The organism is Candidatus Profftia sp. (ex Adelges kitamiensis), assembly GCF_020342455.1.
In the GTDB taxonomy this organism is placed as follows: Bacteria; Pseudomonadota; Gammaproteobacteria; order Enterobacterales; family Enterobacteriaceae; genus Profftia.
The window spans coordinates 519042-576712 of sequence record NZ_CP080506.1 but is presented as its reverse complement, the minus strand read 5'-3'; the positions used below and the strand labels follow the sequence as shown (position 1 = coordinate 576712).

General features: G+C 26.0%; 33 protein-coding genes, 4 tRNA genes and 1 pseudogene (2 of these 38 cut by a window edge). 20 read left to right on the top strand and 18 right to left on the bottom strand.

Going from position 1 to position 57671, the window contains the following annotated elements:
- From tusD to tyrS, 8 genes are all read left to right on the top strand, one after another.
- On the top strand, positions 1-20 hold the end of the coding sequence (gene tusD / locus K0T98_RS01525; protein ID WP_225639646.1) for a sulfurtransferase complex subunit TusD. Its footprint begins 373 nt before the window's first position; only the last 20 of its 393 coding nucleotides appear in the window; its start codon lies off the left edge, out of view; its stop codon occupies positions 18-20.
- A gap of 4 nt (positions 21-24) precedes the next feature.
- Positions 25-390, top strand: coding sequence for a sulfurtransferase complex subunit TusC (gene tusC / locus K0T98_RS01520; protein ID WP_225639663.1), 366 nt, complete (start codon positions 25-27; stop codon positions 388-390).
- Between the two features lie 18 nt (positions 391-408).
- Complete coding sequence (gene tusB / locus K0T98_RS01515; RefSeq protein ID WP_225639645.1) at positions 409-696, top strand: sulfurtransferase complex subunit TusB; 288 nt, start codon at positions 409-411, stop codon at positions 694-696.
- Between the two features lie 140 nt (positions 697-836).
- A complete protein-coding gene (rpsL, locus tag K0T98_RS01510) occupies positions 837-1211 on the top strand; it encodes a 30S ribosomal protein S12 (protein ID WP_225639644.1) in 375 nt (124 codons plus the stop codon).
- A 99-nt stretch (positions 1212-1310) separates the two neighbouring features.
- A complete protein-coding gene (gene rpsG, locus K0T98_RS01505; RefSeq protein WP_225639643.1) occupies positions 1311-1781 on the top strand; it encodes a 30S ribosomal protein S7 in 471 nt (156 codons plus the stop codon).
- A 96-nt stretch (positions 1782-1877) separates the two neighbouring features.
- Positions 1878-4004, top strand: a complete 2127-nt coding sequence (fusA, locus tag K0T98_RS01500) for an elongation factor G (RefSeq protein ID WP_225639642.1) — start codon at positions 1878-1880, stop codon at positions 4002-4004.
- 56 nt (positions 4005-4060) lie between these two features.
- Positions 4061-5245 (top strand): elongation factor Tu, encoded by a 1185-nt coding sequence (gene tuf, locus K0T98_RS01495; RefSeq protein ID WP_225639641.1) that lies wholly within the window; start codon positions 4061-4063, stop codon positions 5243-5245.
- A gap of 1234 nt (positions 5246-6479) precedes the next feature.
- Positions 6480-7757, top strand: a complete 1278-nt coding sequence (tyrS, locus tag K0T98_RS01490; RefSeq protein ID WP_225639640.1) for a tyrosine--tRNA ligase — start codon at positions 6480-6482, stop codon at positions 7755-7757.
- Positions 7758-8101: 344 nt separating this feature from the next.
- Here the strand turns inward: tyrS and K0T98_RS01485 are convergent, their stop codons facing one another.
- The 11 genes and pseudogenes from K0T98_RS01485 to cspE all read right to left on the bottom strand — a co-directional run bounded on the left by K0T98_RS01485 (position 8102) and on the right by cspE (position 24389).
- On the bottom strand, positions 8102-8452 hold the full coding sequence (locus K0T98_RS01485) for an HIT domain-containing protein (RefSeq protein WP_225639639.1): 351 nt from the start codon (positions 8450-8452) through the stop codon (positions 8102-8104).
- Between the two features lie 205 nt (positions 8453-8657).
- Positions 8658-9668, bottom strand: a complete 1011-nt coding sequence (gene oppF, locus K0T98_RS01480; RefSeq protein ID WP_225639638.1) for a murein tripeptide/oligopeptide ABC transporter ATP binding protein OppF — start codon at positions 9666-9668, stop codon at positions 8658-8660.
- The gene (locus K0T98_RS01475; protein WP_225639637.1) at positions 9665-10651 is read right to left on the bottom strand and encodes an oligopeptide/dipeptide ABC transporter ATP-binding protein; all 987 of its coding nucleotides are present in this window, start codon (positions 10649-10651) and stop codon (positions 9665-9667) included. The genes oppF and K0T98_RS01475 overlap by 4 nt, the downstream gene beginning before the upstream one ends.
- Before the next feature lie 15 nt (positions 10652-10666).
- Complete coding sequence (gene oppC / locus K0T98_RS01470; protein ID WP_225639636.1) at positions 10667-11575, bottom strand: oligopeptide ABC transporter permease OppC; 909 nt, start codon at positions 11573-11575, stop codon at positions 10667-10669.
- Positions 11576-11592: 17 nt separating this feature from the next.
- A complete protein-coding gene (oppB, locus tag K0T98_RS01465) occupies positions 11593-12513 on the bottom strand; it encodes an oligopeptide ABC transporter permease OppB (protein WP_225639635.1) in 921 nt (306 codons plus the stop codon).
- A 1714-nt stretch (positions 12514-14227) separates the two neighbouring features.
- Positions 14228-15021: pseudogene (gene thyA / locus K0T98_RS01460) on the bottom strand (thymidylate synthase).
- A gap of 70 nt (positions 15022-15091) precedes the next feature.
- Complete coding sequence (lgt, locus tag K0T98_RS01455; protein WP_225639634.1) at positions 15092-15967, bottom strand: prolipoprotein diacylglyceryl transferase; 876 nt, start codon at positions 15965-15967, stop codon at positions 15092-15094.
- A 3992-nt stretch (positions 15968-19959) separates the two neighbouring features.
- On the bottom strand, positions 19960-20823 hold the full coding sequence (locus tag K0T98_RS01450; protein WP_225639633.1) for a PTS mannose transporter subunit IID: 864 nt from the start codon (positions 20821-20823) through the stop codon (positions 19960-19962).
- Between the two features lie 15 nt (positions 20824-20838).
- Positions 20839-21636 (bottom strand): PTS mannose/fructose/sorbose transporter subunit IIC, encoded by a 798-nt coding sequence (locus K0T98_RS01445; protein WP_225639632.1) that lies wholly within the window; start codon positions 21634-21636, stop codon positions 20839-20841.
- 67 nt (positions 21637-21703) lie between these two features.
- Positions 21704-22669 (bottom strand): PTS mannose transporter subunit IIAB, encoded by a 966-nt coding sequence (gene manX / locus K0T98_RS01440; protein WP_225639631.1) that lies wholly within the window; start codon positions 22667-22669, stop codon positions 21704-21706.
- 1510 nt (positions 22670-24179) lie between these two features.
- Entirely contained in the window at positions 24180-24389 is a 210-nt protein-coding gene (cspE, locus tag K0T98_RS01435; protein WP_225639630.1) for a transcription antiterminator/RNA stability regulator CspE, read from the bottom strand.
- A gap of 1404 nt (positions 24390-25793) precedes the next feature.
- Here cspE and K0T98_RS01430 point away from each other — a divergent pair.
- The 5 genes from K0T98_RS01430 to K0T98_RS01410 all read left to right on the top strand — a co-directional run bounded on the left by K0T98_RS01430 (position 25794) and on the right by K0T98_RS01410 (position 35245).
- Positions 25794-26402 (top strand): penicillin-binding protein activator LpoB, encoded by a 609-nt coding sequence (locus tag K0T98_RS01430; protein WP_225639629.1) that lies wholly within the window; start codon positions 25794-25796, stop codon positions 26400-26402.
- A gap of 1789 nt (positions 26403-28191) precedes the next feature.
- Positions 28192-29268, top strand: a complete 1077-nt coding sequence (gene potD / locus K0T98_RS01425) for a spermidine/putrescine ABC transporter substrate-binding protein PotD (RefSeq protein ID WP_225639628.1) — start codon at positions 28192-28194, stop codon at positions 29266-29268.
- A gap of 957 nt (positions 29269-30225) precedes the next feature.
- Positions 30226-32427 (top strand): primosomal protein N', encoded by a 2202-nt coding sequence (gene priA, locus K0T98_RS01420; RefSeq protein ID WP_225639627.1) that lies wholly within the window; start codon positions 30226-30228, stop codon positions 32425-32427.
- 317 nt (positions 32428-32744) lie between these two features.
- Positions 32745-32957 (top strand): 50S ribosomal protein L31, encoded by a 213-nt coding sequence (rpmE, locus tag K0T98_RS01415; RefSeq protein WP_225639626.1) that lies wholly within the window; start codon positions 32745-32747, stop codon positions 32955-32957.
- 1997 nt (positions 32958-34954) lie between these two features.
- Entirely contained in the window at positions 34955-35245 is a 291-nt protein-coding gene (locus K0T98_RS01410; protein WP_225639625.1) for a hypothetical protein, read from the top strand.
- Positions 35246-37479: 2234 nt separating this feature from the next.
- Here K0T98_RS01410 and K0T98_RS01405 read toward each other — a convergent pair.
- The 4 genes from K0T98_RS01405 to K0T98_RS01390 all read right to left on the bottom strand — a co-directional run bounded on the left by K0T98_RS01405 (position 37480) and on the right by K0T98_RS01390 (position 37985).
- Positions 37480-37556 (bottom strand) — tRNA-Pro (locus K0T98_RS01405).
- Between the two features lie 85 nt (positions 37557-37641).
- Positions 37642-37726: transfer RNA gene (locus K0T98_RS01400), tRNA-Leu, on the bottom strand.
- A 20-nt stretch (positions 37727-37746) separates the two neighbouring features.
- Positions 37747-37822: transfer RNA gene (locus K0T98_RS01395), tRNA-His, on the bottom strand.
- A gap of 89 nt (positions 37823-37911) precedes the next feature.
- Positions 37912-37985, bottom strand: a tRNA-Arg gene (locus K0T98_RS01390).
- A 2071-nt stretch (positions 37986-40056) separates the two neighbouring features.
- On the opposite strand from K0T98_RS01390, the gene leuS reads away from it, so the two are divergent.
- The 6 genes from leuS to mrdB all read left to right on the top strand — a co-directional run bounded on the left by leuS (position 40057) and on the right by mrdB (position 48777).
- Positions 40057-42639 (top strand): leucine--tRNA ligase, encoded by a 2583-nt coding sequence (leuS, locus tag K0T98_RS01385; RefSeq protein ID WP_225639624.1) that lies wholly within the window; start codon positions 40057-40059, stop codon positions 42637-42639.
- Positions 42640-42653: 14 nt separating this feature from the next.
- Positions 42654-43277, top strand: a complete 624-nt coding sequence (gene lptE / locus K0T98_RS01380) for an LPS assembly lipoprotein LptE (RefSeq protein WP_225639623.1) — start codon at positions 42654-42656, stop codon at positions 43275-43277.
- A gap of 120 nt (positions 43278-43397) precedes the next feature.
- Entirely contained in the window at positions 43398-44432 is a 1035-nt protein-coding gene (holA, locus tag K0T98_RS01375) for a DNA polymerase III subunit delta (RefSeq protein ID WP_225639622.1), read from the top strand.
- Positions 44422-45084, top strand: a complete 663-nt coding sequence (nadD, locus tag K0T98_RS01370) for a nicotinate-nucleotide adenylyltransferase (RefSeq protein WP_225639621.1) — start codon at positions 44422-44424, stop codon at positions 45082-45084. The genes holA and nadD overlap by 11 nt, the downstream gene beginning before the upstream one ends.
- Before the next feature lie 659 nt (positions 45085-45743).
- Complete coding sequence (gene mrdA, locus K0T98_RS01365) at positions 45744-47591, top strand: peptidoglycan DD-transpeptidase MrdA (RefSeq protein WP_225639620.1); 1848 nt, start codon at positions 45744-45746, stop codon at positions 47589-47591.
- A gap of 73 nt (positions 47592-47664) precedes the next feature.
- Positions 47665-48777: a peptidoglycan glycosyltransferase MrdB gene (gene mrdB, locus K0T98_RS01360; RefSeq protein ID WP_225639662.1), complete on the top strand. Its 1113-nt coding sequence runs from the start codon at positions 47665-47667 to the stop codon at positions 48775-48777.
- 217 nt (positions 48778-48994) lie between these two features.
- On the opposite strand, the gene deoD is transcribed toward mrdB, so the two are convergent.
- Both deoD and deoB read right to left on the bottom strand, forming a co-directional pair.
- Positions 48995-49732: a purine-nucleoside phosphorylase gene (gene deoD, locus K0T98_RS01355; protein WP_225639619.1), complete on the bottom strand. Its 738-nt coding sequence runs from the start codon at positions 49730-49732 to the stop codon at positions 48995-48997.
- A gap of 218 nt (positions 49733-49950) precedes the next feature.
- Positions 49951-51180 carry a phosphopentomutase gene (deoB, locus tag K0T98_RS01350; protein ID WP_225639618.1) on the bottom strand — a complete coding sequence of 410 codons (1230 nt, stop codon included), beginning with the start codon at positions 51178-51180 and terminating at the stop codon, positions 49951-49953.
- An 879-nt stretch (positions 51181-52059) separates the two neighbouring features.
- Between deoB and K0T98_RS01345 the strand changes: the two genes are divergently transcribed.
- On the top strand, positions 52060-53625 hold the full coding sequence (locus K0T98_RS01345; protein WP_225639617.1) for a TerC family protein: 1566 nt from the start codon (positions 52060-52062) through the stop codon (positions 53623-53625).
- Positions 53626-55234: 1609 nt separating this feature from the next.
- Here the strand turns inward: K0T98_RS01345 and mscM are convergent.
- Positions 55235-57671, bottom strand: partial view of a miniconductance mechanosensitive channel MscM gene (gene mscM / locus K0T98_RS01340; RefSeq protein ID WP_225639616.1) — the 3' portion only. Its footprint extends 857 nt past the window's final position; only the last 2437 of its 3294 coding nucleotides appear in the window; its start codon lies beyond the right edge, outside the window; the stop codon is at positions 55235-55237.

Here is a 57671-nt window from a genome sequence, read left to right as displayed (position 1 = left end):
ATCGTGTGATTCAGTTTTAAAGATATCAGCATGAAACGTTTAGCTTTTGTATTTACGCAGCCTCCACATACAACAAGCGTAGGAAGAGAGGGATTAGACGCACTACTAGCATTATCATCCTTTAGCAAGGATATTCAGGTTTTTTTTATAAGTGATAGTATTTTACAACTCATACCAGATCAAAAACCCACTATTATTCTTTGCCATAATTATATAGTTACTTTTCCAGTTATGTCACTATACGATATAAAAGAAATATATATATGTTCAGAATCAATAAATGAAAAAGGTCTACAAGGATTCAAAGAATGGATTATTAAAGTTAAGGTTATTACTGCCATGCAAATTAGATATAAACTTGAACAACGAGATGTTGTATTAACCTTCTAGTCTCAGGGAGAGTTGTATATGTTACATACGATGAGTAAATCTCCCAATAAAGCAGATTTTACAACTCTTTGTGCAATAGTGAATAAGAATGATGCTATAATATTAATACAGGACGGTATTTTATGTGGATTGGTTAATACCTATTCTCTTAGAAACCTTAGGTCTATTTCGACATTTTTATATGCACTTAAAGTTGATGTTTATGCTAGAGGATTAAGTGCAAGACTTTCATCTAATATTGTACTTATAAGCTATAATCAATTTGTTGAGTTAAGTGTAAAACATAAGCAACAGTTATATTGGTAAACAATCAATTTTTATATTTCTTAACACCTATATTTAGTACCTATAAAATGCTGCTTTAATAATTTTTACCACTCTTTATAAAGAGTTATAATACTTGCTTAAGAAGTAAAAAACAAAGTAAATACTGGGAGCATCATAAAATGACAACAATCAACCAATTAGTACGTAAACCACGATGTAGAAAAGTTACTAAAAGCAATGTCCCTGCTCTACAATCTTGTCCACAGAAACGTGGCGTATGTACTCGTGTATATACTACTACTCCTAAAAAACCAAACTCAGCATTGCGTAAGGTTTGTCGTGTGCGTTTAACTAATGGTTTTGAAGTGACTTCATATATTGGTGGTGAAGGTCATAATCTGCAAGAACATAGCGTAGTACTCATTCGGGGGGGGCGTGTAAAAGACTTACCAGGTGTTCGTTATCATACAATTAGGGGTACTCTAGATTGTTCAGGAGTTAAAGACCGTAAGCAATCACGCTCTAAATACGGAATGAAGAAAACAAAAACTTAATAAGTATTATATTAAGTAAAAATAAGACTTTTAAAGCTTTAAGCTAAATGATAAATATAATTTTTTATAAATCACATAAATTAAAACGGGAGTATTTCTATGCCACGTCGTCGCGTTATTGGGCAGCGTAAAATTCTACCAGATCCTAAATTTGGATCAGAATTGCTAGCTAAATTTGTTAATATTCTCATGGTAAATGGAAAAAAATCAACCGCAGAAGCAATTGTATATACTGCATTAAAAACATTAGCAAAACGTTCTAATAAAGAAGAACTGGAAGCTTTTGAAATAGCATTAGATAATGTACGTCCAGCAGTAGAGGTTAAATCTCGTCGCGTTGGTGGTTCTACTTATCAGGTACCAGTAGAAGTACGTCCAGTGCGTCGCAATGCCCTAGCAATGAGGTGGATTGTTGAAGGTGCTCGTAAAAGGGGTGATCAATCTATGGCAATTCGCTTAGCCAATGAGCTTTGTGATGCTACAGAAAATAAAGGTGCTTCAGTTAAGAAACGCGAAGATGTTCATCGTATGGCTGAAGCTAACAAAGCGTTTGCTCACTACCGTTGGTAATATCTTTTATAAAGTTATCAGTTAAATTATTAACTCAAGAAAGAAGGCCTAATATAGGTTACTTTAATTTAAAAGTTCTAGTAATAGAGGAATCTAATGGCTCGTACAACACCTATTTCCCGTTACCGTAATATAGGTATAAGTGCACACATAGATGCCGGTAAAACCACTACTACCGAACGTATCCTTTTTTATACCGGTGTAAACCATAAAATAGGTGAAGTTCATGACGGTGCTGCTACTATGGATTGGATGGCACAAGAACAGGAACGTGGTATTACCATTACATCTGCTGCGACTACTGCATTTTGGTCTGGTATGGCTAAACAATTTAAACCACACCGTATAAATATCATTGATACCCCAGGACACGTTGATTTTACAATAGAAGTAGAACGTTCAATGCGCATTCTTGATGGTGTAGTAATGGTTTACTGCGCTGTTGGAAGTGTTCAACCTCAATCTGAAACTGTATGGCGTCAAGCAAACAAATATAAAGTCCCACGAATAGCTTTTATTAATAAAATGGACCGTATGGGTGCTAATTTTTTTAAAGTTATTAATCAAATTAAAACTCGTCTAGGTGGTAACCCAGTACCATTACAACTAGCAATTGGTTCTGAAGAAAACTTTACAGGGGTGATTGACTTAGTGAAGATGAAAGCCATACAATGGAATGACGCTGATCAGGGAGTAACCTTTAAGTATGCAGCAATTCCTATGGATATGATATCTTTAGCTGAAAAATGGCATCATAACTTAATAGAATCAGCAGTAGAAGCTTCAGAAGAGTTAATGGAAAAATACTTAAACAGTGAAGATCTTACCGAAAAAGAAATAAAAAAAGCTTTACGTAAGCGCGTTTTAAATAATGAAATTATTCTTGTAACCTGTGGTTCTGCATTTAAAAATAAGGGTGTACAAGCAATGCTGGATGCAGTAATAGATTATTTACCATCTCCTATGGAAGTACCAGCAATTAGCGGTATTTTAAATGATGGTAAGGATACCCCCGCTGAGCGTAGAGCTAATGATGAAGAACCATTTTCTGCTTTAGCTTTTAAAATTGCTACTGATCCTTTTGTTGGTAACTTAACTTTTTTTCGTATTTACTCAGGAGTAGTACACTCTGGAGATACTGTACTAAACTCAGTGAAATCTGCGCGTGAACGTTTTGGTCGTATCGTCCAGATGCATGCAAATAAGCGCGAAGAGATTAAAGAAGTTCGCGCAGGAGATATAGCTGCTGCTATAGGTCTAAAGGACGTAACTACTGGTGATACACTATGTCATCCAGATTTTCCAATTATTCTAGAAAGAATGGAATTTCCAGAACCAGTAATATCTATCGCTGTAGAACCGAAAACTAAAGGTGATCAAGAAAAAATGGGTTTAGCTCTAAGTCGTTTGGCTAAGGAAGATCCTTCATTTCGTGTATGGACTGATAAAGAATCTAATCAAACTATTATTGCAGGTATGGGTGAGCTTCATCTAGATATTATCGTAGACCGTATGAAAAGAGAATTCAATATTGACGCTAACATAGGTAAACCTCAGGTGGCTTACCGTGAAACTATTCGTATCAAAGTAACTGATATAGAAGGTAAGCATATAAAACAGTCTGGTGGTCGTGGTCAGTACGGTCATATTGTTATAGATATATACCCCCTGGAACCTGGTTTAAATCCAAAAGGTTATGAGTTTATTAACGATATTAAAGGTGGTGTGATTCCTGGAGAGTATATCCCTGCAGTTGATAAAGGCATCCAGGAACAGCTTAAATCTGGTCCACTAGCTGGTTATCCGGTAGTTGATCTCGGTGTGCGTCTACATTTTGGATCTTACCATGATGTTGACTCCTCCGAATTAGCATTTAAATTGGCTGCTTATATTGCTTTCAAGAATGGTTTTAAGAAAGCCAAACCAGTTTTACTTGAACCAATAATGACTGTTGAGGTAGAAACTCCGAAAGAAAATACTGGTGATGTTATAGGTGACCTTAGCCGCCGACGTGGTATATTACGTGGTCAAGAATCTTGCATAACTAATGTTATTATTCATGCTGAAGTACCATTATCTGAAATGTTCGGATATGCAACTCAATTGCGTTCTCTAACAAAAGGACGTGCATCTTACTCAATGGAGTTTTTAAAATATAATGATGCACCAAACAGTATTGCTCAAGCTGTTATTGAATCTCGTGGCAAAACCACATTAATTTAACATATTGATCCTGTATGTATTTCTATAGGAAAAGTATAAGAGCAAGGAATAAATTCATGTCTAAAGAAAAATTTGAACGTAAAAAACCACATGTTAATGTAGGTACTATAGGCCATGTTGACCATGGAAAAACTACCTTAACAGCTGCAATTACTACAGTACTAGCTAAAACTTACGGAGGTTCAGCACGTGCATTTGATCAAATAGATAATGCACCAGAAGAAAAAGCAAGAGGTATAACAATAAATACTTCTCATGTTGAATACGATACTAAGAATCGCCATTATGCACACGTCGACTGTCCAGGACATGCTGACTATATTAAAAATATGATTACGGGTGCTGCACAGATGGATGGTGCTATACTGGTAGTTGCTGCTACTGATGGCCCCATGCCTCAGACTCGTGAACATATCTTGTTGGGTCGCCAAGTTGGCGTGCCATACATTATAGTCTTTATGAATAAATGTGATATTGTTGATGATGAAGAATTGTTAGAATTAGTAGAAATGGAAGTTAGAGAACTTCTTTCTCAATATAACTTTCCTGGTGAAAATACTCCTATTATCCGTGGTTCTGCCTTAAAAGCACTAGAAGGTGAAATAGAGTGGGAAAGCAAGATTACAGAACTCGCTGATACTTTAGATTCTTATATTCCAGAACCAAAACGTGCTATAGAAAAACCATTTCTTTTACCAATAGAAGACGTATTCTCCATTTCTGGACGTGGTACTGTTGTAACTGGACGTGTAGAGCGAGGTATTATAAAAGTTGGGGAAGAAGTTGAGATAGTAGGTATTAAGGACACCGTTAAATCTACTTGTACTGGAGTAGAAATGTTCCGCAAACTACTAGATGAAGGACGCGCAGGAGAGAATGTTGGTATTCTTCTGCGTGGTATTAAGCGTGAAGACATTGAACGTGGTCAAGTTTTATCTAAACCTGGTTCTATAAAACCACACACTAAATTCGAATCAGAGGTTTATATTCTAACTAAAGATGAAGGAGGAAGACATACTCCATTTTTTAAAGGATACCGTCCACAGTTTTATTTCCGTACTACTGATGTAACTGGTACTATTGAACTACCAGAAGGTGTGGAAATGGTGATGCCAGGTGATAATATAAAAATGATTGTTACCCTCATCCACCCAATTGCAATGGATGATGGTCTACGTTTTGCAATAAGAGAAGGTGGACATACTGTTGGTGCTGGTGTTGTCGCTAAAGTAATTAATTAACTGTAATATATAGTGTATTAAATTTTAATCAAGGGCATTTAGGAGCCCTTGATTAATTATTTTTATAAAATCAGTTGCTCCTATCAAAAATTAAATTTTAGAAATTAATAAGTACAGTTAAGAAAGAATTCTTATATGAATTGAGATGATTTTAAAAATAATCTTATTACTGTCAATGGTATAAGATTATAGTAATTATTATCGTAACGTTGGATATACTAAAATATTTAATTGTTTATTTGTATTTTACTGAAAATATTATTTTATAACTAAATATTTAACTTTTTTAATATAAAGTAAATTAAACATTATGAAGCAATATTATAATGTATTTATTATTATTTTAATGAATTAGAATGCAATAACTAAAAATATTTAACATTCATCATTCTTTAGTTGCTATATCTATATATATGATATCTAACAAAATAATATTTTATTAATTTACTAGTAAATAATTTTATTTTTAAAAAAACAATTCACTTACTATTAAAAATATATTTAATTTTTAGTAAAGCTATTATTTTTAATAATATATAATAATTACAGATAAATGAATATATTCTCCTCTAAATAATAAAAATAAAAACATTTAATTAAAAATAGATTAATAAAATACCAATAACAATACTTTAATTCTATTGATTTATCTTGTTAGGATATTTATTTAACGTATGTCCCAACGCAATATTGACTAAAATAGTCATTTGCTCTATTTAGAAATTATCTATATAGGTTTATAATACTACTCCTTCAACTCATCAGATTAAGATAAAAGATTTACATATATTTTAATATTCTAGTTAAATACTATTTAATAATCTACATAGAATAATAACAAATGAATTTTTTAAAATTATTTGTATTCTAAGTAATAGAATACCTCTATTATATTTAAAATATAAAAAATTATGGAATGAGTTTTACAGAAATAATCACAATTTCAAATAGAGTTTTCAGAAAAAATTTTTTCTCAAATATACGTATAGATTTATAAAATCTATATACTTATCTATTAACTAATATTATTGTTAAAAACAATAGAAAATATTTACTATTAGTAATAGTATTTTCTCTTATATAATACTTTATTAAAATAATCAATGGACTTATGAATCACTCTAAAATAGATTTATGCCAATAAATATTATATCTATTAACATAATTATTTTATTAAATAAGCACAACAATTATATTAAGCATATTAAAATAAATAAAATTATTGGAGTATTTAATGTCTAATATAAACCTAATAAAACAACTTCAAGATCGAGGTATTATTGCCCAAGTAACACATTCAAAAGAATTAGCAGAGAGATTAAAACAGGGACCGCCATTAATACTATATTGTGGATTTGATCCTACTGCTAATAGTTTACATTTGGGACACTTAGTACCATTACTATGTCTTAAACGTTTTCAGTTAGCAGGCCACAAACCTATTGCTTTAATAGGGGGTGCAACTGGTCTTATAGGTGATCCATCTTTTAAAAAAATAGAACGTAAGCTAAATTCCCAGGAAAATGTATATGAATGGATAGAAAAAATAAGCTTTCAAATAGCAAAATTTTTAGAATTTAATTACCAAAAAAATAGTGCTATTATAGTAAATAACTATGATTGGTTTAAAAATATGAACGTACTGACATTTTTGCGTGATATTGGTAAACATTTCTCTGTTAATCAAATGATTAAAAAAGAAACAGTTAAACAACGTTTAAATCAGAATGAAGTGGGTATTTCTTTTACAGAGTTTTCTTATAACTTACTACAAGGTTATGACTTTGCTAATCTTAATAAGATGTACGATGTTGAACTACAAATAGGTGGTTCTGATCAATGGGGTAATATAACTTCAGGTATTAATTTAACCCGTCGTCTTTACCAAAAAAAAGTATGGGGTTTAACACTTCCTTTAATAACTAAATCAGATGGTAGTAAATTCGGTAAAACTGAAGGTAATAACACAGTTTGGTTGGATCCTAATAAAACAAGTCCATATAAATTTTACCAATTCTGGATAAACACTGCAGATTCAGATGTATATAAATTTCTAAAATTCTTTACTTTTATAGATCTACAAGAAATTGATGCTTTAGAAAAAGACCATCATAAAAATATATTACCACGTGCTCAATATATCCTTGCTAATACTGTTACTCGTATGGTTCATGGTGAAGAGGGACTGACTATAGCAAAACGTATTACTGATAGCTTATTCTTTGGAGATCTCCAAAGAATGACCGAAGATGATTTTATTCAACTAGCCCATAGTGGTATACCTATGGTACGCCTAGAACGCAATACAGATTTACAACGAGCATTAGTTTACTCTAAACTCCAATCATCTTGTAGTCAAGCTAGAAAAACTATCTCTTCTAATGCAATTAGAATTAATGGTGAAAAACAGTCTAATCCAAAATATACTTTCTGCAATGCAGATCGTTTATTTGACAATTTTACTTTATTATGTCGCGGTAAAAAAAATTATTGCTTAATATACTGGAAATAAATATACATACAATTAAACTAAGAATTAAGAATTGTGAAGATACATTAAGTTTATATATTCTTATTTAATTAATAAGAAATAATATACTATTAGCTTAATAGTATGTTACTATTATAGGTATAATGATATGATTATATTTATAAATATTTATTACCAAACCGGATTATCCTAAAGTAATATTAAAGTTATATTAACTTAACTAATACGATATAAGCCAACTAATCTTAATAGTAATGAATAATTTGGGAGTAGGTACCTTTAAGTATATGTAGTAATAAAGAGTACTTTTCACAATAATTTTTATTATATAGTAATATTTTGATAAAGACTAAATTATAATATCATTATCTTACAAGTAATGGACCTAATACACGACCCCCTAATAAATGCATATGGATATGATAAACTTCCTGTCCTGCATGACCATTACAATTTATAATTAAGCGATAACCATCCTTAGAAATTCCTTCTTGTTTAGCAATTGTTGACGCTGAAATAATCATACGTCCTAGAATATTTTCATGTTCTGGCTTAACATCATTAATAGTAGGTATAACTTGATTAGGAATAATTAAAATATGTTTTGGCGCTTGTGGTAATATATCTCTAAATGCAGTTACCAGATCATCCTGATATAGAATATCTGCATAGATTTCATGACTAATAATTTTGCTAAAAATAGTATTTTTTATCATAGATAGAGTTATTTAATTATAACAATGAATAAATTAAGGATTATTAATCCTGTTATTAGTAATATAAGTTTTAACTTTAAAAGTTAACAATATTTAAATGATAAAGTAATTAATACTAACAATATTAGTACCACTTATGTTTAATTTTTACAAATCATAAAATGATATATACATCTTTATAATAATATAAATATATTGTGCATTTTTAATGCAGACCTATTTTAAAGCACGCAACTAAGTGGTTAGCATCTCCCTTCATCAATGGGTAAGTTGAAATACATTCAAGACTTGCTATAGGACAACGGGTATAAAAAATACAACCTAACGGTGGATTAATTGATGATGGTACTATTTCTTGTAGTATATTTATTTTTTTCTTTTGTTCTATATCAGGATCAGGAGTAAGCATAGCAGACATAAGATTTTTAGTATAAGGATGCTGGGGGTTCTTGTATACCTCTTCATAAGTTCCAAACTCAATTGCATGCCCTAAGTACATTACCATTACCCAATCTGAAATATGTCTCACTACTGCTAAATCATGAGCTATAAAGATAAGGGAAAAATCTATTTCTTCACGCTGTAATTGCTGCAATAAATTAATTACCTGCGCTCTAATAGACACATCTAATGCAGATATAATCTCGTCACAGATAATTAGCTTAGGTGAAAATAGTAAAGAGCGCGCAATCCCGATACGTTGACATTGTCCACCGGAACATTGATGTGGATACCGATTAATTAAATTAGGTAATAAACCCACTTTTATCATAATACTTTTAACACGATCCTTTACTTCTTTGCGTAATATTTTTGGATAATATGTTTTTAAAGGTTCTGCAATAATATCACCAATCGTCATACGAGGATTTAATGAAGAAAACGGATCTTGGAAAATCATTTGGATATCGCTACGTACTTTATGCCGTTGCTTAGTATTCATTTCAATTAAATTTTTACCTAACCACTCTATACGACCATAAGTAACTTTCACTAATCCAACTATAGCTCGTGCAAAAGTAGATTTACCACATCCAGACTCTCCTATTATACCTAAATTTTCACCTTTATACACACTTAAACTAATGCCATCAACTGCTTTAAGTATTTTAGATGGTTGCTGCCAGAACCATGTGTTGTTATCTTTAATTTTAAAATGTACTTTTAGATTAATTACTTTTAATAAAACTTCTTTATTTTGATTACCATTATTCATATCAATTCTTCTACTGTTTTAAAACAGGCACGCAACCGTCCTTCACCAAATTTTTCTACAGATGGTATTTTAATACACAGATCAAAAGCATAAGAGCAGCGAGGTTGAAAAGGACAACCTTTCGGTAAACATCGCATATTAGGTGGATTACCTGGAATAGTAAATAGGGTTTTATTTTTACGATTTAAGGTAGGAATAGCATTAAGCAAACCAATAGAATATGGATGACTAGGTGTATAAAATATATCCCGCGTAAGTCCATATTCCATAGTTCTACCAGAATACAGTATTAATACTTTATCGCAAATACTAGCTACTAACCCCAGATCATGAGTAATAATAATAATTCCAGTATTAAACTCCTTTTTTAATTCATTAAATAAAATAATCATTTGTGCTTGAATCGTTACATCTAGAGACGTTGTTGGTTCATCAGCAATAAGTAGCTTAGGTCGACATAGCAATGCCATTGCAATTATAACTCGTTGACTCATACCTCCAGACAATTCATATGGAAACATACGCATATACCTACGTGCTTTAGGAATTTTAACCGCATCTAACATCCGTAAAGATTCCTGAAAAGCCTGATATTTGCTCATTCCTTGATGTAATATTAGAACTTCCATTAGTTGTTTCCCCACGTGCATATAAGGATTTAGTGAGGTTGTTGGATCTTGAAATATCATGGCAATTTCTTTAGCGCGCAGCTTATTTATTTCTTTTTCTGGCAAATTTAAAATTTGATTTCCATTTAATAATGCAATACCACTTATATAACCATTCTTAGCTAATAAACCCATAAGAGCAAAAGCAATCTGCGATTTACCAGAACCAGATTCACCAATAATACCTAACGTTTCACCTTTAGATAAAGAAAAATTTAAACCGTTAACTGCTGTTATTATATTATCATTAGTAAAAAAAGTTACACGAAGATCCTTTACCTCTAAAAGATCTTCAGTTATTTTTATTTTTTTCATTCTTGTGTAACTTCATTAAATATATTGAGGATCTAAAGCATCACGCAAGCCATCACCAATAAAATTAAAACAAAATAAAGTAATTACTATAAACACAGAAGGATAAATAAGAAGCCATGGAGCAACTTCCATTGAGTTAGCCCCGTCACTTAATAAAGATCCCCAGCTACTCAGTGGTTCCTGAGCTCCTAAACCAAGGAAACTTAAGAATGATTCAAATAAGATCATATTTGGCACTAGTAGTGATGCATAGACAATTACTATTCCTAGTAGGTTAGGTATGATATGACGTATAATAATGTTATATGTAGAAACTCCTCCTACTAAAGCTGCTTCGATAAATTCTCTATGTTTTAGACTCAATGTTTGCCCACGTACTATGCGTGCCATATCTAACCAAGATATCATGCCGATTGCTACAAAAATTAACATAATATTATGCCCAAAAAAAGTAACCAATAAAATTACAAAAAACATAAATGGAACAGCATTTAGTATATCAAGTAAACGCATCATCAAATAATCTATCTTACCACCTATATAACCAGATATCGCTCCATATAAAGTACCTATTATAATAGACACTATAGCTCCGATAAATCCTACCAATAGAGAAATACGACCCCCCATTCCTATGCGTACAAATAGATCACGCCCTAATGAATCTGTACCAAAGTAATGTCCAGAAGTTATATTGGGTGCTGTAGATATCATTACCCAATCAGTATCATCATAAGAAAACTTAGAAAATATAGGGGCTAAACATACAAATATACTAATAAATATAAGTATAAAAAAACTCACTACTGCTGCATGATTGTGGATAAAACGATTATATACATCTTCCCATAAGCTACGACTTTCTAAGTCTATATATTTTACCAAATTATCATTGGCTATTTGAATATTATCATTCAGTAACATATAAAACCTTTTGTTGATTATAAACGTATTTTAGGATCAATAATTGCATACAGTATATCAACAATTACGTTAAATAAGATAGTTAGAACACCAACTAACATAGTTAGGCTAAGTACCAATGAGTAGTCACGGTTAAGAGCACCATTAACAAATAACTGACCAATACCAGGTAAACTATAAATAGTTTCAACAACCATTGAACCTGTAATCATCCCGACTAGTGCTGGACTTAAATAAGAAATCACTGGCAATAATGCAGGTTTTAATGCATGATATAAAATGATATGATGCACTGGTAATCCTTTTGCACGAGCAGTGCGTATAAAATTAGAATGCAACACTTCAATCATAGAACATCTCGTGATACGCGCAATATTTGCAATATAAGATAAACATAGAGATATAGTGGGAAGAATCATAAATTTAACCCCCCCCCCATTCCAACCACCACCAGGTAACCATTTTAATTGAATAGCAAAAATTAATATTAATAACGGAGATAATACAAAACTAGGTATTAATATACCAGTCATTGCAAAACTCATTACTGCGTAATCCCATTTACTATTTTGTTTTAACGCTGCTAATAATCCTGATGTTATACCTAAAATTACTGATAGCATGAATGCTATACAGCCTAACTTAGCAGAGACAAAAAAAGAAGCACGAATTAAATCATTTACTGAATAATCTTTATATTTAAAAGAGGGACCAAAATCACCGTGACATAATTGAATTAAATATTGGCTATATTGCTTCCATATTGGATCCTTTAAAGAATATTTTGTTTCAATATTTGCTAGTAATTCAGGTGATAATACTCTTTCATCAGTAAATGGACTACCTGGAGCTAATCGCATTATAAAAAATGATATAGTCATTAAAATAAAAAGTGTTGGTATAGTTGCAAGTAAACGATATAATATAAATTTTAACATTACCTAGTCCTTTAATTTAGCCTTAAGACTACATTGTTTTTCAAAACATGGTATACCTGTACTATATTTAGTATAATTTTCTATTTAGAGAAAATATACTCATTGACTATAAAAAATCTTAAACTTCATTCTTACTCATAATTACTTAATGGATTATAGATTAATATCTAGTTATAGCTCTTGATTTTAATATATTACATCATTATCTTGTATATCTTATTAGCATAATGAGAAAACTTCAGTGTTATATATCTATCAACATCTATATAATTTTTTAGTAAAAAATATAACTTATATTTTTATCACAATAATAATTGTACTTAATTAATATTTAAATATCTCATAGGAATATTTTATTAAGTAAATTTTAATAATCTTACTATTCTGTCTTTAAAGGAAAAATATATTTTACTTAAAAAGTAATATTATAAAAATAAAGTACTGAAATTGCATTAAGTAAAGAAATGTACTTAATGTAAGTTTGATAATAATTATTACTATTAGATCTTATTAATTTAGAAAAATTATGTTACTAAGATTACATTATTGTTTTATATAAATAATGTATAGATTTCATTATAGAAATAAATCATTATAATAACTCAGTAAGATTTATTTAAGTAGTTATTATTTTAAATATAGATAAAGATTATTACCTTATATATCCAATAAAAATTTAAAATAACTATAAAACGGTATATTACTAGCTCTTCTTTATAATAAGAGATTAATTTAGTATATATTTAATATTTTGTACTATAGTGATCATTAAAATAATTATGTAAAAACTACTGCTTTTATATTAGTCATTATATAGATTTAAAGATAAATTATCAGAAAGCATATATTTATATTATTTAATATAACTTATTATATATTTTATTATTAAGATGTATTTTTTAAATTTTAATATTAAAGAAGAGAGATTATATCTTATATTTAATAATCACTAAAAATATCAAATCACTGAATTAATTAATGTTTAATATTTAATTTTATTGTTATATTAAAGATAATATTAAGAGTAATTGATTGGATCAATCATATGTTTTAGTATTTATAATACTATTGCGTACTATATCTTTAAGAAAAATAAATTTGCTGTATAATAACTCAGTGATCTATTTTTAGATCGGTTGCATTATTTAATTAAAATCAATTATTATTAAATATATATTTAAGTTTATTGCATTTAAATATATAATATACTTCAGTAATTAAAATTTACTATTATATATAAATATATATAAAATATATCTTAGAATAAATCAACCAAATAATAATCATACATAATATATAAACAAAAGATATTTGTACATAACTATATAACACATATAAATTATTTTCGCATACAATCAAATAAGAAATAATTATAATTAATTATGCTTATTATTTTTTTGACAAAATCAAATATTATTTTGTAAGTTTTAAAGTATATTTTATCTATCTAAAATATTTAAAAAAATTAAAATATAGAATACGAATAGTTAGTATTATAACGAATAAATATTTTTGTATGATATAAACAATAATTGTATAATAATCTTATAATAATAAGATTATATCTTAATATTATCTTCTATAATATAGCAACAATTTATTTAATAAAATATTCTCTTCTTATATTTCTAAACCTATTATTTAAATACCCTTCTCATATAAGTAATGTACCATTTTAGTAAAAACTATTCTTTATAAGTAATTAAACCTAATATTAAATAGCTACTGGTGCTTTAATCCCGGGGTAAGGTTTATAACCTTGAATTTCAAAATCCTCAAAACGATAATTAAAGATGGATTTTGGTTTACGCTTGATCACTAAATTAGGTAAAACACGAGGTTTACGACTCAATTGAAGTTGAGCTTGTTCTATATGATTATTATACAGATGAATATCACCACCAGTCAAAATAAAATCACCAAGCTTTAAAGATACCTGCTGAGCTATAATATGCACTAATAACGCATAACAAGCTATATTAAATGGAAGCCCAAGGAATACATCACAAGAACGCTGATATAATTGGCAAGATAATTTCCCCTGGGCAACATAAAACTGAAATAATACATGACAAGGAGCTAGAGCCATTTGATCTAACTCACCCACATTCCATGCAGAGACAATAATACGGCGTGAAGTAGGATTATATGTCAACTGTTCTATTACTTTACTTATCTGATCAATCTGAAATCCATAAACCGTCTCCCATGCTCGCCACTGTTTTCCGTATACAGGGCCAAGATTTCCTTGTTCATCAGCCCATTCGTTCCATATAGTAATATTATTTTGACGCAAATAAGAAATATTGGTTTCTCCATTAAGAAACCACAATAATTCATAAATTATTGAGGGTAAATGGCAGAACTTTGTGGTAACTAGTGGAAACCCATCCTGCAAATTAAAACGTATCTGATGTCCAAAAATAGACAATGTACCTGTTTCTGTACGGTCAGATTTTTTTGTACCCTCAGTAAGAACTTTTTTATTAAATCAAGATACTGCTTCATCTTACCTCATAAATTTGTATTTTATATATAACATGAGCTACTAGCTTTTTATATGAAAAATATTTTAAAATTACTTTAAATTATTTAAAAGCTGCGGACTGCGATAAATCCAAAACATAATAATAATGCCAGCAATGATCATTGGAATAGAGAGTATTTGCCCCATACTAATTACACCATTAAAAAGTCCAATTTGAACATCTGGCTCACGAAAAAACTCAACTATGATGCGTAACGTACCATAACTAATTAAAAAACATCCAGAAATAAATCCTATCTTTTTATGTTTTTTTAGTAATAAAATATTTAAAATTATAAATAATAAAATTCCTTCTAAGAATAGTTCATATAGTTGTGACGGATGGCGTGGTAGTACACCGTACTGGTTAAGTATATATTGCCACTTAGGATGATTGGAAGCCAAGATAATATCTTGACTTCTTGAACCTGGAAATAACATAGCCCACCTATTATTAATGCTAACACGTCCCCATAACTCTCCATTGATAAAGTTACCTAAACGTCCCATACCTAAACCAAAAGGTATAAGAGGAGCAATAAAGTCAGAAATCTGGAAAAAATTCTTCTTACTGGTATATGAAAATAATAACATAACTAGGATTACTCCAATTAAACCACCATGGAATGACATTCCTCCTTCCCATACTCTAAAAATGCATATTGGATTTTTAAAAAATATAGGAAGATTATAAAATATAATATACCCTATACGACCACCAAGAAGAACTCCTAAAAATCCTGAATAAAAGAGATTCTCGACCTCATCTTGAGTCCAATTACCTCTTAACTTATTAACTCTTCTCTTTGCTAACTGCAAAGCAAAGAGAAAACCTATTAAATACATAAATCCATACCAATAGACCGATAATGATCCTATAGAAAAAATAACTGGGTTAAATCCAGGGAAACGTAAATAGCTAGTCATAGCTGGAATTACTCCCTCTAATATTAGGTATATTTAATAATTAATATTAATACATAAATATTATATGTAATAATATTTAAAATATTATATTATTGATTAATGATAAATAATATTATTTTCCTTTATATTAAAATAAGTTCAAGTAAAATCTTCTAAATTATTTTTTATAAAATAGTAGTATTTTTATTTTAAAACTATCATATTCACTTTTTAAGTTAAGTAAAGGATTACTATACAATCTTTTAATAATATAAAATATTTATCTATATTTTCTAGAGACTGTACAACTTAGTTTTTCAAAAAGTAATTATACATGTAAAATACATATTAAATAAGTGATATTTATAATAATAATTTATGAATATTATATAAAGTTATATCGTAATAGTTAATAATATTATTATGCTAAATGTGCTATTTTGCATATTATTTTTACTAAAATAGAAATACAATAAATTAATTAAATTTTTAATTAATTAAAATACTTATTTTCATTAATATCTTTTGCTAATTAATTTTATTATTTTAATTATGTATTAATTTTAATATGTTGAATTTTATTCAATAGTATTACAATTTTAAATAAAATTTAATATATAAATTAATTAATAATATATGTAATTCTTTATCAACATTAATTATATTAATACTTATACTATAAAATTACTATTTTATATTTATATTTAAATATTTACTATTAATATTATTTCCTATAATAGGAAATAGAAAAAATTTTATTATAAAAATATATAAATTTAAAATATCATAATAAATGTGCTTGTAAAAAATATGTTTTAATAATACTAAAATCTTTAATGTAATACAATTATCTTAGATAATTTAGATGGTGATATAAAACATAGTAACGTAGGTATTATAGTATACCTAGTAAATATAAAAACTATAGATATTTTTATATCTACTATTTTAAATAAGTAATATAAATACTAATACAAAAATTATAATAAAAATATTTACAAAACAATAGATATAGATTTTTCTATGTTTTAAGACTTGTGATAAAAATATAAGTTGATTCAATATTATAATATTACTATTGGTAAATTTAATTCAGTTAAAAAATGTCATTAATTAAAGCAATAATATAATATAAAATTAAAAACTAAGGGAATAATAATTCCATCATAATTACAATGATATTATTACTTATAGAGCAAAACTCCATAAAATTTTTTACTAAATTTATCTATAATCAATTACTATTTAAATTTATTTCAGAATTATCAGGTATTTTAATTTAAACTAACGCTAATAAAATATTTTATCTAACTTAAATTAATATTCATATATCCTTCTAGGATTTTACTATTTATACACATTAAAGTAGTCTCTATAAGAGATTTAATAAAGATACTTCTGGCAATATTTTATGGACTAAATGACATAAATTACAATAAAAATAAATAAATATCATTAGAAATAAAAATTCATGATCCTGCATCAATTTAAATACCTTTTAAGCACTGCAAGTATTCTCAATACGGATCAATATCACTTATACCTAATCATTGTTATAGTTTACGGTTTATATAATCCTATCTGGTAGAGTTATAAGTGTTTACACCTATATGATATAGAGTTTTTGCTAAAATAGTATTTAATTAATAATTTTCTAGATTCTGATAGTCTATTAGTAAACTACATAATAATTTCGATGGTTAATATATTATTATTCTTAATTTTTGATCTTTACCGAATCATTATACCTAATAATTTTATGACAAATATTAGAACTTTTATTATTCATGTCTAATAAAATAATATTTGCCACTCAAGAACATTTAATATTATTAACTGAATAATAAATAACATATCACCTAGCATATAATATGCAGATACACTAGAATATTTAGCTAAACTTTAAATATATTATAAATATTATCTTCTCATTAGTATTCTATATTAATACCTCTGATATAGAGAATAATAAGCAGTTATTTTTATTAAAAGATCTATAAACATTAAATTTCCTGTATCATAATTCTAGATTTATTTATATAAGATTTTAAAATTATCAAGATATAGTTGTACGAAGATTACACTATTAAAAGCAATAAATTTACAATTATACTTTATCAATTTATTAACTTTCATTTAATATCTTTTTAAGATATAGGTTATTGTTTATATTATCTTCTATTATGATATTAAAATTTTATTTTTTAAGTAAAAAACACTCTAATATTCACACTACATTTACTTTAGTCTTTTATACTAAAAATATCTTCTTAAAAAGTAATGATAGTATTGTTATGTCTGATATTAATTACACTTTTTAACATAAAAGTTATCACTTCTTTCAAAGTATATTTTATTAAATAAATATAAAAGGTTTTATTATAGGTAATACGAAAAGATAAAACAGATGATAATATTTTTGATAAATGAACTAATACAGTATATTTTTAATGGCATTCCTGAATAACTATAAAATCTAGATTATGCAAGTTTATATATTATATAGAGAAATATACATAAAATAATTATTAAGATAATAGATAATATATAATTTTAAAAATATTAAATAATATGAAACTATAATGCTAATGAATTGATGTATTATAAAATTTGATTTTATAATTCTTAAACATTGGTAATGAATAAAAATTAATATCTAAAGATTCTAATAATAACTTTTTAATAAAATAAAATAATCTTGCTGTATTTATTAAAAAATATTTTGATTAATAATCAATGTAAATCTATATTATTTACTTCAATCAGTAATGAAAAAATTAAGTAGTATATTAATAAAATTATAATAATGAGTATTATTTAATAGAATGACTAATTTATATATAGATCCATTATATGTTATATTTTATGGTATTATTTTATATTCTAGAATATTGACGATAGTAAAATAATAATTCTCAGTGATTAATAATTTTGTATAAGATAATATCTTATATCCACTAAAAATAATAAAAAATTAATTTATTATACAATAATAGTTAAACTATTTACTTATAATGATAAGTGTTTTTAAATATCTTAAATATATAAATGAAGATTGATTTAAAAATAAGTTTATTTGCTCTTTTAGAAAAAAAATTCTATGTTAATATTTAGTATAATTAATACGAAATAGATTAAATATTTTAATTCAGAGATATATTTAAATTTTCATTAACTAATAATAAAACTATAACTTTATAAGTATAAAAAGTAATTATTATTTATAATACGTCATATCAAGTAATAGTTTATTATAAATAAATTATAAATAATGAGATGAAATATTTCTATTAATTAAAATTAAAGAGTGCGTATTTAGAAACATACGTATATTACTAAGAACTATTAATTTCTATATAGCTAATATATAAAAATAAATTACTAAAATATGTTTTATGAATCTAGCTAAAAATTTTTAAAATTATATGTTATCACTATAATAAAATTATTATATATTGTAACTAGTAATAGTAATCTATTTTTAAAGGCGTAAAAATAATTATATACTTAAATATACAAAATTATATCTAATGTATTTTATGGTGACTGTTAATATGGATATAGGTTATTAACAATACTTATTATAGTTTAAGTAATAATTTTTAGATATCCTATTTTATAGGATATCTAACTCAAAAAAGTAATTGTATGTAATCCACTTACTCATATAGTAAGTTGATTACATACAATTTAGATAAAATATAAAAGAAAATTAAATAAAAAATTAATATAGCTAAATCTAGCTAATACAAAAACCATAAACTTTAATATATTAAACAGATATTATTATATTAGTACTATTTATATTTTATATTACTAGATTAGTTTTTGTATATACATTTTTTATATAAAATACTGAATATTATAAAGGTAATATTTTACATATATTACTTTGTAATATAAAAATTAATTGAAATAATTACTTATTAATATTTTTCACTAAAATACCAAAAATACATTTAGAGACACAGAGATAATAAGCCGAATAGATTCTAACCCTATCCGGCTTATAATTATAAGCTTAATAGACCGCTCCAACAACCAAAAATACCTATTAGGAAAAAACCAATAATTATCCATAATGCATTAACTTTTTTACATAGTAACCACATACAACCAAAAGTTAATATCAGTGGTATTAATCCAGGCATTAACTGATCTAAAATATTTTGTACAGTTGTCACTGTAGTATTACCAGTTTGGTCAGTAATACGAGAAATCACAAGAGGGATATTCACATGTGTCCATTTGTTAACTAGAGCTCCCATAACAAATAGACCTAAAATAGATGCTCCTTCGGTCATTTTTTGAAGGAAACCTCCACCCAAATCGCTTACTATATCAAGTCCTTTCTTATATCCATAGGATACACCGTAGTAACAAACTAACAAACGTACTACATTGAATAATATAAAGAATAATAAAGGACCTAGCAAACTACCAGTAATTGCAATACCTGCACCTAAAGCAGCAAATACTGGACGCAAAGTACCCCAAAATATTGGATCACCTACGCCAGCTAATGGCCCCATTAGACCAACTTTAATGCTATTAATAGCGCTATCATCAATTGGAGCACCATTAGCCTTTTGCTCCTCCATTGCTGCAATCACACCCAAAATATGAGTAGCAATATATGGATGAGTATTAAAGAATTCTAAATGACGCTTAATAGCCTTTTTACGCTCGTCTGTATTCTCTGGATATAAACGATGAATTACAGGTACCATAGAGAAACAAAAACCTAAGGCTTGCATACGTTCAAAATTCCATGAACCTTGCAAGAGATTAGAACGAAGAAATACTCTACCTAGATCACCTGCGGTGAGTTTTATTTCAGTTTTTTGATCTTTAACTAATAATGTTGTATCAACCATTTTCTCACCTTTTAATTAGTCTAATTCGTTATCAAGATCATTTTTTCTAGGAGTTACTGCTACAACTTGAGGTTTATTATATTTAGGGCTTAACTGAATATATAAAATAGCCATAATTATACCTAAAATACCTAATGCAACTAAGTTAAAATTAGTAAATGCAGCTGTAACAAAGCCTAAATAAAAGAAAGGCATTAAGTATCCGGCACGCATCATATTAATAACCATAGCATAACCAACAACTACTATCATACCTCCAGCAATAGCTAGACCAGAAGTAACAATTTCAGGGATAGCATTCAGCATATTATGAATAGTATTAGTACCTACTGATAAAGCAACAATAACTGCTGGAATGGCAATACGCATAGCTTGTAGTATTAAAGCAGAACAATGTAATAGGTTAATAGCTCGTAGATCACCACGCTCTGCTGCACCATCAGCACAATGTTGAAAACCCACTGTAATAGTCCGAACTATGATAGTTAAAACCTGTCCTGCAGCTGCTAGTGGAATAGCTAATGCTATTCCAGCACCCACACTTTGTCCTCCAGCAATAACCAGAGTTGTTGAAATTATGGATGCAAGAGCCGCATCAGGAGCAACTGCTGCACCGATATTCATCCAACCAAGAGCTATCATTTCTAATGTACCACCAATAATTATACCTGTTTTCATATCACCTAAAACAATACCGATCAGAGTACAAGCAACTAATGGACGGTGAAATTGAGATTGATCAAGAATTGAACCAATTCCCGCAATACACGCAACAATAAATATTAGTACAATTTGAAGAGTTGTAATCTCCATTGAACTGCACCTCTTTTAATTAAAACACTAAGTTTAAAAATATAAATCGATAACTTCCGATTCAGCTTTAGTTCATTTTATTAAGTAATTCCATCATCTTTAAGCGACTATCATTTGGAACTTTGCGTATTTCTAATTCAATACCACGCACATCTAATTTTTTAAATGCTTCGATGTCTTGTTGATCCACCGAAACTGCATTAGTAATCTGTATTTTCCCCTGACGAAAAGCCATACCACCAATATTAATTGAATTAATTTCAATACCATGTTCAATTAAGTATAATGCGTCAGTAGGGTTGGTAAATAGTAGTATTACACGATCTCTACTATAATCTGGATTACTATAAACACGGATCATTTTTTCAATATTAACTACATGAGCAGTAACACCTGGAGGAGCAACCTGCTTAAGAAGAGTTGAGCGCATATGATCTGCAGCAACTTCGTTATTTACTACAATAATACGACTAACATTATTTTCTTTTGTCCAGAGGGTAGCTACTTGTCCATGAATTAAACGATCATCTATACGTGCAAGACATACTTTCATGTGATACATATTACTCACCTGATCCTGTAATGCTTTTAGAATAGGAGTTTTAGATTGATGTAATCCATTTACTGTAGATTTTTTTATATTTAGAGCACGAATCCCTTCACGTCCTGTTTCTAATGCTAATAAGATTAATTCATCAAAACTGAGGTTATCATCACGGGCCATAAAGGTCTCAACTAGCATGGGAATATTTACTCCAGCAATAACCTGATAATTATCTTTATTTAAGGAAATCCTGCTAGCTGCATTAAAAGGACTACCACCCCAAGTATCAACAAAGAAGATAATACCTTTACTAGAGTCTAAATTAATTAGTATTTTGTTATACTTTTCAATCAGTATTTCAGTATTTTCACCGGGGACAAAATCTATATAAGCAACATTATTTTGTTTTCCTAACAACATTTCTGCAGTTTTTAACAATTGTTCTGCCGCTACACCGTGTGTGCTTATTACAATAGCAACACTACTCACTAGTTATCTCCTTTTCTACTTAATATTTATGCTATATATCGTTGATAAAATTACTATTTTAGTATATAATAAAATTAAAATATCTTATATATCTATTTCTTATGTATACCTTAACACTCACAAATAAACTATGTATAAGTTTAACTACTAATTATTTTACTTCAAGACTAATTACTTATAATGTTATTGTACTTTAAATAATAAAATAATAAATTATTTTATTATTTAATATTAAATAAATTCAATTTATCTTCACTGTATTATATTATTTAGTAATAATAAAACTATATTTTTTTTTTAAAAATAATATTATTTATATTTTTAATACCTTAGGTTAAATATAGCTATGATTTTTATTTATCACGATTTACATTCCTATACATATTTAATAAAAATCCAAGGGTTTATATAAAAAACACCATGGTATACGATTAAGTGTTATTATATAAGAATTTAATCATTATTATGATCATAAATTAGTATAATTATTACGTTATTTAATTGTTATTACTAGTTAAATAGTACCGTATTTATATAACTATTGTTATACTTGATCTTATCAATGAATAAGGCATAATATTTTACTAACACAATCAATCATGAAAAATAACATAAATTATAAAATTATATAAAATATATTATATTTATGTATGATCTTAACTTTGCTGCTATATAGGACCTATCTTACACTATCTTTCCATGTTATTTTATAGACACAATATTCTAATATATTCTTGTTTTTAACTTACTATAATTATTTTAAAACACTATTACAAGCAAAAATAACAATTGTTTATTTAAAACCGCTTAGAATTGAATAATAAGTATTATTTTTTACATATAGTTGTAATGAGCTAAGTAATAATAATAATAAATAATTATTAATTTGGTTATATAAATTTTATTATTAAGTTAAACTGATGTTTTTTTTAAATAAATATTTAAAAATATATTTAATAAAAACATATTTAATAACTAAATATTTATATACCTAAACTAACTAAATTTATACAAACAAATTTTTACTATTTTACATACAATAAATGTAAAGTTTTAATTTATTCATAATCAATAATATGTTATTTCAACGAAAATAATTTTGATTATAAATATTTATTAACAGTAATTTATAATTAAAGTTATAAACTTGAGCATTTTTCAATATCTGATAAAATATATAGATTATATACAAACATTTATTATTAATATTCTATAAGATATTTTAAATTAATAAACACTCTATTTTAGAAAACTTCTACATTTAAAAATATTTAATAGTATTTTAATCACTTGATATACGTTCTATCTTATTGTATCAAAATACAATAAGAGGTATAATTACTATAAATTAATTTAATTATATTCAAATTGAAATTTATTACTGTATTAATAAATTTATGAATACTTATTAGATTATATCTATAATCAAATAATATTTCGTATAAATGGCAATTTAAAAGTATTAGCCATAAAAAACCCGCATAAAGCGGGTTTTTTATGGCTAATACTTTTAAATTGCCATTACATTAACTGCAGATGGTCCCTTCTGACCATCTTGGATCTCAAACTCAACATGCTGACCTTCAGCTAACGTTTTAAAACCATTACCTTGAATTGCAGAAAAATGTACAAACACATCTTTACTGCCGTCAGTTGGGGTTATGAAACCAAAACCTTTAGCTTCATTAAACCACTTTACTTGACCTTTTATCTTGGACATCTTGAATATTTCCTTTAGATTATTTAAACCACTCTGAAGCGCAAGCCAGAAAAATAAAACACACCAAATAGAGTAATTACTTATCTAAGCAATAAGATAGTAATTAGTGAATAAATAATACCTCAATATTATAATATATACTTACTATTTTTTATTAAAAAATTACAAGTATACAGAAGAGATATGTCTTATTAAGACATATAAGTTATCACATATTATATATCTAATGGCAAGTAATTTTCTCTATTATAAAACTATTATGGAGCAAACAATAAATTTCAGACATAAATTTTCTAAACTTTAATACTTATGAGTTTAATGAAAAAATAATTATTGAAAAAACATTAACTACACATGTATTTATTATATTACAATATTACAATATACTTCATTTAAGTTTTATTATTCTATATAATTAATAATTATCAATGATAATTAATCATATCATGTAATTTTAATTAAAGCGATTATAAACTTTCTTAAATTTTATTTATAAGATTTATTTAAATTATGTTTGATATTGAAAATATAGTTTATATTACTCAGATATATTTTATTAGATAAATATTCTATTTTTATTATTAGATTTTAATAAATTAATTGATTTTTCTAAATCTTTAGATTTCTAGAGAGAGATTAATTGGACAAAATTTATTAAATAGTCAATATAGTATATTTACGTAAGTATTATTCTAAGTGTATAACATATACTTTTTATATTTTTCACCATATAGAAAATATATAGTTTTATAGTAAATACCTATTATACTCTTGGGGTAATATAATAAGTATTATAAGGTAATATTCTTAATGAAAAATGATTTAATTTATAAACAAACTAGATACCTGTATATGATATTAAAATCAAATAAAGTTTGTAAATATAATTGAGCTATTAGTAGGATATTTTTTTAAAATGATTATAATTTTATATATTAATATAGTTATTATTACCTCCTATAATATAAAATTGTGAAACTATAGAAGTTAAATAACTTGAAGTTTATATTTATATAACAATAATTAAATAATCACACTGTACTAATATCAATTTTATTGATATAATCTAATAATATATTTTAGTAAAATTACTAGGTAATGTTTTAAAGTCTTCTTAATTTAAGATTAGTAATCTACTATATAGTAATAATTACTAAATATTTTTTTATAAAATAAATTAATAATAAAAGACGTAATATTAATTATACTAATCTAGTAATTTTAATTGAATAAATATATCTCACTAGTATTATAAATCTCACTTAATTTATTATATGAAATATAAAATACAAAGTAATTAATAGTAATAAGCAAAACAAAAAAATACGATTATTGGAAAATTCAGTATAGCCATAATAATAGTAAAATAAAATATCCTCCAAATAAAAATTAAAAGGACAAGCAATGAAAAAATGTCTATTTGTTGCATTTGTTATATTTAATACATTGCTACTGATAGGCTGTCAAATAGTTACAAAAAGAGATAGTAAAATATTAATAAAACGTAAGCTAAGAGAACAAGATCAACTTAATGTAAATAAAATAAATATACAAAAAGAACAATTTTTAGTAAATAAATCATTAATACTACAAAAAAATCATAATGTTAAATGGAGTTCTTGCTTAAAACCATTAATTAATCAGATTATATACCTACCAGATATTAATACTGGTAGTTTATTATTGGTAAATAGTATACAAAATAAAAATCACGAAATATTACAAGTATCTAATGCTAATAAGATATTACAAGAAGAGTTGATACGATATAGTAAATTTACACTAGTTTCTAATAAAAATATCACAAATGCAAAACAATATCTTGGATTATCAACTGAAGATAATTTAGTCTCTCGCCATAAAGCAATTGATCTAGCACGTATTGTTCAAGCACAGTATATGTTGTACAGCTTAATAGAAGGAGATACTAAATCACCAAAAATTACTATACAGCTTATGCTAGTACAAACTGGTGAGATCTTATGGCATGGAAGTAATTTAATAGTATGCTAAATAATTATTAATAGATAAATTTGAATAATGTATGCTATACATAATATTTTATTATATATTAGTAATAATTACTTGGAATAAATTTATAAAATATAGTATATATATCTAAATACCTATAAATATAATAAGAAATATTCTTTATCAGAATAATATATTAAGTATTCTAAATTTATTAAAATTTATTAAAATTTATTAAAAATAGATACACTTAATACTTAACAATAAATACTGCAGTGATCTAGATACATTTTAATTATTTCAGTTACTAGTATATTTATTTAAGTTTTTATTGTTAAAAGGCGATATAGGTAAATGTTATTGATGTAATTATAGTATTATAATTATAATATACTTAATGCCAATGGCCTTAACAATTAAAAATTATTATTTAATAATGTAAATTAAGAATTTAAAATATTATTTTAAATAAATAATTATAAAATGACATTCAAATACTGGAGTATATCTAACATACTAATATGAATAAAAGACTATTTTATAGGATAAAATCATTAAATTAGAAATATAGTTTAAACATATTAAACTTAAATAAACTAAAGAGATTATAAAATAATACTCTTGACATGCAAACTCATTTAGTATTAATAATTAAAAAATTTTTAATAAATAAAATATATAAACTTATATAACATTTTGTTATATCACAAACAATAAATATTGTATATTATCTCTGGCTAATATTATACTACAATTAACTCAACTTACTTATTTTACTAAATTGTTTTAATATAGCATTATCGATAATAAAAGTAAATATTTTTTATTAGTTTATTAAAATAAATAATTCGGGGATAAAAACTAATACATTTATAAAATAATTACTAAGTATACTTATTTAATAAATTTATATATGCACTGAATATACTAAAATAGTAAGTATTAGTATTAGTATGTAATAAAATATTATATATCAACCTATACCTCTATATTTTATCTAATAATTTTATTAAATTTTAGTAGAATTATATTTTTATATAAAAAAATTTATTTTTTGAAGTTTTCAATATAAAATTAATTAGTAAATATTTAATTTAATTTAAATTTGTAAGGAAATTTTAATAAATAAGTACAAAATATAATGAAATTATTTGATGAAAGTTTATTTAAAATTAAATAAATTATATAAAATAATATACGAAATTAGTTTAAAAATTTATTATATATATTCTTACTTAAATGCATTTTTATTTTATATATTCTAATACAGAATAAAAGATTCTATTACTATAGGTATTATTGATTTTTACTACATTTATTAATTAAGTTAATATATAAAGGTAAGAACTAAATTATCTTAATTATAAAGATATTTTTACTCTATAAATCTTATAATTTTAGATGGGATATATCTAAAATAGATTTTAAATAGATAAAAACATATACTGCATTCTACTAATAATAAATGTTATCAATATAATTATATCAATTAATAATAATTAATAAGAGATATTAGAATAGTTCTATTCTAGAATCATTAAGAAATTAAATTTTATAAAGAAATAAAATTCATATCGTTGAAGATTCTAAATAATAATTTTAAAAGCAGTAATAATTAGTATATATATACTTAGTAGTAAGTAAAGTAAATGATAGAATTTAGAAACACTTCTGGTTTAATATTTTTACTACTTTACCATTAATAACCTTAATATGATAATATCTATACCTGATAACATATTTTTCGAAAAAATATTTATTTAATATAAATATTAACTCTAAGATTTATAAATATCTTTCTCTTTATTTTACCCTATTGGGGATAAGTTTAATGAAAAAGTATTTACTTCTGGTAACTGCTAGTTTATTAATTTTAATAATTAATACCGCAAATGATATTAATATACTAAAAAATAAAAACGAAAAAAATACTGTATATTTTTATAACTGGACTGAATACGTACCTGCTGGACTATTAGAGCAGTTCACTAAAGAAACTGGTATAAAGGTAATTTACTCTACTTATGATTCTAATGAGTCTATGTATACAAAACTAAAAACATACCAAGGTAGTCAGTGTGACCTTATTGTTCCTTCGACTTATTTTGTAGCTAAAATGAGTAAAGAAGGAATGCTAAAAAAGATAGACAAATCAAAACTGAGCAACTTTCATAATTTAGATAAAAATTTATTATATAAAACCTTTGACCCTAAAAATGATTATTCAATTCCTTATCTTTGGGGCGCAACCGCTATTGGAGTAAACTCAGATCAAATTGATCCTAAAAGTATTAATAGTTGGGGTGATTTATGGAAGCCAGAATATAAAGGTAGTTTACTACTTACAGATGACACAAGAGAAGTTTTTCAAATGGCACTACTAAAACTAGGATATTCTGGTAATACTACTGATTGTAAACAAATTGATGCTGCTTATAAAGAACTTCAAAAATTAATGCCTAATGTACTAGCATTTAATTCTGATAACCCTGCTACTCCTTATATAGAAGGAGAAATAAATTTAGGTATGGTGTGGAATGGCTCTGCTTTTATTGCACGTGAATCTGGTACACCATTAGAGGTAATTTTACCAAAAGAAGGAACTATTTTTTGGATGGATAGTCTGTCCATACCAGCTAATGCTAAAAATCCAGAAGGTGCTTTAAAATTAATTAACTCCTTATTACGCCCTGATATTGCGGTGCAAATTGCTAAAATTATAGGATATGCAACTCCTAATTTAACAGCTCAAAAGATGTTACCAAAATTTATATCTGAGGATAAATCTCTTTACCCTGACGCAAAAACCATAACTCATGGAGAATGGCAAAATGACGTAGGTAAAGCTACAAGCGAAATATATGAAAATTTATTTCAACAGTTGAAAGCTAAATATCTTATATTATAAGAATAAATTAAACCATATATATTATATAATAAATTAATTAATTTTAATAACTATAAATATTTATAAACACTATAATATATACAGAATTAATTTTAAAAAACAAAAAATTTAATAAAAAAATTATAATAACTTTTAGGATAATTGCTATAATTAAATAGAAGTTATATGATCAACTTTTATAATAACTATATTAACAGGAGAATATAGATATAATTATCTCATTTTGTGTCATGTCGTTAAGATATATATTAAATAATATATTTCTTTCCATACATTATAAAAATAATTCCATAATTATTTAAAAATAAATTATCGAAATAAATATAAATGTTAATAAGAAGCAAAGAAATAATTTACTTTAATAAAGTATTATTTACATAAAACATAATACATAATATAAACTAAATAAAAGTATATTAACAAAATTACATGTACAGTAAGATGTATCTTTATTTATTTTAATAGAAAAATTATTTACTCTATAAGGATTATTTCTAGAAAAATTAAAAATATAATTTATTCAATGTAAGACACAAAAACTAATATATTTAATATTTTTAAATATTTCGTACTAAAATAGTAATTGTATATTTTTTTTAATAAAACAAAAAATATTTTATGTATTATGTACTATAGAAATAGTTTAGCATTTATTACAGTAATCCTAAAAATCACATAGTAATATCTTACTAGATAGTAAATTATTGGTATTAACTTATATTTAAATAAATATTAAATATAACAATTATTAGTTTATAAAACATGATGATTTATATTAAAAAATATAAAGTATTAATTTAATAATAAAAATTGTGAAGCTAAATAGTGGATATACTTATAATTAGTATTGCATTATCTAATAAAGTGGCACAATATAAATAAAGTATAATATAGCTTATATAAAAATAGCTTTTAATTTAATAAATTACATAAAAGATATTAAGCAGGACTATAAATATGCCTGTCATTCAAGTAGCTTTACCCATTCCATTATGCCGCATTTTCGAATATCTAACGCCAATAGGTGTAGCTCCCCTTGAAAGAGTACGAGTACGTGTACCATTTGGACAACGCAAAATGATAGGTATCATTACTAAATGTAACGTACATAGTGAATTAAATTTCAATCATTTAAAATCTATCTATCAAATTTTAGATTATGAATCAATTTTCTCTCCCCCTATGTGGCATATGCTAAGCTGGGCAGCAGATTATTACCATTATCCCATTGGGAAAATTTTATTTCATGCACTACCTAACATATTGCGAGCGGGTAAATCTATAAAAAATAAACACAAGTGGCAATGGATGATTACAGAACAAGGGAAAAAAATATCTCTAGAAGCATTAAAACGCACTCCTCAGCAACAGTATGCTCTCGCTACTCTACTAAAACATCCACTTGATAGAAATCAAGTAACTAAATATAAACTAACAGAGAAAATATTACACAAAATAAAAACTAAAGGACTCGTAGAATTACTTTGTGTATCAACAGAATCTTATAATTGGCGATCTTATGATATTATAAAAAATAAGCCGCCAAAGATACTAAGTAATGAACAGATTTTTGCTATAAAAAATATTAAAGATAAAGAAAAACAGTTTAATGTATGGCTACTTACAGGATCTCCTGGTTCAGGAAAAAAAGAAGTTTATTTTCATGTTATTGAAAAGATTTTAATAAAAGGGTACCAGGCTTTAGTTTTAGTACCAAAAATTAGCTTAATATCTCAAACAGTTGCCAAATTTAAGGAACGTTTTAACGTACCTATTTATGCTCTACACTCTAGATTAAATAATAATAATCGATTAGAAATATGGTTAAAAGCACGTAATGGTAACACTGCAATAGTTATTGGAACCCGATCAGCACTGTTTACACCTTTTGCAAATCTAGGTATTATTATTATTGATCAAGAACATAATATATCCTATAAGCAACGTACAGGATGGCTTTATCACGCACGTAATTTAGCTGTATTCCGAGCATATCAAGAGGGTATTCCTATAATATTAAATTCTTCTTCTCCGTCTTTAGAGACACTGCATAATGTTGCACTAGGAAAATATCGCCATGTACAACTCACTAAAAAATTAGATAATACAGTACCAACTATTAAGTATCTTATAGACTTAAAAAATATGCCAATAAAATCTGGGTTAACTCAGTCTTTATTAAAAAGAATAAAACTACATATTAACGCAGGAAATCAAGTAATACTTTTTCTAGATAGCCGTAATTTTTTTACTATATTATTTTGCTATAGTTGTAACTATATCTTTAAATGTAAAGATTGTAGTTATCACTATGCATTAAATTATCAACGTTATTGTCTATATTGTTATTATTGTAGTGATCAAAAACCTATACCAAAACAATGTCCACAGTGTAGTAGCTATAAATTATCACCTGTTAATTTTGCTGCTGAACAACTTAAAAATCAACTAACTTTAATATTTCCTAAAACTAATATTATACACATGAATAACAATTATATTGGCCGTAATAATATTTTAGAGAGAAATCCGATAGAAGCGTATAGAAATGATAATGCACATATATTAATCAGCACGGACTTTTTAGCAGAAGTACAAAATGTTAATAACATTACACTAATAGCTATACTTAATATAGATGGTATGATTTTTTCCGCTGATTTTCATGCTTTAGAACGTTTTGCTCAAATCTATACACATATTACTGGACTAGTAGAGAACGGAGAGAGACAAAGTGAAATTATATTACAAACACACTATCCTAAACATCCTCTTATATTAACATTATTACATAAAGGATATAATGCCTTTGCCAAACAAGTCCTTAAAGAACGTAAGGAAGTATGTTTACCACCATATATTAAACATATTATTGTGCGTGCTAATGATGATGATGATGCTCGTGTATTAAGATTTCTAAAAAACATTAAATATTTTTTAGAAAACATCCAATTTAGAGATGAGTTATTTTTTATCTTAGGTCCTATACCATCTATACCATTTAAAGATGGTCGTAAATTTAGATGGCAACTAATACTTCAACATCATTCTCGTATATATTTACACAAGATTGTCAAAAACATATTAATATATATTGGTAAATTACCTGAAGTAAAATACGTTAAATGGGCAATAGATGTTGATCCAACTGAAAATTAATCTAATAATTAAATTATTACACTGTCATATTTAAAAAAATTAATTTTTTACTTAAATTATAAATGGTTTTTTATAAAATAAACTAAAAAATTTTTCAAAAGATAACTATTATAAACTTATGTCAGGATAATTATTAGTCCTTTAATAATTTCCAAAAGTTTACGCTTTATGTATAATATATTATAGTTAAATTGTTATATGTATATTTTCAATATAAGATTTAGATTTTTAAATAATATTTTAATCTTATTAAGTATATCAGATCTCTAGCATAATACAGCTAGATAATAATAAATATTTTACTGAAGGTTATTCTTATGAAACAAGGTATCCACCCTAACTACGTTGCGATAAATGCAACTTGTTCCTGCGGTAATATTATTCGTATATATTCTACTTTAATTAATAATATTAATTTGGATGTATGCGGTAAATGCCACCCTTTTTACACCGGTAAACAACGTGATGTTGCTGCTGGAGGGAGAGTAGATCTTTTTAATAAACGCTTTATGGTACACCACAAAAAATAGGTTTATAAAGAAGGATTTAAGAACACTGTATTACTTAATATATAAAATTATATCTAGGTATGTTAATATTTATCACTAAAAGTATTTTCAAAATCAAGTGCATATTTAGAAGAAAAATAATATACAACCTTATTCTTAAATAAACCTTAATATAAATAAATTTATTAAAATCTTATTTTAATAATTATGATTAAAAAATAACCTAAAACATATATAAAATATTACCCTTAATAATTTAAGATGTAATTATATATATTTAGTTAGAGTTGAATGTAGTAATAATAAATCGCTCTAAATAATATACATAAAGATACTTTATATACAGTACCTGAAAATAAGGATATAGAAAATAAGTTACCCTATACCTATGGGTAATAATAAAATATAAATTTTATTATTAATAGCATAAATAAAAAATATTGAATTTTTATAACAATAAATTTAACTAATTTTAAATGTTATTAAAAATAATATTTAATTTTTTTTAATCATTTTTTTAATTTTTAGTTATTTTAAAAATTAAATATATCTTATAAATTAATTTAATAGTAAATAAAATAATTATTTTTTTCTAAAAATTACTAAAATAATTATATATCAAATAATGTAGATCTTGAGAATTTTCTTATATTATACATAAAATATAGAATAATTAAATTAATTTAATAAGAATTAAATTAATTTAATTCTAAATTTTTTAAATTTTAATACTTTAATAAAATATTATTTATTATAAATTAATATTAATTTAAATTTTTATATATTTGATTATATCAATGAAGAATTCACCTTAAATAAAATATTTTATTAATTTATTTTAATATACTATTTTAATAGTAAGGAACTACTGACCTATAAAATAACCTCTAGAGGTATTATATAAAATACCGAGTAAAATAGATAATATTAAAAATAATAGATATTTTTGTCTTTAACATGGTAATAACATTAATCCTAAATAACTAAGCAAAATAGTCACCAAGTAATAAGACTGTTATACAATACAAATTGTATTCTCATTTTAAGATAATATCTTTAAGAAAAAAAAAGATAAAAACAACTATTATTGTATTTAAAAATAATTTTAATATTTTTTATTTAAAAATAAAATTTATATTAAAATAATAAATCCGAAAAAAGTTAGTAATATCTTATATCTATAAATATTATTGAATGTATATTACTATATAATGGTAAAAAAACTAATCATATAGAAATTCTTAATTAGTACTTAAGAACAACTCTAATAATTTCTTAGTATAACATTTATAATGTAGATTATATAATATTATAATGCAAATTATAAAAATCATACTAGTAATTAGTAATTATGATGCTATCGATAAATATTTTATATATTATTAATATCTTTTAAATAAATATAATTTTAATTATGGCTAAAAACTAATGAAATAAATTTAACAAAATACTAAAATTTCATAAATTTTTAATAAAAAATATACCTAAATAAACAAAAAAAAATATATTAAAGATATCTATTAAGGTTTTAACTTATATAAAAATTACTTTTAGTATAAAGTTAGTATTACAATATCAAAATACCTATGATAATACTAAAAATTTTACTCTATTTAATATATATAACTATTCACAATTATTTTAGTCATTGCTAATGATTACAGTACAAATAAAAATAGAATAAAATATCTACACTACAATTAATTTAATAAGACTTACGTATAATAATTACTAATACATTTTATGCTAAAAATTTTTAATATTTATTGTATATAAGTATTTTATCATTGATAAAATCATATAATAAGTAATATTAAGAATAATTTTTTATAATTAGACAAAACATTAGTATATTTACATCTTTGATACTCATGATTAGTATTTCTAATTAAATAAGTATTAATTAATTACCTTTTATTTTCAAATAAATATAAAAATATATTTAGATATACAATCCATTCCACACTTATATAATCTATTTATACTAAGGTTATTAATAACTAAATAGTTAAAAGATAATGAGAAAAAAGTATTACGTAAATTGGGATTACTCATCAAGAGTAAATCAAAAAAAATATCTCCATAAAAAAAAGAAATCTCCTGATAGTATCTCTACTACTATCATCTTACTTACTATAGGAATATTAATTACTTTTGCTGTTGTATTGTATTTTGTTATTCAACATACATTATATAGTGATCAATTATTATCTAAAAAAACAGAAAAGACAGTTAAGCATACTATCTTGCCTCTAAAACCGGAAAATCGATGGCATTATATAGAAATACTTGGAAAATCATTAGGCTAATTTTTATCTAAATATAGATAAAACACTATTTAGTTACTTTTTATATAGTAATAATTACTATATAATTAATCATTCTTATTATACATTTGAATATTATAATGGATAACTATATATCTTAGTAAGATTATATCTTACCTTATATAAATTTTTCTATACAAATAAAGTAGCGATTATTTTTATAAAATAAATTATTATAATAATGATTATATATTTTAGGACTTTAATTAAAATTTATATTAACAATAAAATTAAATAACTTTATTTATATCACTAAAAACATAAAATTTAATAAAACTAAATAAAAAATATTAACTATGTTTAAAATAGATATTTTAAATTATTAAGAAATAATAACATAAAAAATATAATCATTAAATTTTATTAAATTTATTACTAATTAGTATTTTTACTAAATTAAAAGAAAAGATACTAAAGATTATATTGAGTAACGGTTTATTGGGATTAAATATTAGCTAATTCTAACAAAACAGATTTAATGAAAATAAAAATAATCTAATATTTAGATATATTTTCTCTTCGTTTAATATTAAAAGAAAAATATTTAAATGCAATACTTTATTTTATATTATCAATTATAATAAGTATGATTATTACTCTTTATACTTTTATTTTCTCATGTTATAAAATTTTATCTAAATACATTTTAAAATTATTTATTCATATGGAAAATAGAATTTTATTAAATAATATATTTTATGTAATATTAATTATATTAATATCACATAAATCTAGTAATTTAAAGTATTCATTGATTAATCTTAACCTAAATATGTAGTTTTTATAAAAATAAAAAATTTTATAAAAATATTTATATATAGTTAAAGATAAGTTATAAAGAATTATATTCTTTATAACGCATACAGTTATTCAATATTATAATAAAGTACACTTTTAACTATGATTATAATCATATAAAAATATTATATACCTTTTATTATATAAGTATTTAATTAAGTACAAATATCTTTGTTAAATATTTTAAATATATTAGCACACCCTGATTTATTAATATAATCATAGTATTAAAAAAAATTTTATAAAAAATTATTTTTACTCATCGCAATATTTAAATTTTTAAAAATAAAAATATATTTTACCTACTAGTAAACAGTAATGTAATAAAAAGAATATTAATTATTTAATAAATATTAAAACAATTTTATTAAGATATCGTAAAATATTATAGTTAAAACTAAATATTATAAATAATACAATATTACATATAAAATTCCAAGAAAACTAGATATAATAATCACATTACTATAAGTTAGTGAATAACTATTTGACTCTCCTTAAAAAAAATTACAAAAATATTTAATCAATTATAAATAACATATAAATATTGATTAGTAATATTTATATTTTTACCAATAAAGTTACACTAATAAATTAGGTATATTTTAAAAGTAATCATAGAAATAAGTTGTAATTTTAATTAATAATCTTTACTTATATAATGTTATATTAACTAATATATTTAAATTATTAATTTAATACTATATAAAAAATAGTAATATATAGATATTATAAATATTTTAATAGGCGCGCATTAGTTAATATTTAAAATTTGTAAAATCTTATAAATTATAATTCATACAAAAGTATAAAATACTAATAAAAAATATTTATTTTTAATAATTATATCATTTATTAAAAATAAATATCAAAATAGATAAATTATCTTATTTATATTCTATATCATTAATTATTACAAATAAAAATATAAGTACTGTCTTTATAATATTAAAAGATTAGTACTATCTGAAACAATCAGGTAATGCACTAGTAGTTTACTAAAATTATATCATAAGCATTATTATGATTTTCTTTATTAGTTAAAGGGTATATAACTCTAATTATATCGTATATGTACAATCAGTATATATACTATAAATAAATATTATCTAATTATTATCACATAATATGAAATTAATATACTTTATTAGTAGTAGTAAAAATATAGGTAATAGATTACTTTTTGAAAATTGTATTAAATTTATTCTAAATATATGCTGAAGTAAAATATTATTAGCTTATCTTAAAGTTTACAAAACATCATGTTTTTAATTTTTCGCAATATACTTAATGACATAAGTCTTTATAGTATATGACTAAAATTAAAATTAAAACTACGTAAAAATCAAAAAGTTTAATAAATTTTAGAATAATTTTAGAATATAAATACTATTTTACAAATATAGACTAATTAATGATGGTCGGCGAGAGAGGATTTGAACCTCCGACCCACTGGTCCCAAACCAGTTGCGCTACCAAGCTGCGCTACTCGCCGATAAGAAAATACTATTTTATAAAAATTAATATGTAATAATCTAATATTTAAATACTTATAAAGTATATACTTAATAGTAATGTGATGCGAAAAGAGGGACTCGAACCCTCACGTCTATTAAAGACACTAACACCTGAAGCTAGCACGTCTACCAATTTCGTCATATTCGCAATTTTATTTATTTTTCTTTTGGGGTGGCTAATGGGACTCGAACCCACGACAACTGGAATCACAATCCAAGGCTCTACCAACTGAGCTATAGCCACCATAATTATGCTTATTGAAAGTTAAAATTTTATATTTATTTATACATAAACCTTAATCAAAGTAAACTGAATAAATAATTTGAAATTATTGCGCCCGACAGGATTTGAACCTGAAACCTCTGCCTCCGGAGGGCAGCGCTCTATCCATCTGAGCTACAGGCGCATAGCTCTTTTAGGAAAAAATTACGTATTAAGTACTGTATTACAGTAATGTATAGTTTTTTTAAAAAAAATTGTATTCAATTTTGTGTATTGTATTGTAAAGATTGAATCTTTTAACTTTATATTTTATTTGACTAGGTATAAAAAACAATAAACTTACTAAGAAGTAAGTAATAGATATTAATATAATTATAACAGTTTTTAAAAAAATAGCCAGAAAATCATTACTTAAAACAATCTAAATGATAATGTAAATAATCTAAAAATATTTTTAATAAAAATTATGTATTTAAGTTTTCATACAGAAAATTGAGCTTTTTCTTAAATATTAACAGGTTCCTAATTTATATAATTTTAATCTAACTAAATAGTATATCCTGAAGTTTACTACACTTATGATATCATTTATTAAAATTTTATTTCTGATAATATTACATTATATTAGGAGTATCCCATAATTAATTAAAAATTATTTAATAATATAATTTTTCATAAATAAATATATAGTATAAAAAATTATTTACTATTTTAGTAAACCTAGGTCAATGTAACCTCAAATATATCTGATAAAATTGTAGATTACATTTAATTATAAACAATAGGAAATATACAATTTTATATGAAAAATATTATTATATCTTAATACTAAAGATATAATAATTATAAGTATAAATTATATAGATATACTAATAATAGTTAAGATAGATAATCTTATATAATAAAAATATAAAATTAAAAGAGTTAATGTAATTCAAAAAATCTCTTTTATAATAGCTGTATACTGCATTTTATCCTAAAAAATAACAATTATTTATTTAAAGCAATAAGATATTTATTTACTTAGCAAATAATAACTGATATAATCCCTTTCAGTATGACTTCTATAAATATTTAAAATTACTACTTAATTACCCAATTATTAATATTGCATAAAAGTTATACCTTCTAAGATATTAATTTTATATTTGAGTAATATTTTATTTAAATATAGAAATGTATTACGCTATAACTAAGTATTAAATCGTACTATACAATATACTTTAATAATTTAAATTAAATACTTATTTTATTTAAATAATATACACTACATTAGTGCTAGATAAGCATCACTAAAACCAAAATATTGTTTTACAATAGACTAAGATATCTATTATTTTTTATTTATAAATAGTTAATTTAAAAAAATACAAATCAAAATAATCATAAAATACTAATATATAGAGAAATATAAAATTTTATTTATCCTTGTAAACAATATGCTATTCTTCATAAGTTGTATAAAGAATGTAAAACATAAGAAAATTAATTTATATAAAATTAATTTTACAATACGCCATACATCTAACATATAAATTGTTATATTATTCTTTTTTTATAAAAATTCATGACGCAGATCATTGCGTCATATAAAGAAAAAAGAAATGGAATATAAAAACACAATTTTTGTTAAATACCCTAATACATAATAATATAATATATTGTAATATACATACTTATTATATAGTAAGTATATAGATATAATAATATCTAGATATGTATTTAATAAGGTAAACACAAATAGTCAATAGATACCTGAAGTAAAAAGATATCTTAAAATTTAAACACTACAATTTAATTAATATATCTATGTAGATAGAGTAAATTACGATATTTATTATCACACTAAAATTATTTATTAGATCTTATTCAGCCTAAGATATAGTAAATACTGTAGTACTTAAAGTATATTTTATATATATTCTAATGGAATTCTTCCTGTAATACCTCTATTAGGATAATACAAAAATCTCTGTATTTAGATCAAAAATAATACATTCTAAAATTGTTTTATCTTATATAATTTTATAAAATTAAAATTTTTAGAGAGATTGTTCACTCTAATGTTTAGTTATATCGATAACGATATATAAGATATAATTTTATATTTAAATTAGGGATAAAATCCTATTAATATAATTATATCTTGTAATATAAAATAATATGATAACTTATAATTAATCATTTTTATAGATATCTCATAAGAGAAATATAGAGAAGAAATCTATTTTATTTCACTCATAGGATGAGCTACTATGCAAGAACAATATCGTCCAGAAGATATTGAATCACATGTCCAACGTCATTGGGAAAAGCAGAAAACTTTTCAAGTAAATGAAAACTCAAGTAAAGAAAAATATTATTGTCTTTCAATGCTACCATACCCATCTGGACAGCTTCATATGGGTCATGTTCGTAACTACACTATTGGTGATGTCATCTCTCGTTATCAAAGAATGCTAGGTAAAAATGTACTCCAACCTATAGGTTGGGACGCATTTGGACTTCCAGCCGAAAAAGCTGCAATTAAAAATAAAATAATTCCTGCGTCATGGACTCATGATAATATCTCATACATGAAGAATCAACTTAAATTATTAGGTTTTAGTTACGATTGGAGTCGAGAAATAACAACTTGTAATCCTAAATACTACGTCTGGGAGCAATGGTTCTTTACTAAACTATATAAAAAAAATATGGTTTATAAAAAAACTTCCGCTGTTAACTGGTGCCCATATGATAAGACTGTGCTAGCTAATGAACAAGTCATTGATGGATGTTGCTGGCGCTGCCATACTAAAGTAAAGAATAAAGAAATTCCACAATGGTTTATCAAAATTACTTCCTATGCTGACCAACTACTTAATGATCTAGATACATTAGAACACTGGCCTGAACAAGTTAAAACTATGCAACGTAACTGGATTGGACGCTCTGAAGGAATAGAAATTACATTTGATATTGCTAAAAGTAAGAAAAATATTACTGTTTATACAACTCGCCCTGATACCCTAATGGGTGTTATGTATATTGCTGTATCCACTTATCATCCTATAGCGCAGCAAAGCGCAATTAATAATCCAGTGTTAGCTAAGTTTATTAAAGAATTATCTAATACTAAAATTACAAAAAATCAGAAGATTAATATTGTACAAAAAGGTATGTCTACTAATATTTTTGCTATTCATCCAATTACCGGTAAAAAACTACCGATATGGGTAACCAACTTATTATGTATGGAATATAACACAGATGCTATAATGGCTGTGCCTGCACATAATCAACAGGACTGGGAATTTTCTAAAAAATACAACCTACCTATCAAACCAGTAATTCTTAATGTAGATGGCAGTAAGCCTGATATTCGTATACAAGCAATGACTAATAAAGGAGTATTATTTAACTCTGGTGAATTCAATGGTCTCGATCATGCAGCCGGCTTTAATGCTATAGTTAGCAAATTGGTATCAAAAAACATTGGTAAATTTAAGGTACATTATCGTTTGCGTGATTGGTGTGTTTCCCGACAACGTTATTGGGGTACTCCAATCCCCATGGTTACTCTAGAAGATGGCACAGTTATACCAACCCCAGAAGATTTACTACCTATTACTCTTTCTAAAAATGTTATTATTAATGAGGTTACTAATCTAATTGAAACTGATACTAATTGGGCTAATATTGTTATCAATAAAAAACAAGCATTACTTGAAACTGATACTCTAGATACTTTTATAGAATCATCTTGGTATTACGCACGATATACTTGCCCACAGTACAATGAAGGAATGTTAAACCCTAAATTAACTAATTATTGGCTACCGATAGATCAATATATAGGTGGTATAGAACATGCCACTATGCATTTATTATACTTTCGTTTTTTTCATAAACTAATGCGAGATGCTGGTTTAGTGAATTCCAGTGAGCCAGCAAAACGTCTATTATGTCAGGGTATGGTTCTAAATGACTCATTTTACTATGTCGGAATTAATGGTGAACGTAACTGGATTTCTCCTATGAACGTTACAGTTAAGCGTAATAAAAAAGGACGTATCATAGATGCTTTAGATAATAAAGGTCGTGTAGTAATCCACGCTGGAATGAGCAAAATGTCTAAGTCAAAAAATAATGGTATTGATCCTCAGATTATGGTAAAGCGTTATGGCGCTGATACTGTACGTCTGTTTATAATGTTCGCTGCTCCCGCTGAAATGGATTTAGAATGGCAAGAATCAGGAATTGAAGGTGCAAAGCGTTTTCTAAAACGTATATGGGCAATAGTTTATAAACATACAAAAAAAGGCATATCTACAAACTTAAACTTAGAAAAATTAAATTTAGATCAAATAGCTCTACGGTGCTACCTACACAAAACTATAGCAAAAGTTAGTGATTATATTGATCGTCGTCAAGCTTTTAATACCGCCATTGCAGCTATTATGGAATTAGTGAATAAATTAACTACGGCACCTGACGATAATGAGCAAGACCAGGCAATTATGCAAGAATCCTTAATGGCTGTAATTCGTATGCTTTATCCTTTTATACCACATGCTAGCTTTAAAATGTGGTCCGCTCTAGGAAACAAAAAAGATATCGATTTTGCTACATGGCCTAATGTAGATAAAAAAGCAATTATTGAAAATTTTAAGATCATTATTATTCAAGTGAATGGCAAAATGCGTGGTAGAATAACCGTTTCAGCAGAGGCTACAGAACATCAGATTAGAGAGTTAGCAGAAAAGGAATCATGTATTTCTAAATATCTCTACGGTGTTAATATTGATAAGGTAATTTATATTCCTGGTAAATTACTCAACCTAGTTATAGGGTAAACTAAGGAGTATTTGTGCGAGAACGCACTATTACGTTAATAGTAAAAATTACTATATTAGGACTAATATTACTTATTACAAGTTGTGGATTTCATAGTTATAATAATAATTTATTACCAAAGAAATTTCAGAAAATTATGTTGTATACTACAAATCCTTATAGTTTTTTATCACGTTCTATTCGTGAACAATTATGCCTACATGGTATAACTATTTTAGAATGTAATTCTTTATTGTACTCAAGAAAAAATAGAGTTTCAATGAAAAATACCGGAATAGTTAATAACTATTCTACAACTACTATACCATCACACCACTTTGATGCAATACCATCTTTAAGTATTATTAATATAGATGATAAAGAAGAAATAGTTTCTCTCTTTAACAATGGTAAAATAGCTGAATACCAAATTATGTTAAATATTAATGCTCAACTATCAATACATGGAAAAGATATTTATCCCCTTACTGTTCATATATATCGTTCATTTTTCGATAATCCATTTAATGCTCTTGCGAAAAATGCTGAGAAAACAATTATGCGTAATGAAATGTTTGAGCAGGCTGCACAACAATTAGTACGTAAGTTATTTTTTATATACACAGTTAAATTATACAATAACTACAAAACACATTAATAAAAAATTATTATAACAACCTTACATGGTTAACTATAATGATGGTTATAATCAGTAAGCTATAACATCAATATTATACTAATTAGAAATAATAAGACTACGGAAATATTCAGAAATAAAATGACTCGTGTGTATCCTGAACAACTTGCTTCACTACTCCGCAAGAAATTACATAATTGTTATTTCATTATAGGTAATGAACCCTTATTATTAAAGGAAAGCTTTGATCTTATTCGTCAAGAGGCTTATCGTTATAATTTTACTGAATATTTTCACTTCACGTTAAACGCAAATACTGATTGGGAAAATATTTTTATTCTTTCTAAGTCTATAAGCTTATTTGCAAATCGTAAAATAATATCTCTAACCATGCCAGAAAATGAAATTAATACTACTTTGAATATACAACTAAATAAATTTATTACTTTTTTACATTCTGGTATATTACTCATTATTAGTAGTAATAAAATTACTAAAATACAAAAAAATAACTTATGGTATAAAATAATTACTAAGAAATCCTTAATGATTATCTGCAATACCCCCGATCAGTATAAGTTACCTATTTGGGTTACTTATCGTGCAATTCATATGAATCTTCAGCTTGATAATGCAGCTAATAAAATTATTTGTTCATACTATGAAGGTAACTTAATAGCACTCTCACAAATTTTAGAACTCCTATTACTTCTATATCCAGACAGTAATGTAACCGTATCCCGAGTGAAAGAAGTAGTAAATAATGTAACACATTTTTACCCATATCACTGGATAGAAGCTATCCTATCAGCTAATATTAAACGCGCATGGCGAATTCTACAACAACTTTCTCAAGAGGGTGTAGAACCTCTAATACTACTACGTATAATGCAACGTGAGGTATTATTGTTAATAAAATTAAAAGTTAAAATGACTAATACTTCACTACTACAATTATGTGATACATACAAAGTATGGCAAAGTCGTCGAACATTAATTATACAAGCATTACAAAGATTAGATTTACAACATCTGTATCAGGCTATTTACTTACTATCGCAAATTGAAATCATTATTAAGCAAGAGTATAACTGGTCAATTTGGAGAAAACTAGAGTCATTGACAATGTTATTATGCGGTATATTACTTCCGGAGAGCATGTTAAATGCAGAATAAAGCTTTTCATAATACACAACTTACAGCAATTTTTGGGGGTACTTTTGATCCCATTCATTACGGGCATATAAAATCAGTTACAGCTATGGCAAGAGAAGTTAATTTAGAACATATAATTATTCTACCTAATAATATACCTCCTCATCGTCCAACACCAGAAGCAAATGCTCAACAAAGGCTAAAAATGGTTAAATTAGCAATTGAGGGAAATATGTTATTTTCTATTGATAAACGTGAATTGGATCGTCTCACTCCCTCTTATACTATTGATACATTAGAAGAAATACGCTACGATTTTGGTTATACTACACCCCTGGCTTTTATTATTGGACAAGATTCTTTTTTAACACTACACACATGGGATCGTTGGGAAATAATTCTTAATTACTGTCATTTAATAGTCTGTGCACGTCCTAAATACCCTAATAAGTTAGAAAAATTAGAATTACAGAAATGGTTTAAAAAAAATCAAGTTTTTAATGCTAAATTACTTAGCAGTAAAGCACATGGATACATATATTTTGCTGCTACCCCCTTATTTAATATCTCAGCAACTGATATTAGGCAACGCTACCATCAGTCAATAAACTGTGATAACCTTTTTCCACAAAAAGTTCAAAATTATATAAAATTACAAAGGCTTTACCGTTAAATTTTTTCATATGTTACAATGTATATATTATTTAAGATTTAAATCTTAAATTCAATTAAATTAATTTATTATACAATTTAATCACTTTAAAAACGTTTAAAATTTTTTTCATAAAAACTATCTCAAATTAAATGTTTACAATTAAATATCTATAAAAATTTATTTCTATAAAAATATAATATTTACTCTTAAAAACTCTCCATAGATAGTCGTTAAATCTGAACTATAAAATAGTTAAGATTTAACGACAAAAATTATATCCTGAGCACATTCAAGATAATCTAACTAAATAAATTATTTATAAAACTTAAAGATAATAATAGGTTTTATTAATCTATTTACTATAAAATAAATATAGATCTATGACAGGGGGTTACTTAATTAAAGTATTATACTAAAATACTAAAATATAAAAGAAAATAAATAAAATTTTAACAAAATAAATAGTTATAATTTTACATTATTACTAATAAAGTAATTTCTTTTACAATGTATATACTGATTATCTGAAAATTTATTATTTATAGGGCACAATAAATAAAATAGTAATATGTCGTTATAGCCAATATCAGTAACTATTTTCTCTAACTATATTATTAAAATTAATTTATTTAGTTCTGTTATGTACCAGACAATCACTAAGAATACAATGGCATACAATGAAAATATATCGCAAACCTTTTCGTAATTATTCAGAAGAATACTCGTTATTTATTAGACGTATTCTTATTTCTTTTCTAGGAATCTTAATTTTATCTGGAATATTAATTCTTAATTTACATCATCTTCAGATACTGCATTTCGAAGATTATAAAACTCGCTCTAACGAAAATCGTATTAAACTAGTACCAATAGCACCTAGACGCGGTATAATTTATGATCGTAATGGTATTCCTCTTACATTTAATCGTACTATTTATCATCTTGAAGTCATACCTGAAAAAGTTGATAACTTACAATCTCAGCTGAATACTCTTCGCGATATTGTTAATCTTACAGAAAAAGATTTAGAACATTTTAAAAAAGAACGTAAAAGATTAGGTAGTTTTACCTCCGTAATAGTAAAAAATGCATTAAACGAAGTTCAGATTGCTCACTTTGCCGTTAATCAATTTCACTTCCCAGGTTTTGAAGTTAAGAGCCATCAATATCGCTTCTATCCTTATGGATCAGCTCTTACACACGTTATAGGATATGTATCTAAAATTAACAATAAAGACATTGAATATTTAGAAAAAAATAATAAAATTGCTAATTACGCAGCAACTCATGATATAGGAAAGTTAGGTATAGAACACTATTACGAAGACATTCTACATGGTAGAACAGGATATGAGGAGATTGAAGTTAACAACAGGGGAAGATTTATACGTCATTTACGTGAACAACTTCCACAATCTGGTAAAGATATCTACCTCACACTAGATCTTAACTTACAACTTTACCTAGAACAATTATTAGAAGGAAACCGCGCTGCTTTAGTAGTTAGTGATCCCCGTACTGGCGCTATTTTAGCTATGGTTACCAACCCAAGCTATGATCCTAATCTATTTGTTAATGGAATTTCAATAAAAGAATATAATCGTCTTCTTAGTGATCCTAATCGTCCTCTAATTAATCGCGCAACCCAAGGACTCTATCCACCTGCTTCTACCGTAAAACCATATATAGCTGTTTCAGCCCTTAGTGCAGGTGTTATTACCAAAAATTATATTATATTTGATCCAGGATGGTGGCAGTTACTTGGTTCTAAAAAGCGCTTTCATGACTGGAAAAGATGGGGTCATGGTTATCTAAATGTGACTAAAGCTCTAGAAGAATCTGCAGATACTTTTTTCTATCAAGTATCATACGATATGGGTATAGATCGACTATCTAAATGGCTAGGTAAATTTGGTTACGGTCATTATACTGGTATTGATTTATCTGAAGAGAGTTCAGGACTAATGCCAACTCGTGAGTGGAAAAGAAGGCGCTATAAAAAACCATGGTATCAAGGGGACACTATACCAGTAGGTATAGGTCAAGGTTATTGGACAGCAACCCCTATTCAGATGTCTAAAGCCTTAAATACTCTCATTAATGATGGAAACATAAAAGTACCGCATTTACTACATAGTACTCACATAAATGGACAAGTCATTCCTTATAAACAGCGGGAATCAGTACAAATTGGAAATATACATTCTGGATATTGGGAAATAGCTAAAGATGGTATGTATGGTGTTGCTAATCGTAATAACGGAACAGCACATAAGTATTTTGCTAATGCTCCTTATAAGATTGCTGCCAAATCAGGTACCGCACAAGTATTTAGTTATAAAACATATAATGTTCATACATTAGCTGAACATTTACGCGATCATAAACTAATGACGGCATTTGCACCATACGAGCATCCTCAAGTGTCTGTAGCTATTATTCTCGAGAATGGTGGATCTGGACTATCAGTAGGTACTCTTGTCCGTCAAATTCTAGATCACATAATACTAGGGGATCAAAATTAGATACTACCTAGTGGGATATTTAAGTCACTTCTAGAACATCAAAAGTGATAGGACATACAAAGAGAGTAATTATATAATAAAAAATCAACAACAACGTTCTATTTGGGTAAAAATGCATATTGATAAGTTATTTCTACTCTGTATTCTGTCTATTCTAGCCTATAGTACTTTTATAATGTGGAGTGCAAGTGGTCAGGATATTAATATGATGGAAAGAAGAATAGAGCAAATATTTATAGGATTATGTATTATGTTAACTATGGCTCAAATACCACCGCGCGTATATGAAGGTTGGGCGCCATATTTTTATATATTCTGTATTATACTGCTGATTTTAGTGGATGTATTTGGTCAGATCAGTAAAGGGGCACAACGCTGGCTAAATTTAGGTTTTTTACGATTTCAACCCTCAGAAATTGCTAAAATTGCTGTACCATTAATAGTGGCTCGCTTTATCAATCGTGATGTTTGTCCACCTTCATTAAAAAATACCTGCATTGCATTGACTTTAATTTTTATGCCAACGTTATTGGTGGCAATCCAACCAGATTTAGGAACTTCTATTTTAGTGGCTATTTCAGGATTATTTATTTTATTTCTTGCAGGACTTAGTTGGCGAATAATTATGATCGCAGTAGTATTTATGATGGCATTAATGCCAATTTTTTGGTTTTTTCTAATGCAAGATTACCAACAGAATCGTATAATTATGCTACTGAATTCTAAGCAAGATCCATTAGGTGCTGGATACCATATTATTCAATCTAAAATTGCTATTGGTTCTGGGGGTTTTAGCGGCAAAGGGTGGCTCCATGGCACCCAATCACAGCTAGAATTTTTACCAGAACGCCATACAGATTTTATATTTGCTGTACTTGCTGAAGAGCTAGGACTAGTTGGTGTTCTACTGCTACTAGGACTCTATCTATTAACTATTATACGTGGTATAATTATTGCAGTAAAATCTCAAACTACTTTTGGCCGCGTAATAGTAGGTGATTTTATGTTAATTTTATTTGTATATGTTTTTGTTAATATAGGAATGGTAAGTGGACTCTTACCGGTAGTTGGAATACCTTTACCATTAGTAAGTTATGGAGGTTCAGCGCTCATCGTTTTAATGGCAGGATTTGGTATAGTTATGTCTATACATACTCATAGAAAAATGCTATCTAAAAATTTATAAATATTCTTTGTCAGTATTTTTATAAATGTTTATAATAATTTTTATTCATAATTTACTTATAGTATAAATACTAATTAATCTTATTAAAAAAATCAAATATGGTAATATACAAAGGTAGATATTAATAATTAAAAATTTTATTTAATAAAAACAGTTAATTGTTATAATTTATACTAACTTACGATATAAAATTATATTTATTTTATATTTTATTTACTTATGTATTATCTCTTTCTTCTTCTGCATCACCTAACAAGATAGATTCAAGAGCAATCTCAATCATATCATTAAACGTAGTTTGACGCTCTTCAGGAGAAAGTTTTTCATGAGTACGTATATGATCAGAAACAGTACAAATAGTCAGCGCTTTTGCACAAAACTCAGCAGCTACACTATAAAGACCAGCAGCTTCCATCTCTACACCTAAAATTCCGTATTTATCCATTACATCTAACATAGATAGATCTTGCGTATAAAACAGGTCTGTAGAAAATATATTACCTACTTTTGCTTGAATATTTTTTACTTTGCATGCTGTAAAAGCATTACTTACCATATGGAAATCCGCAATGGCAGCATAATCATTGTCCTTAAAACGTAAACGATTAACTTTGGAATCAGTACATGCACCCATACCAATAACTATATCTCGTAATTTAATATTCATGTTTACAGCACCACATGAACCAACACGGATAAGTTTCTTAACACCAAAATCTGTTATAAGTTCTTTTGCATATATAGAACAAGATGGGATACCCATACCGTGCCCCATCACAGAGATTTTCCGACCTTTATAAGTACCGGTAAAACCTAACATACCACGTACGCTATTTACCTGAATAATATTTTGCATAAAAACTGTAGCTATGTATTTTGCACGTAATGGATCTCCGGGCATTAAAACAACGTCTGCAAAACACCCTATCTCAGCATTAATATGAGGTGTAGACATATTTATTTAATCCTTTTTTATATTAATATCTTTTATAATTATATAAAATATTATATAATCAAAACACAAAAAAATTTTTCTTAGAAAGAAACAGGTTTAATAATGAATCAAACTTATAATTATAATAATTTTATTTTGGTATATATTAAAAATATCTTAGTACATTAAAAAACTTTTCAATTTATTTAATCTAATAATTAATTTAATTGTTAATACAATTAAAAATTAAACATAGATTCACCATAATCCATTGGTGATAAGCAAAAATAATTTGCTATTGTTTGCCCAATATCAGCAAAAGTTTTACGATGACCTAATGACCCTGGTTTAATTTTGGGACCATAAATTAATACTGGAATATTCTCACGAGTATGGTCAGATCCTGCCCAAGTAGGATCACAACCATGGTCAGCAGTAAAGATAATGATATCATCATCTTTAACTAATTTCAGCATTTCAGGTTGGCGACGATCAAAAAGCTCTAATGCAGCCGCATAACCAGCTACGTCTCGACGGTGACCATATAAAGAATCGAAATCAACAAAGTTAGTAAATACGATAGTATTATTATTAGCTCTTTCCATTTCCATTAACGTTGCATCAAATAATGCATTAATACCACTGGCTTTTACTTTTTTAGTAATACCTACTCCGGCATAAATATCAGAAATTTTACCTATTGATATTACTTCTCCACCTTTCTCATCAACTAATTTTTTTAATACAGTTGGTGCTGGCGGTTCAACAGCTAAATCATGCCTATTATCTGTACGCCTAAATTCTTCTGGTTTATTACCTAAAAATGGGCGAGCGATAACGCGTCCAATATTATAACCACCATTAGTTAACTCTTCACGTGCAATTTTACATAGTTTGTATAAACATTCTAATTTAAAGGTTTCTTCATGACAAGCAATCTGAAATACCGAGTCTGCGGAAGTATAAAAAATTGGTTTACCAGTCTTTATGTGTTCTATACCTAACTTTTTCAAAATTACAGTACCAGAAGAATGACAATTACCTAAATAACCAGGAAGATTACATCGTTTTACTATAATATCTAATAATTTTTGAGGAAAACTATTTTCAGGGTGAGAAAAGTAACCCCAATTAAACAATACTGGAACACCAGCTATTTCCCAATGACCAGAGGGTGTATCTTTACCTGATGAAATAGAACTAGCATAACCATAAGCACCAATTATTTTTATATCTCTATCTAATCCTTTTGGAAAAATACCAGTTGATTCTTCGGCTGCTTTACCTAATCCTAACCTACTAAAGTTTGGTAGCTTCAACTGGCCTATACGTCCAATATTAGCCTCACCTAGAGCACATATATCAGCAATATGACCTAAAGTATTAGAACCAACATCATTAAAATATTCAGCATCTTTACTTGCACCTATTCCAAATGAATCTAATACTATAATAAATATACGTTTCATATTACTCCCATTTTTAATGTTGTATTAAAGAGTCAATGAAATCTTCATTTTTATGTACATTGATAGATAAAATGTTTATTTATAAGTATATTATAATTTAATAAATATATTTATTTTAATTAAAATAAATTATCCAGTATAATAATTTATAGTATATAAAAATATCTCAACCCCAAATAATAAATAGCTTTTCTTTCTTATAAAGAAAGATAGTATTTAGTATAGTTAATAACTGTATATCAAGAAAACTGATTTTAATATAGTTTAAATAAACTAGATGTTAATATAGTATTATTTATTCTTTTTGTATTACAACCTCTAAAGTTGACTAATAATACAATATATGATATTAAACATCATTATACAATATTTTATAATTCATAAATAGTTCCAGAGATTATAAAAGTAAAGTTATTTTGTTAATAATTAACTTTTATAAAATATAAATTTTATTTATATTTTATAAAAACTTTTTTGTCTTATTAATTATTTTTTTAATTCTAAATATTAATAATATACTTCAAAAACTGTTTATAAAGTCTCTTATTATTAGTTATCATCACTATACTTACTCACCTGACTTTGTCAATTATTAATAGTGCTAGGTTAATCATAAATCTTCTTTATACTACTTAACTAATAATAAATCGCAAACTAGTATATTAAAGAGACATTATTTTATAAAAATAAAAATAAATTTTTTAATATAAAAAATATATTTATCTGAAATATTTTCTATGCTACTCCTTGAGTTTCTAGACACTATTATATATCTAATATTACCATATTATTACAAGTATATTAATACTTAGATGAGTCGTCTTAATTACTATTTTTTTCTAAAAGATCTATAATAACTTCAAAGGTATAACAAACCGTATGGAATGGATCGCAGATCCAACTATTTGGGCAGGTCTTGCAACACTTATTATTCTAGAGATTGTTTTAGGTATTGATAATCTTGTATTTATTGCGATTTTAGCTGAAAAATTACCGAACGAACAGCGTGATAAAGCCCGTATAGTAGGGCTATTGCTAGCATTAATTATGAGATTAATGCTTTTAATATCTATATCTTGGTTAGAAACCCTTACAAATTCAATACTCACAATCGGTGGACATAATTTTAGTGCTCGTGATTTAATTATGCTAATTGGTGGTATGTTTTTATTATTTAAAGCAACTGTTGAGCTTAACCAACAATTAGAGGGAAAAGATCATGAAAATAATACTCAATGTAAGGGTGCCAAGTTCTGGCCTGTTGTCATCCAAATAGTTGTACTAGATGCTGTATTCTCACTTGATTCTGTTATTACTGCAGTAGGTTTAGTTGAACATCTAGCAGTAATGATGGCAGCTGTATGTATTGCCATGAGTATGATGCTATTTGCTAGTAAGCCACTAACTAACTTCATTAATTCTCATTTAACTATTATTATTCTTTGTCTTAGTTTTCTATTAATGATTGGTTTTAGCTTGGTTGCTGAAGGTTTTAATTATATCATACCAAAAGGATATCTTTACGCTGCTATTGGTTTTTCGGTAATTATAGAAATATTAAACCATTTATCACAATATAATCGTCGTCGCTTCCTCTCTTCATCCCGTACCCTACGTGAACGTACTGCAGAAGCCGTCTTAAGACTTCTCAGTGGTAAAAATGAAGAAATACAATTAGATTCTAACATTCCGCATTTAATTACAAACACAAATAATGAAGATGATCTTTTTATTCCTCAAGAACGCATGATGATTGAGCGTGTATTAGGTATGGCTCAACGTACAGTAAGTAGTATCATGACCTCTCGCCATGATGTTGAACAACTAGATCTTAGTAATTCACAGGATAAGCTAGACGCATTATTACAAAAAAATTTACATACACGTATAGTAGTTACAGACAATAACGCTACTGATGAGCCTCTTGGCATTATTCATGTAATTGATCTTTTAAAGCAACACTTACAAGGTGAAAATTTTAATTTTCGTTCTTTAATTAAACAGCCCTTAATATTTCCAGAGGGTGTCTCGTTACTAATGGCTCTTGAACAATTCCGTCAAGCTAAAACTCATTTTGCTTTTGTAGTGGATGAATTTGGATCTGTTGAGGGGGTTGTTACATTAACAGATGTAATGGAAACAATTGCTGGTAATCTTCCTGTTGCAGATGAAGATATTGATCCACGTCACGATATCAAGCAAAACGAAGATGATACATGGATCGCTAATGGATATATACCTCTAGAAGATTTGGTACTTTATATACCACTTCCTATTAATCATAAACGTGAGTACTATACCTTAGCTGGTTTACTTATGGAATATTTACAGCGTATACCCAGCGTAGGTGAAAAAATTAAAATTGGTAATTATATTTTTGAACCACTTGAAATTATCAGTCATAGAATTGTAAAAATTAAAATTACACCAATAACACTATTATAGATAGTGATGCAATTTAATAAAAATATATTAATTTTCAATCATTAAAAACATTATTAACGATAGTTGTAGACTAATAAAGTTAATGACTTTAAGTTAGTGCATTATTATATTATATATTATATATTATAATATTATTATATTATACTTATAACTTAAACAAAATGCATATATATAAATATTTTTATTTATATCTTCTTATAAAGAACATTAACTTTAGTATATGCTGATTATTAATACTAAAATCAATCACTAATAGTGTATAATAATCCTTATTAAAAAATTAAAGTATGAAAATACAAATATTTTGAAAATATATAATAACCTTATTGTTATAAAACAGTACAAATACTTCATGTAGCTTTTTAATAACGCAGATAAAAATATTTTAATAAAGAATTCTTTCGCTATTTACTCTTATATATAGTAAACTAAAGTCACTAACTTCCTTCAAATTCTTATAACAATATGCTTTAACTAAAACCATAATGGATTAATTAAAAGATCAATTCAGATCCTTTTTAGTTATTCTTTTGATAACTATATGTAATCAAAAAATTAAATGTTATACTTATATAACATAATTAATTATTTGGAAAATACATAAAAATTAATATTGAATAATTTTTATTATTATAAATAATTATATAATAATTAATATCAGATATATATTTAAAATAAAAAACTATTAATCACTATACTCTTAAATATTCTTTTTATGAAGTATTATAATAATAATAATTTAAAATAGAATGTACCTATATTAAATTTATAAAATACTTATAAATTTATGCTAGTTGATAAGATATATTTCTTCACTTTTCTAATTATAATAATAATTTTAAAATAATTAATTTTATGCTTTGATCATATATTAATAAATGTTATTTAATTAAATTATATTATAATAATATATAAAAACCTATAAAATATATTATTAAATACCTTAATAGTAATATAAATATATTAATTTATATAAAACTATTACGATATGCTATATAAATATAAAAATAAATCATCATCGCCAATCTGTGAAGATAAGTAATATACTTTAAATTATTTTTATATCTTATAATTTATCTTTTTAAAACATATTTAGATCATTAATCAAAAATAATAACTTATCTTATAATATAATATAATATAATATATTATGATATAACAAAATATATATCATTTAATGATATCTTAACTTTTATAAAAGTTATTAATTAATTGCATTAATACAATAATAATAATTATTAATTTCGTTAATTGGATTACTTTTTATAAAGAAGTATATTTTGTTTATGTATCTATTTCCAAATAATATACTGACATGAGATAAAAAATAAAATATTAAATTTTAATATAGTTAATACTATAAAGTATATTTATATACAGTAAAATATTCTAAGTAATACTAAAAATTTCAACACTCCCTAAAAATACAATACTAAGTTATATAAATAATACATATGTTAGATAACTAGAACTATCTTTTATTATTAAGAGCTTTCATAATAATATTTATATAAAAATATAATATATTATATACTCTAAATTGTTTTTAATTATTATAATAAATTTAATAATAAATATTTTATTAAGTAATAAAAAATTAAACTATTTTTTAGCTATATTGATTACGAGATTTCCTTAAAGTATTGATGCTAATTTGTAATGGGGGAAAAGGTAATATAAGAGAATTTTGATGAAAATAAGACAGAATAAGTTGATGCATTTCATGTCTCAGTGGCATACGATGCGACATCTCAGCAGCATAAATACGCAATTCAAAAATTTGTATACCTTGCTGTATATCAACTAAATAAGCCTCTGGAGCTGGTACTTCTAACACAAGTGAACATTTGGCAGCTGCTTCTAATAAAATACTAGTCACTTTCCTACTATCAGCACTAGTATCAGTTGGTACGGTTAGTACCACACGAGTTATAGTATCGCTTAATGACCAATTAATAAACTGTTCAGTAATAAAAGCTTTATTTGGAACTATAATTTCCTTTCTATCCCAATCAGAAATAGTAGTAGCACGAGTATTTATTTTAGTAATAGAACCAGTAAGATCGCGGATAGTTACAGTATCTCCAATGCGAATCGGTTTTTCAAATAATATAATAAGACCAGAAGCAAAATTAGCTACAATTTCTTGTAATCCAAAACCTAAACCCAGGGTTAAAGCAGCTACTAGCCATTGCAATTTCACCCATTCAATTCCTAACATAGAAAAACTAATTAAACCACCAAAAAGTAATAGTAAATATTTTGTTATACTAGTAATAGCGTATCCTGTACCAGGAGTTAAATCTAAATGTTGTAATAAACCAAGTTCTAATAATGCTGGTAAATTTTTAACTAACTGTACAGTAACAAACATAATTAATATGGCAATTAATACTGCACCTAATGTTATTGCCTGAAGACTTTCCACACCTTTTGCTGAAGAGGTTATATCCCACAGATGAATATTTTCAAGAAAAGCAAAAGCAGAATGCAGTTCAGACCATAACCAAATAAGTAAAACTAAAGCTACCATAGTTAGAATTGAACGTACTAAACGTAAAGATTGAGCGCTAATAGCATCTAAATCAACTACCGGTTCTTCAATATCTTGACTACCTTCAATACTATGTGGAGTAGAATCTTCTTCACTCTTACTTCTTTTTTCAAGACGTTCTGCACGACGTTGTTTCGCACGCTCAAAAGCAATTCGCCGTTTCTGTATTAACATCCAGCGACGAATAATATAGTACACAACAAGAAGTATAAACCAAATAGCAACCGAACTTTCTAAACGAGCCAATAAAACCTGTGCTGTATTAAAGTATCCAAACAATGAAGCAAAAGCTGCAACTAATGGTGCACAAAGCAAAACCCACCATAATGCATGATTTATTAAATTATCTCCATCTCCCTGTTTATTTAAGTACAGTGGAATTTTAGCTCGCTTAAGACTAATAGTCAGCATGCTCAGAGCTAAACAGAGCATAATAAAACAAGATCTTCCTAGAGATCCAGCAAAAAAACGATCATTCATATTATTAAATGTTACTAATGCAATCAGTAAAGGTACAATAAACCATATTGACATACGATAATAGCGCATTGCACGTTTCACTTGATATTCTTTCCATCGAAAATGAGCGATAAACAGCCCATGTGGATGTGCAAATGCAGCGCTAATCATGAATGCCCATAACACTGGTAGTGCAGTATTTACACCATATCCTATAGCCATAGCCACAGGATATGGCCATGCATTCTGCAAACCATAACCTAAAACTGCCCATAGAGATAATAATGGTAAAGAGGCAAGTATTGACCAAAAAACACTACGTAAAGTTAGTGCAATGTGGTCTTGAGTGACCTTACCTACTTTAAAAGTAGCGCGTTCCATAAATGATTGGTAATAACGACGAGAATATAAACTAAAACTGACTAATAGCATTATACACAATAAGGGTAACAGAGTTTCTTTGGATGTTATCATCATACAACAGGCTTTGCTAATCTGAGATAATGTATTAAGTGATAAGAAACAATTTAAACTTTCTAATATATCTAATGGTGCTGTCATATGCAAAGGATTAACATCAGCTGTCCAAAAAAGATATCGATGGGTTAAATATTTAATTTCTGCAAGCGCATCAATAAGTTGTGTATTAGCTATTTTAAGTTTAGTGAGTTCCAGAATTTGTAAATCACAACCAGATAATAGAGAATTTAATAATTCTTTTTGTATAGCTAATTGGTTTTTTAACAAAAGTTTTTGTGAGGCGGTTAAAGTTTTACCATCATTTTTTTTATAATCTGATATGGTATCTATTTTATTAATTAAATTTTCAAAATGAAGTCGTTGTACCCGTAGTTTTGCCATTTCACCGTCAAACTTCTGTAATTTTGGTTTATCTGGTAAACGAGCAACCTGTGCTCGAAGAGTATCCCCTAAAGCAGTTGATTCTCCTAGCCACTGGGACTGTTCTCTAATTGTACTAAGTGCTTGACATACTTGTATATTTTGTGTCTCAACAATACGTTGCTGGCTGGCA

Excerpts from the sequence above, each read along its gene's own strand:
- deoB (WP_225639618.1), bottom strand. The coding sequence starts at position 51,180 with ATGAAACGTATATTTATTATAGTATTAGATTCATTTGGAATAGGTGCA.
- fusA (WP_225639642.1), top strand. The coding sequence starts at position 1,878 with ATGGCTCGTACAACACCTATTTCCCGTTACCGTAATATAGGTATAAGT.
- K0T98_RS01475 (WP_225639637.1), bottom strand. The coding sequence starts at position 10,651 with ATGAAAAAAATAAAAATAACTGAAGATCTTTTAGAGGTAAAGGATCTT.
- rpsG (WP_225639643.1), top strand. The coding sequence starts at position 1,311 with ATGCCACGTCGTCGCGTTATTGGGCAGCGTAAAATTCTACCAGATCCT.
- leuS (WP_225639624.1), top strand. The coding sequence starts at position 40,057 with ATGCAAGAACAATATCGTCCAGAAGATATTGAATCACATGTCCAACGT.
- K0T98_RS01345 (WP_225639617.1), top strand. The coding sequence starts at position 52,060 with ATGGAATGGATCGCAGATCCAACTATTTGGGCAGGTCTTGCAACACTT.
- rpsL (WP_225639644.1), top strand. The coding sequence starts at position 837 with ATGACAACAATCAACCAATTAGTACGTAAACCACGATGTAGAAAAGTT.
- rpmE (WP_225639626.1), top strand. The coding sequence starts at position 32,745 with ATGAAACAAGGTATCCACCCTAACTACGTTGCGATAAATGCAACTTGT.
- cspE (WP_225639630.1), bottom strand. The coding sequence starts at position 24,389 with ATGTCCAAGATAAAAGGTCAAGTAAAGTGGTTTAATGAAGCTAAAGGT.
- lgt (WP_225639634.1), bottom strand. The coding sequence starts at position 15,967 with ATGACTAGCTATTTACGTTTCCCTGGATTTAACCCAGTTATTTTTTCT.
- K0T98_RS01445 (WP_225639632.1), bottom strand. The coding sequence starts at position 21,636 with ATGGAGATTACAACTCTTCAAATTGTACTAATATTTATTGTTGCGTGT.
- deoD (WP_225639619.1), bottom strand. The coding sequence starts at position 49,732 with ATGTCTACACCTCATATTAATGCTGAGATAGGGTGTTTTGCAGACGTT.
- mrdA (WP_225639620.1), top strand. The coding sequence starts at position 45,744 with ATGAAAATATATCGCAAACCTTTTCGTAATTATTCAGAAGAATACTCG.
- tyrS (WP_225639640.1), top strand. The coding sequence starts at position 6,480 with ATGTCTAATATAAACCTAATAAAACAACTTCAAGATCGAGGTATTATT.
- oppC (WP_225639636.1), bottom strand. The coding sequence starts at position 11,575 with ATGTTACTGAATGATAATATTCAAATAGCCAATGATAATTTGGTAAAA.
- tusB (WP_225639645.1), top strand. The coding sequence starts at position 409 with ATGTTACATACGATGAGTAAATCTCCCAATAAAGCAGATTTTACAACT.
- K0T98_RS01485 (WP_225639639.1), bottom strand. The coding sequence starts at position 8,452 with ATGATAAAAAATACTATTTTTAGCAAAATTATTAGTCATGAAATCTAT.
- tuf (WP_225639641.1), top strand. The coding sequence starts at position 4,061 with ATGTCTAAAGAAAAATTTGAACGTAAAAAACCACATGTTAATGTAGGT.
- oppF (WP_225639638.1), bottom strand. The coding sequence starts at position 9,668 with ATGAATAATGGTAATCAAAATAAAGAAGTTTTATTAAAAGTAATTAAT.
- potD (WP_225639628.1), top strand. The coding sequence starts at position 28,192 with ATGAAAAAGTATTTACTTCTGGTAACTGCTAGTTTATTAATTTTAATA.
- priA (WP_225639627.1), top strand. The coding sequence starts at position 30,226 with ATGCCTGTCATTCAAGTAGCTTTACCCATTCCATTATGCCGCATTTTC.
- nadD (WP_225639621.1), top strand. The coding sequence starts at position 44,422 with ATGCAGAATAAAGCTTTTCATAATACACAACTTACAGCAATTTTTGGG.
- K0T98_RS01430 (WP_225639629.1), top strand. The coding sequence starts at position 25,794 with ATGAAAAAATGTCTATTTGTTGCATTTGTTATATTTAATACATTGCTA.
- K0T98_RS01450 (WP_225639633.1), bottom strand. The coding sequence starts at position 20,823 with ATGGTTGATACAACATTATTAGTTAAAGATCAAAAAACTGAAATAAAA.
- K0T98_RS01410 (WP_225639625.1), top strand. The coding sequence starts at position 34,955 with ATGAGAAAAAAGTATTACGTAAATTGGGATTACTCATCAAGAGTAAAT.
- holA (WP_225639622.1), top strand. The coding sequence starts at position 43,398 with ATGACTCGTGTGTATCCTGAACAACTTGCTTCACTACTCCGCAAGAAA.
- oppB (WP_225639635.1), bottom strand. The coding sequence starts at position 12,513 with ATGTTAAAATTTATATTATATCGTTTACTTGCAACTATACCAACACTT.